General features: G+C 28.6%; 59 protein-coding genes, 1 pseudogene, 2 riboswitches and 3 other annotated features (1 of these 65 cut by a window edge). Of the genes and pseudogenes, 11 read left to right on the top strand and 49 right to left on the bottom strand.

The window, feature by feature from the left end; translation table 11 throughout:
- Window positions 1-43 precede the first annotated feature (43 nt).
- Entirely contained in the window at window positions 44-1,783 is a 1,740-nt protein-coding gene (locus J2Z42_RS03735; protein WP_209701020.1) for an ABC transporter ATP-binding protein, read from the top strand.
- A gap of 81 nt (window positions 1,784-1,864) precedes the next feature.
- On the opposite strand, the gene safA is transcribed toward J2Z42_RS03735, so the two are convergent.
- The 5 genes from safA to ilvB (J2Z42_RS03710) form a co-directional block, all read right to left on the bottom strand.
- A complete protein-coding gene (safA, locus tag J2Z42_RS03730; RefSeq protein ID WP_209701019.1) occupies window positions 1,865-2,476 on the bottom strand; it encodes a SafA/ExsA family spore coat assembly protein in 612 nt (203 codons plus the stop codon).
- Between the two features lie 145 nt (window positions 2,477-2,621).
- A complete protein-coding gene (locus tag J2Z42_RS03725) occupies window positions 2,622-3,473 on the bottom strand; it encodes an EamA family transporter (RefSeq protein ID WP_209701018.1) in 852 nt (283 codons plus the stop codon).
- A gap of 96 nt (window positions 3,474-3,569) precedes the next feature.
- Window positions 3,570-4,364, bottom strand: a complete 795-nt coding sequence (locus tag J2Z42_RS03720; RefSeq protein ID WP_209701017.1) for an ECF transporter S component — start codon at window positions 4,362-4,364, stop codon at window positions 3,570-3,572.
- A 115-nt stretch (window positions 4,365-4,479) separates the two neighbouring features.
- Window positions 4,480-4,579, bottom strand: a riboswitch (THF riboswitch).
- Window positions 4,580-4,679: 100 nt separating this feature from the next.
- Window positions 4,680-5,171 carry an acetolactate synthase small subunit gene (gene ilvN / locus J2Z42_RS03715; RefSeq protein WP_209701054.1) on the bottom strand — a complete coding sequence of 164 codons (492 nt, stop codon included), beginning with the start codon at window positions 5,169-5,171 and terminating at the stop codon, window positions 4,680-4,682.
- 15 nt (window positions 5,172-5,186) lie between these two features.
- Complete coding sequence (gene ilvB / locus J2Z42_RS03710) at window positions 5,187-6,797, bottom strand: biosynthetic-type acetolactate synthase large subunit (protein ID WP_209701016.1); 1,611 nt, start codon at window positions 6,795-6,797, stop codon at window positions 5,187-5,189.
- 303 nt (window positions 6,798-7,100) lie between these two features.
- Window positions 7,101-7,296 (bottom strand) — a binding site (T-box leader).
- Window positions 7,297-7,682: 386 nt separating this feature from the next.
- Between ilvB (J2Z42_RS03710) and J2Z42_RS03705 the strand changes: the two genes are divergently transcribed.
- On the top strand, window positions 7,683-8,417 hold the full coding sequence (locus J2Z42_RS03705) for a polysaccharide deacetylase family protein (protein ID WP_209701053.1): 735 nt from the start codon (window positions 7,683-7,685) through the stop codon (window positions 8,415-8,417).
- Window positions 8,418-8,588: 171 nt separating this feature from the next.
- Here J2Z42_RS03705 and dltD read toward each other — a convergent pair whose 3' ends face one another.
- The 19 genes from dltD to J2Z42_RS03610 all read right to left on the bottom strand — a co-directional run bounded on the left by dltD (window position 8,589) and on the right by J2Z42_RS03610 (window position 28,222).
- The gene (dltD, locus tag J2Z42_RS03700; protein WP_209701015.1) at window positions 8,589-9,767 is read right to left on the bottom strand and encodes a D-alanyl-lipoteichoic acid biosynthesis protein DltD; all 1,179 of its coding nucleotides are present in this window, start codon (window positions 9,765-9,767) and stop codon (window positions 8,589-8,591) included.
- A gap of 1 nt (window position 9,768) precedes the next feature.
- Complete coding sequence (gene dltC / locus J2Z42_RS03695) at window positions 9,769-10,005, bottom strand: D-alanine--poly(phosphoribitol) ligase subunit DltC (RefSeq protein WP_209701014.1); 237 nt, start codon at window positions 10,003-10,005, stop codon at window positions 9,769-9,771.
- A gap of 15 nt (window positions 10,006-10,020) precedes the next feature.
- A complete protein-coding gene (gene dltB / locus J2Z42_RS03690; RefSeq protein ID WP_209701013.1) occupies window positions 10,021-11,175 on the bottom strand; it encodes a D-alanyl-lipoteichoic acid biosynthesis protein DltB in 1,155 nt (384 codons plus the stop codon).
- Window positions 11,172-12,698, bottom strand: a complete 1,527-nt coding sequence (dltA, locus tag J2Z42_RS03685) for a D-alanine--poly(phosphoribitol) ligase subunit DltA (protein ID WP_209701012.1) — start codon at window positions 12,696-12,698, stop codon at window positions 11,172-11,174. The genes dltB and dltA overlap by 4 nt, the downstream gene beginning before the upstream one ends.
- A 122-nt stretch (window positions 12,699-12,820) precedes the next feature.
- Window positions 12,821-13,420, bottom strand: coding sequence for an accessory gene regulator ArgB-like protein (locus J2Z42_RS03680; RefSeq protein WP_209701011.1), 600 nt, complete (start codon window positions 13,418-13,420; stop codon window positions 12,821-12,823).
- Window positions 13,417-14,745 carry a sensor histidine kinase gene (locus J2Z42_RS03675; RefSeq protein ID WP_209701010.1) on the bottom strand — a complete coding sequence of 443 codons (1,329 nt, stop codon included), beginning with the start codon at window positions 14,743-14,745 and terminating at the stop codon, window positions 13,417-13,419. The genes J2Z42_RS03680 and J2Z42_RS03675 overlap by 4 nt, the downstream gene beginning before the upstream one ends.
- Before the next feature lie 62 nt (window positions 14,746-14,807).
- Window positions 14,808-14,951: a cyclic lactone autoinducer peptide gene (locus J2Z42_RS03670; protein WP_209701009.1), complete on the bottom strand. Its 144-nt coding sequence runs from the start codon at window positions 14,949-14,951 to the stop codon at window positions 14,808-14,810.
- A 131-nt stretch (window positions 14,952-15,082) separates the two neighbouring features.
- Complete coding sequence (locus tag J2Z42_RS03665; RefSeq protein ID WP_209701008.1) at window positions 15,083-15,247, bottom strand: aspartyl-phosphate phosphatase Spo0E family protein; 165 nt, start codon at window positions 15,245-15,247, stop codon at window positions 15,083-15,085.
- 91 nt (window positions 15,248-15,338) lie between these two features.
- Entirely contained in the window at window positions 15,339-16,283 is a 945-nt protein-coding gene (locus tag J2Z42_RS03660; protein WP_209701007.1) for a sensor domain-containing diguanylate cyclase, read from the bottom strand.
- Complete coding sequence (locus tag J2Z42_RS03655) at window positions 16,276-16,911, bottom strand: chemotaxis protein CheC (protein WP_209701006.1); 636 nt, start codon at window positions 16,909-16,911, stop codon at window positions 16,276-16,278. Before J2Z42_RS03655 ends, J2Z42_RS03660 begins: the two co-directional genes overlap by 8 nt.
- The gene (locus tag J2Z42_RS03650; RefSeq protein WP_209701005.1) at window positions 16,904-17,278 is read right to left on the bottom strand and encodes a response regulator; all 375 of its coding nucleotides are present in this window, start codon (window positions 17,276-17,278) and stop codon (window positions 16,904-16,906) included. The genes J2Z42_RS03655 and J2Z42_RS03650 overlap by 8 nt, the downstream gene beginning before the upstream one ends.
- Window positions 17,279-17,560: 282 nt before the next feature.
- Complete coding sequence (locus J2Z42_RS03645; RefSeq protein WP_209701004.1) at window positions 17,561-17,962, bottom strand: hypothetical protein; 402 nt, start codon at window positions 17,960-17,962, stop codon at window positions 17,561-17,563.
- Between the two features lie 87 nt (window positions 17,963-18,049).
- Window positions 18,050-19,708, bottom strand: coding sequence for a dihydroxy-acid dehydratase (ilvD, locus tag J2Z42_RS03640; protein WP_209701003.1), 1,659 nt, complete (start codon window positions 19,706-19,708; stop codon window positions 18,050-18,052).
- A gap of 219 nt (window positions 19,709-19,927) precedes the next feature.
- Window positions 19,928-21,625: a biosynthetic-type acetolactate synthase large subunit gene (ilvB, locus tag J2Z42_RS03635; RefSeq protein ID WP_209701002.1), complete on the bottom strand. Its 1,698-nt coding sequence runs from the start codon at window positions 21,623-21,625 to the stop codon at window positions 19,928-19,930.
- A gap of 33 nt (window positions 21,626-21,658) precedes the next feature.
- Window positions 21,659-22,672: a ketol-acid reductoisomerase gene (gene ilvC, locus J2Z42_RS03630; RefSeq protein ID WP_209701001.1), complete on the bottom strand. Its 1,014-nt coding sequence runs from the start codon at window positions 22,670-22,672 to the stop codon at window positions 21,659-21,661.
- Between the two features lie 257 nt (window positions 22,673-22,929).
- Window positions 22,930-23,128: a binding site (T-box leader), on the bottom strand.
- 569 nt (window positions 23,129-23,697) lie between these two features.
- Window positions 23,698-23,890, top strand: a binding site (T-box leader).
- A 277-nt stretch (window positions 23,891-24,167) separates the two neighbouring features.
- Window positions 24,168-25,106 carry an AEC family transporter gene (locus tag J2Z42_RS03625; protein WP_209701000.1) on the bottom strand — a complete coding sequence of 313 codons (939 nt, stop codon included), beginning with the start codon at window positions 25,104-25,106 and terminating at the stop codon, window positions 24,168-24,170.
- 333 nt (window positions 25,107-25,439) lie between these two features.
- A complete protein-coding gene (locus J2Z42_RS03620; protein ID WP_209700999.1) occupies window positions 25,440-26,555 on the bottom strand; it encodes an aldo/keto reductase in 1,116 nt (371 codons plus the stop codon).
- Between the two features lie 3 nt (window positions 26,556-26,558).
- Entirely contained in the window at window positions 26,559-27,035 is a 477-nt protein-coding gene (locus J2Z42_RS03615) for a flavodoxin (protein ID WP_209700998.1), read from the bottom strand.
- Between the two features lie 335 nt (window positions 27,036-27,370).
- Complete coding sequence (locus J2Z42_RS03610) at window positions 27,371-28,222, bottom strand: aldo/keto reductase (protein WP_209700997.1); 852 nt, start codon at window positions 28,220-28,222, stop codon at window positions 27,371-27,373.
- A gap of 183 nt (window positions 28,223-28,405) precedes the next feature.
- On the opposite strand from J2Z42_RS03610, the gene J2Z42_RS03605 reads away from it, so the two are divergent.
- Window positions 28,406-28,798: a MerR family transcriptional regulator gene (locus J2Z42_RS03605; RefSeq protein ID WP_209700996.1), complete on the top strand. Its 393-nt coding sequence runs from the start codon at window positions 28,406-28,408 to the stop codon at window positions 28,796-28,798.
- Window positions 28,799-28,884: 86 nt separating this feature from the next.
- Here the strand turns inward: J2Z42_RS03605 and J2Z42_RS03600 are convergent, their stop codons facing one another.
- From J2Z42_RS03600 to J2Z42_RS03545, 12 genes and pseudogenes are all read right to left on the bottom strand, one after another.
- Window positions 28,885-29,850: a metallophosphoesterase family protein gene (locus J2Z42_RS03600; RefSeq protein WP_209700995.1), complete on the bottom strand. Its 966-nt coding sequence runs from the start codon at window positions 29,848-29,850 to the stop codon at window positions 28,885-28,887.
- Between the two features lie 118 nt (window positions 29,851-29,968).
- Window positions 29,969-30,253 carry a metallophosphoesterase family protein gene (locus tag J2Z42_RS03595; RefSeq protein WP_209700994.1) on the bottom strand — a complete coding sequence of 95 codons (285 nt, stop codon included), beginning with the start codon at window positions 30,251-30,253 and terminating at the stop codon, window positions 29,969-29,971.
- 356 nt (window positions 30,254-30,609) lie between these two features.
- A complete protein-coding gene (locus tag J2Z42_RS03590) occupies window positions 30,610-31,329 on the bottom strand; it encodes a flavodoxin (protein ID WP_209700993.1) in 720 nt (239 codons plus the stop codon).
- Window positions 31,330-31,406: 77 nt separating this feature from the next.
- Window positions 31,407-32,561, bottom strand: coding sequence for an aldo/keto reductase (locus J2Z42_RS03585; protein ID WP_209700992.1), 1,155 nt, complete (start codon window positions 32,559-32,561; stop codon window positions 31,407-31,409).
- 53 nt (window positions 32,562-32,614) lie between these two features.
- Entirely contained in the window at window positions 32,615-32,854 is a 240-nt protein-coding gene (locus J2Z42_RS03580; RefSeq protein WP_209701055.1) for a hypothetical protein, read from the bottom strand.
- A gap of 308 nt (window positions 32,855-33,162) precedes the next feature.
- The gene (locus J2Z42_RS03575; protein WP_209700991.1) at window positions 33,163-33,636 is read right to left on the bottom strand and encodes a flavodoxin; all 474 of its coding nucleotides are present in this window, start codon (window positions 33,634-33,636) and stop codon (window positions 33,163-33,165) included.
- Window positions 33,637-33,641: 5 nt separating this feature from the next.
- On the bottom strand, window positions 33,642-33,962 hold the full coding sequence (locus J2Z42_RS03570; protein ID WP_209700990.1) for a carboxymuconolactone decarboxylase family protein: 321 nt from the start codon (window positions 33,960-33,962) through the stop codon (window positions 33,642-33,644).
- Between the two features lie 52 nt (window positions 33,963-34,014).
- The gene (locus J2Z42_RS03565) at window positions 34,015-34,425 is read right to left on the bottom strand and encodes a cupin domain-containing protein (protein WP_209700989.1); all 411 of its coding nucleotides are present in this window, start codon (window positions 34,423-34,425) and stop codon (window positions 34,015-34,017) included.
- A 20-nt stretch (window positions 34,426-34,445) separates the two neighbouring features.
- Window positions 34,446-34,864: pseudogene (locus J2Z42_RS03560) on the bottom strand (iron-containing alcohol dehydrogenase); the annotation flags it as partial.
- 85 nt (window positions 34,865-34,949) lie between these two features.
- A complete protein-coding gene (locus tag J2Z42_RS03555; RefSeq protein ID WP_209700988.1) occupies window positions 34,950-35,333 on the bottom strand; it encodes a MerR family transcriptional regulator in 384 nt (127 codons plus the stop codon).
- A gap of 93 nt (window positions 35,334-35,426) precedes the next feature.
- On the bottom strand, window positions 35,427-36,686 hold the full coding sequence (gene larC / locus J2Z42_RS03550; protein ID WP_209700987.1) for a nickel pincer cofactor biosynthesis protein LarC: 1,260 nt from the start codon (window positions 36,684-36,686) through the stop codon (window positions 35,427-35,429).
- Window positions 36,687-36,939: 253 nt separating this feature from the next.
- On the bottom strand, window positions 36,940-39,102 hold the full coding sequence (locus J2Z42_RS03545) for a DNA topoisomerase III (RefSeq protein ID WP_209700986.1): 2,163 nt from the start codon (window positions 39,100-39,102) through the stop codon (window positions 36,940-36,942).
- Window positions 39,103-39,488: 386 nt separating this feature from the next.
- Here J2Z42_RS03545 and J2Z42_RS03540 point away from each other — a divergent pair, with 386 nt between their 5' ends.
- Window positions 39,489-40,478: a 3D domain-containing protein gene (locus tag J2Z42_RS03540; RefSeq protein WP_245331471.1), complete on the top strand. Its 990-nt coding sequence runs from the start codon at window positions 39,489-39,491 to the stop codon at window positions 40,476-40,478.
- Window positions 40,479-40,606: 128 nt separating this feature from the next.
- On the opposite strand, the gene J2Z42_RS03535 is transcribed toward J2Z42_RS03540, so the two are convergent.
- The 6 genes from J2Z42_RS03535 to J2Z42_RS03510 all read right to left on the bottom strand — a co-directional run bounded on the left by J2Z42_RS03535 (window position 40,607) and on the right by J2Z42_RS03510 (window position 45,827).
- Window positions 40,607-40,930, bottom strand: a complete 324-nt coding sequence (locus J2Z42_RS03535; RefSeq protein WP_209700985.1) for a HesB-like protein — start codon at window positions 40,928-40,930, stop codon at window positions 40,607-40,609.
- A 107-nt stretch (window positions 40,931-41,037) separates the two neighbouring features.
- Complete coding sequence (locus tag J2Z42_RS03530; protein WP_209700984.1) at window positions 41,038-42,198, bottom strand: metallophosphoesterase; 1,161 nt, start codon at window positions 42,196-42,198, stop codon at window positions 41,038-41,040.
- A gap of 143 nt (window positions 42,199-42,341) precedes the next feature.
- Window positions 42,342-42,821, bottom strand: coding sequence for an S-ribosylhomocysteine lyase (locus tag J2Z42_RS03525; RefSeq protein ID WP_209700983.1), 480 nt, complete (start codon window positions 42,819-42,821; stop codon window positions 42,342-42,344).
- A gap of 194 nt (window positions 42,822-43,015) precedes the next feature.
- Entirely contained in the window at window positions 43,016-44,404 is a 1,389-nt protein-coding gene (locus J2Z42_RS03520) for an amino acid permease (protein ID WP_209700982.1), read from the bottom strand.
- A gap of 475 nt (window positions 44,405-44,879) precedes the next feature.
- Window positions 44,880-44,971, bottom strand: a riboswitch (glycine riboswitch).
- 432 nt (window positions 44,972-45,403) lie between these two features.
- Window positions 45,404-45,673: a hypothetical protein gene (locus J2Z42_RS03515; protein WP_209700981.1), complete on the bottom strand. Its 270-nt coding sequence runs from the start codon at window positions 45,671-45,673 to the stop codon at window positions 45,404-45,406.
- Window positions 45,663-45,827 carry a hypothetical protein gene (locus tag J2Z42_RS03510; protein WP_209700980.1) on the bottom strand — a complete coding sequence of 55 codons (165 nt, stop codon included), beginning with the start codon at window positions 45,825-45,827 and terminating at the stop codon, window positions 45,663-45,665. The genes J2Z42_RS03515 and J2Z42_RS03510 overlap by 11 nt, the downstream gene beginning before the upstream one ends.
- A gap of 304 nt (window positions 45,828-46,131) precedes the next feature.
- Between J2Z42_RS03510 and J2Z42_RS03505 the strand changes: the two genes are divergently transcribed.
- From J2Z42_RS03505 to J2Z42_RS03495, 3 genes are read left to right on the top strand one after another with little or no spacing between them, the layout of a single operon-like run.
- Window positions 46,132-47,253: a helix-turn-helix domain-containing protein gene (locus J2Z42_RS03505; RefSeq protein ID WP_209700979.1), complete on the top strand. Its 1,122-nt coding sequence runs from the start codon at window positions 46,132-46,134 to the stop codon at window positions 47,251-47,253.
- On the top strand, window positions 47,250-48,167 hold the full coding sequence (locus J2Z42_RS03500; RefSeq protein ID WP_209700978.1) for an ABC transporter ATP-binding protein: 918 nt from the start codon (window positions 47,250-47,252) through the stop codon (window positions 48,165-48,167). The genes J2Z42_RS03505 and J2Z42_RS03500 overlap by 4 nt, the downstream gene beginning before the upstream one ends.
- 18 nt (window positions 48,168-48,185) lie before the next feature.
- On the top strand, window positions 48,186-48,980 hold the full coding sequence (locus J2Z42_RS03495; protein ID WP_209700977.1) for an ABC transporter permease subunit: 795 nt from the start codon (window positions 48,186-48,188) through the stop codon (window positions 48,978-48,980).
- Here the strand turns inward: J2Z42_RS03495 and J2Z42_RS03490 are convergent.
- Window positions 48,973-49,617 carry a LysE/ArgO family amino acid transporter gene (locus J2Z42_RS03490; protein ID WP_342589992.1) on the bottom strand — a complete coding sequence of 215 codons (645 nt, stop codon included), beginning with the start codon at window positions 49,615-49,617 and terminating at the stop codon, window positions 48,973-48,975. The two genes, J2Z42_RS03495 and J2Z42_RS03490, sit on opposite strands and share 8 nt — an antisense overlap.
- Window positions 49,618-49,716: 99 nt before the next feature.
- Window positions 49,717-50,286 (bottom strand): aminotransferase-like domain-containing protein, encoded by a 570-nt coding sequence (locus J2Z42_RS03485; protein ID WP_342589993.1) that lies wholly within the window; start codon window positions 50,284-50,286, stop codon window positions 49,717-49,719.
- Window positions 50,287-50,368: 82 nt separating this feature from the next.
- Between J2Z42_RS03485 and J2Z42_RS03480 the strand changes: the two genes are divergently transcribed.
- From J2Z42_RS03480 to J2Z42_RS03470, 3 genes are all read left to right on the top strand, one after another.
- Window positions 50,369-51,160 (top strand): thymidylate synthase, encoded by a 792-nt coding sequence (locus tag J2Z42_RS03480; RefSeq protein WP_209700976.1) that lies wholly within the window; start codon window positions 50,369-50,371, stop codon window positions 51,158-51,160.
- Window positions 51,160-51,642 carry a dihydrofolate reductase gene (locus J2Z42_RS03475; protein WP_209700975.1) on the top strand — a complete coding sequence of 161 codons (483 nt, stop codon included), beginning with the start codon at window positions 51,160-51,162 and terminating at the stop codon, window positions 51,640-51,642. Before J2Z42_RS03480 ends, J2Z42_RS03475 begins: the two co-directional genes overlap by 1 nt.
- Window positions 51,643-51,766: 124 nt before the next feature.
- The gene (locus J2Z42_RS03470; protein ID WP_209700974.1) at window positions 51,767-52,987 is read left to right on the top strand and encodes an FMN-binding protein; all 1,221 of its coding nucleotides are present in this window, start codon (window positions 51,767-51,769) and stop codon (window positions 52,985-52,987) included.
- Window positions 52,988-53,062: 75 nt separating this feature from the next.
- Here the strand turns inward: J2Z42_RS03470 and J2Z42_RS03465 are convergent, their stop codons facing one another.
- The 4 genes from J2Z42_RS03465 to J2Z42_RS03450 form a co-directional block, all read right to left on the bottom strand.
- The gene (locus J2Z42_RS03465) at window positions 53,063-53,935 is read right to left on the bottom strand and encodes a cation diffusion facilitator family transporter (RefSeq protein ID WP_209700973.1); all 873 of its coding nucleotides are present in this window, start codon (window positions 53,933-53,935) and stop codon (window positions 53,063-53,065) included.
- 69 nt (window positions 53,936-54,004) lie between these two features.
- Entirely contained in the window at window positions 54,005-55,432 is a 1,428-nt protein-coding gene (locus tag J2Z42_RS03460; protein ID WP_342589991.1) for a PH domain-containing protein, read from the bottom strand.
- Window positions 55,416-55,901: a PH domain-containing protein gene (locus J2Z42_RS03455; RefSeq protein WP_209700971.1), complete on the bottom strand. Its 486-nt coding sequence runs from the start codon at window positions 55,899-55,901 to the stop codon at window positions 55,416-55,418. Before J2Z42_RS03455 ends, J2Z42_RS03460 begins: the two co-directional genes overlap by 17 nt.
- 188 nt (window positions 55,902-56,089) lie before the next feature.
- Window positions 56,090-56,896 carry an MBL fold metallo-hydrolase gene (locus J2Z42_RS03450; RefSeq protein WP_209700970.1) on the bottom strand — a complete coding sequence of 269 codons (807 nt, stop codon included), beginning with the start codon at window positions 56,894-56,896 and terminating at the stop codon, window positions 56,090-56,092.
- Window positions 56,897-57,110: 214 nt separating this feature from the next.
- Between J2Z42_RS03450 and J2Z42_RS03445 the strand changes: the two genes are divergently transcribed.
- Window positions 57,111-57,428, top strand: a complete 318-nt coding sequence (locus tag J2Z42_RS03445) for a rhodanese-like domain-containing protein (protein ID WP_209700969.1) — start codon at window positions 57,111-57,113, stop codon at window positions 57,426-57,428.
- A gap of 53 nt (window positions 57,429-57,481) precedes the next feature.
- Here J2Z42_RS03445 and J2Z42_RS03440 read toward each other — a convergent pair whose 3' ends face one another.
- Window positions 57,482-57,671, bottom strand: the final stretch of a protein-coding gene (locus J2Z42_RS03440) for a methyl-accepting chemotaxis protein (RefSeq protein WP_209700968.1). The gene runs 785 nt beyond the window's last position; 190 of the gene's 975 nt are visible here — the last part of the coding sequence; its start codon lies beyond the right edge, outside the window; the stop codon is at window positions 57,482-57,484.

Here is a 57,671-nt window from a genome sequence, read left to right as displayed (position 1 = left end):
TATAATTATTTTTATGTTATGTTATTAAAGGATGGTAATAAATATGAAAGTTTGGAAAAAATTCATAAAGTATTATGAACCGTATAGGTTTCTTTTTTTTGCCGATATGTTTTGCGCACTTATTGTATCTTTAATTGACTTATCTTTTCCCGTTATTCTTAACTTTCTCTCAAAATACCTTTTTGTACGAGATAAAGAATATATAATGAAAATGATAGTTTATATAGGAATAGGTCTTTTAATTATGTACATAGTAAAGTATTTTTGCCAGTACTTTATAGCTTCTTGGGGACATATTATGGGAGCTCGAATGGAAAACAATATGAGAAGGGATTTATTTGACCATCTTCAAATGCTTCCATTTTCTTATTATGATGAAAATAATACTGGTGAAATGATGTCAAAGCTTGTATCAGATTTATTTGACATTTCTGAACTCGCCCACCATGGACCTGAAAATATATTTATATCGACGCTTAAGATAATAGGATCCTTTTTAATACTCCTCACAATTAATGTTAAAATGACATTGATATTGTGCGGAGTTACTATTGTTATGATTATATTTTCTTTTATTCAAAATAAAAAAATGCAGAGAATTTTTATGGATAATAGAAAAAAGATAGCAAATGTAAATTCTATGGTTCAAGATACTCTTCTTGGAATAAGAGTCGTAAAATCTTTTGCTAATGAAAAACTTGAGAAAAGAAAGTTTGGAAAAGCAAATAAAAATTATCTTCGATCTAAAATTAGCACATATATGGCAATGGGGAGATTTATAGCAGGGAACTCGTTTTTTGAGGGAATTTTGTATGTATCAGTAGTAATTTCAGGTACAATATTCATAAGTCATGGTACTGTAAAGCCTACTGATCTGGCAATATATGTTCTGTATATAAATATATTTATAAACCCTATTGATGTTCTTATAAATTTCACAGAACAATTTCAAAAGGGATATGCAAGCTTTAAAAGATTTATAGATGTTATGGAAACAGACCCTGAAATAGAAAGCAGAAAAAATGCAGAAATTATAACTGATGTAAAGGGTAATATAGAATATAAAAATGTATCCTTCAGTTATGATAATGAAAATTATGTATTAAAAGATTTGAGTATAAATATAAAAGCTGGAGAGAATATTGCACTGGTTGGACCATCTGGTGGAGGAAAAACAACTTTATGCTCTCTTTTACCTAGGTTTTATGATGTTACAGAAGGATCAATTACCATTGATGGAAAGGACATAAGGGATATAACTCTTGAATCACTTAGAAGCTTCATCGGAGTGGTTCAGCAGGATGTTTATATGTTTTCTGGAACAATTAAAGAAAATATAGGTTATGGAAAACCTGAGGCAACTGATGAAGAAATTATAGAAGCAGCCCAAATGGCAAATATACATGATTATATAATGAGCCTTGAAGATGGATATGAAACATACGTTGGAGAAAGAGGAGTTAAGCTTTCTGGAGGACAAAAACAGAGAATTTCAATAGCTAGAGTTTTCCTTAAAAATCCTCCAATATTAATATTAGATGAAGCAACTTCAGCTCTTGACAATGAAAGCGAAAGATTTATACAAAAATCACTTGAAGATCTTTCAAAGAACAGAACAACTATAGTTATAGCTCATAGATTAAGCACAATTAGAAATGCAGATGAAATTATAGTTATAAATAATGAAGGAATTCAGGAAAGAGGAAATCACGAAGAACTTCTTGAAAAACAAGGATTATACGCTTACTACTATAATATGCAATTTGAGGGATTAGGAGCATAAATAAGAAGGAATGCTTCATCGTACAATAACTGTACAATAAAGCATTCCTTTTTATTACAAACTAAATTTAATCTTAACTATCTACGGTCTTATAAACATCTGAGTCCAGTAGCATACTCCATTATTATTTTTTGCAAGGCCAACACCTATTTGTGTATATGATGTACCAAGTATATTGGCCCTATGTCCTGGTGAATTCATCCACGCATTTACAACTTCAGCAGGAGTTTTTTGTCCCATGGCAATGTTTTCTCCAGCAGCTGAAAATTTTACTCCAAAATTTTGCATCATAGTAAAAGGAGAACCATAAGTAGGTGACGTATGAGAAAAGTACTTCTTATTAGCCATATCCTGTGATTTATATCTAGCTATTCTTTCCAATTCCCAGTTATTAGACAAAGGTTTTAAACCCCTACTAGTTCTTTGTATGTTCACAAGTCTTACAACTTCTGTTTCGCTTGCCTTTATATCATTTATATTAGGTACATTTATTTTGTTACCTGGGTAAATTAAGTTTGGATTGGAAAGCTGTGGATTTTTAGCTATTAATTCACTTACACCTGTTTCATTGGCTACAGCTATTTTCCAAAGTGTATCTCCTGGCCTAACTGTATAAATTAAATCTTGTGCAAAAACTGTAGTACAAAACATAATTGAAAAGAACATAGATAATATCATAGTCCTTTTTTTCATTATATATCACCTCAACATTTATAATATAAATATTTAAATCGATATGAAACAATAGCTATATATATTATCTCTTCATTCTAAAAATTTATATGATAATTAAAGTGGTATATATTTTAAATTTTTTCTTATAATCTAAATATTACTTTCATGCAAAGAGCAGTAAGATACCAAAAATCAAAAGACATATGCACCAAAACTTCTGTTTTAAATTTTTTTCTTTAAATATTAGACCTCCAATAATTACAGAAACAAAAATTGACACTTTTCTTAGCGGCATAACTATGGATATCTCACTTGACGGAATGTTAAGTGCCATAAAATATACCCTGTCTGAAAGAATCATAAGCATACTTAGAACTGGTATATGATAATCGAATTTTATACTGCTTTTATCTTTGCCGGCACATCTCATAAATATGAGTGACACTATATAAAATATTGCCATAAAAAGTGAGAACCAGAATTGCATTTGTCCAGGATTTACAGTTTTTAAAACTATTTTATCTATAGTAGCACTCACCGCATTCAAAACTGCTGATATTATCATAAAATAGAAATATTTATTTCTAAAAATTCTTGTTACTTCTTTTGAACCTACTTTTCCAATAAAATAATAAGATAGAAGCATAACAAAAATACCTAAAAATTGAAATAGTGCAAGCTTCTCATTTAAAAGAACCACACCAAAAATGATTGAAAACATAGGATTTAAAGTATCAAAAGGAGTTATAACACTTATAGGCAAATTTTTAATTGCAGTAAAACTTAGTATCCATACTAGAAATACAATAAAAGTCTTGAAAAGGATTATAAGAATTTTATCACTGCCTAAATTAATAGCATTGCTAAATTCAAAAGATACAAATAAAAAGCTAAAAATAGAATATAATGCAAGAACAGTTATTACAGAATTTTTTTTGAATGTTTCTTTTTTAGTTATATCTGAAAAACCAAGTAAAATACCAGATGCAATTACCAACCAAAGCCATGAATACATAAAAAAATCTCTCCTCATAATATATGTAAGTTATATATAACAAAACAAAAATAAAATGTCAATCACCATATAAATAGATAATTAACATTTTTTAATCTAAGCTTTTTCTAATACCTTTTTCTCAAGTAATTCATAATAATACATAAGCATACAAACTATATAAGAATTTATAAGAGTAATAAATAGCGATTCAAACATTCTAGGAATCCATAGAACCATAAAACCTTTTGTAATAAGTGAAGGTGTAAATATTAATAAAATATACGTATTTAACGTAGTTACTATAGCTCCAGATATTCCAATAACAACTACAAACTTAAAATATCTACTATTTATATATTCATAAAGTCTTCCACTTCTGCTCTTGTTTATCACCATGCTTACCAATAAAATTAAAATACCTATTGAAGCTATAAGCATAAGGCCTGTACCTAAATACTGTGATTTTTTACCTAATGCTATAAACATTTTGCCTAGAGGATTTAATGGCATAAACTTTACACTTATAAAATTTATTAGTCCAACTAAAAACATTAAAATAAAAAATGTTCCATAAAATTTTCTTATTTTATCAGAATCTATTCTTTTTAAAACTCCTAATAAAACTGCAGGCAAAAAACCTGCTATTACATTTGTTAATGTTATAAGTGGTATATATGCACCTATTGGTGTTATAAAATAACCAAGTATATCTATCAGCCCACCTGCTATTCCTCCATAAAGTGGTCCAAATAAAAAACCAGGTAGTATATAGAATATAGCTGAAAAATTTATTTTCATAGTCAGCACACCACCTGCTACTATGTTTATTGAAAAAGCTCTCATAACAAGTGCAATAGCTACAAATAGTGCTGTTGTAATAAGGGATTTAGTATTTATTTGATTTTTCATATTATTCCTCCGTCTTTTAAATTATGATAATTAATTACAAAAAACGCCTCTTTTCTCTTTAATGTAAGTCACACTAAAGAGAAAAGAGGTAGTAAATACGACATCCCTTTAATGTAACAGCGGAAGCAATATTACATCGTAAGATCATAAATGAACTTTTCGTTTAGAGGCAACTTCCCATCCTCTAACACTTAACGCATAATATTTACTCTGCTACCTTTATATTAAATTTTTCATAAAGATCATATTCATTATCAATATATTATATATGATAAAATAAACTCTGTCCACTATTATCAGATCTTTAAAATTTAATTAATTTTCAAGCTTGTTTCCTCTGTTAAGAGCTGTAATACCAGTACGAACAATTTCATTAATACCATAAGATCTCATGAGCTCAATAAAAGATGACACTTTATCTTCATTGCCAGTTATTTCAATTATCATGCTTTTTTCATCCATATCCACTATGTTTGCCCTAAATGTATTTGCTATCTGCATAATAAGTAATTTATTATTGGGACTTGCGCATACTTTTATCAATGATAGTTCTCTATAAACTGCCTGACAATTGGTAAGATCTATTACTTTTATAACTTCAATTAATTTATTAAGCTGTTTGTTTATTTGTTCAAACATATAATCGTCTCCAATCGAGACAATAGTCATTCTGGATATTTCAGGATCTTCCGTAATTCCAACAGTAAGACTGTGAATGTTATATCCCCTCCTGCTAAAAAGTCCGGCTACTTTGCTTAAAACTCCGAAATGGTTTTCTACCAATACTGATAATACATATTTTTTAATAGTGCTCACCCCTTCCTAGAAAGTACTTTCATGAGGATCTACAATACATTCTATTAAAAATGCTGTATTGCAATTTAAAGCTTCATTAAATACACCTTTAAATTCATCATCTTTTGTAACTCTCTTTGCCGGAATACCATAGGCTGCTGCAAGCTTTATAAAATCCGGATTAGTTTTAAAATTAACTTCGTATTCACCTTCATATTTCTTATCCTGAATTTCTCTTACCATACCCAAGCCTGAATTGTTGAATAATAGTATTATTATATTTATATTATTCTCAGAAATAGTGCCAAGTTCAAACATACTCATTTGGAATCCACCATCTCCCATACAAGCTACTACCCTTTTATCAGGGCAGCCTATTTTTGCTCCTACAGCCGCAGGAAGTGAATATCCCATTGTGCCAAGCCCTCCAGAAGTTAAAAATTTTCTATTTTCCACCATATTGAAATTTCTAGCACACCATATCTGATTTTGGCCAACGTCTGCCGTTAAAATGGCATCTTTGCCTAACATTTCAGATATAACATCAAGTACATATTTAGGATTTACTTTACCTGTAGCTTCTCTCTTCATTTTTGAATTCTCTTTCCACTCATTTATTTCATTAAGCCAATCCGTAGTTTCAAGTGGAATTGTTTCTTTTATTAACTTTAATAAGATATTTCTGCAGTCCCCAACAACAGGGATGCGAGTTTTTAAATTTTTGCCTATTTCAGCCGGGTCAATATCTATGTGAATTATGTCAGCATTTTTTGGGAAATGTTTGAGTCCGCAAATAGTTCTTTCTGCAGCTCTTGCTCCTATTAATATTAAAACATCAGAATTTTCTACTACCTTATTGGCATAGCTAAAACCGTGGGTTCCTATTAAGCCTACATAATAATTATTATCTTCATTTATACTTCCTTTTCCCATGAGAGTATTTACAACAGGTATTCTGAATTTTTCAGCAAATTCTCTAATTTCATTTTCTGCTTTTGCAAGAATAACCCCACCACCTGCACAAATAACAGGTCTTTTGCTTACTCTAATTCTTTCTATTATTTTCTTTATCTGCCCAATGTGCCCTTTTGTTGTTGGCTTATATCCCCTTATATTAACAGTTTCCGGATATTCAAATTCAATATTTTCTTCCATTATATCTACAGGTATATCCACAAGTACAGGGCCTTTTCTCCCTGTGTTCGCTATATAAAATGCTTCCTTTATAATTTTAGGTATGGATTTTGCATCCCTTACAAGAAAATTATACTTAGTAAAAGACTCAGTAGTTCCTGTAATATCAAATTCTTGAAATACATCCCTTCCAATTAATGTAGACTTAACCTGTCCCGTAATTATTACAAGTGGAATCGAATCCATATACGCCGAAGCAATACCTGTAATAAGATTAGTTGCACCAGGACCTGACGTAACGACGCAGACGCCTACTTCACCTGTAGATCTTGCATAACCACTTGCAGAATGTCCAGCTGCTTCTTCCTGCCTGACCAATATATGTTTAATGTCTGATTTTCTCAAAGCTTCATATATGGGAACCACTGCAGCACCAGGATACCCAAATACTATTTTTACATTTTCTTTTTTCAAACACTGGATAACTGCTTCTGAAGCTTTCATACTATCTCCCCCATAACTTTAATATTTATGAATTTAAACGTTTTTATGTATAGGAAACAGACTTCTTTTTACGGGGCGAGAAGCCTGTTTCGCAATAAAATCCCATATTTTTAGATGACTGTAATACTACAATGTTTTTAAATTTTAAATACACTATAATATCAAAATTAAATTGTTTAAAAGTTTGAAATAATTAAAAAATTTCATATACACTTACACTACACACTAAATATTAAATCTAAATAATAATCAAAACACTATACCACTAAAAATTAGCATAAAAAAAACAGACTGCTTATATGCCTATGAGGCGAGTCTATTCGCGGTACCACCCAAATTTATTACTTAATTAGATAACGATTCGCATCGGCTCAGCTTACTATTATTTCAGCCTGCAACTCAAAGGTGAGTTCAATACAAAATAATTTATGGGTTTTCACCTTTCCCCACTCTCTTTAAAATCACTTTCATATCTAATAATCCCTGTCATAGTTTTTATTGTTTAAATATGAACTTATTGTACTATAAAATGATTTATATGTCAATATGTTTTTATGATTTTTTAGAAGTATTTTTCGTAGGAATTAGACTGACTCTATTAAGAACGCTTGCTAAAGATAGCTTCAAATGCAAAAACTCTCATTCGAAGTATGAAGCGTAAATAATATTAAAAATAGACTTTATAACATAAAAAGCACAAATTGTTAATAAAAAATATCATAAAATCATGTCTATGAATATATTACCAGTTATTATATTGATTTTTTTGTTGATAATAGTTCATGTACGTTTATGTATAAATTAATAAATTCAGAGGTGTATAAAGTGAGAGTTAAGAGACATTGTTCCACATTTTGTTTAATATTTATCATTATCTTTTTTATAATGAATTGTATAGATTTTAAACAGAACTTTAAATTAAATACTGTATCTGCGTCAGAAATAGACCCTAATAAAAAAATTATATATCTTACTTTCGATGATGGACCCAGTCCACTTACAGATAAAGTTCTTGATATATTAAAAGAAAATGGTGTAAAAGCAACATTTTTTTTGATAGGAAATCAAATTAAAGAAAATGAGTCAACTGTAAAAAGAATATATAATGAAGGGAACAGTATAGGGCTTCATACATATACTCACAAAAATAGAAAAATATATTCTAGTGAAAATAATTTCATGAAAGAGATGAATAATACACGTGAAGAAATAAATAGAGTGGTTGGAATAAAACCTGATATACTAAGATTTCCTGGAGGAAGCAGAAAACATTTAAGTGAAAACCTGCTTAAAAATTTGCATAAGAATAATTATAAAGTGTATGATTGGAATATAGTAACTTCTGATGGACTGAGAGCAAAAACCCCGCCACAAAAACTTTTTAATGAGGCTATATCAAATAAAAATAAAGTTAATCCTATTATATTGCTTATGCATTGCGATTATATGCATAAAAATACATGTAAGGCACTGCCTAAAATCATCAAATTCTATAAGGATAATGGATATGAGTTTAAAATTATTACAAGTGATACTCCAGAACTATATTTTCCTATATACAGCAAAAGTAATTCAACTATTTTAAAAAACCTTCTTCAGTTTGTAAATAAAACTTTGTAAATTTAAATTTAAATATCAAATATAAAAGAATAATTAAAAGTTTAAAATACAGCTTTTAATTATTCTTTTATATTTTAGAAATTACTATAAACATATGGTATATTACTAGAAGGTGTAAAAACAAACATGATAAGCAATCCAATCATTACAATTAGATAAAAAAGTATATAATTATTTATGATAGTATTCATCAATTTCTTTATCAACATATAACCATCCTTTCCAACCAAGGTGCATTCCATCTTCCATAAGATATTTTTCATATTCATGATTTTGAAATTCCGCTACATCAAAACCATAACTTGATATAAGATTTTTTGTTTTATTAAAATATGCAGTTCTAGTAGACCTATTTATTCCATTAAAGTCATAATATTTTGCATTAACTGGCATTAATATAAATAATGGTTTAATTCCTTGAGCTTTGCATACTTTTAAAAGAGTTTCTAGATCTTCATATTCTTTTGAATCTGTAAGTTTTACATTTTTATTCACATTTTTAATTTTACTTAAATTATTTTTTATAAAACTATCATAATAACTATTGAGCATATAAAAAGAATTATTATTGGCAAGTGTACTTCCAAGTTTTTCTGCATCAGCAAAAGATTTCTTTTCATCAATTTCAGATAGCTTATGCGTATTTAAATTAGTATTAATTTTATATTTCTGTATAAGCCTATAAGATTTTATGGTATTTGAAAATTCAAGTAAACTGCATCTTATATCAAAATAAGGTTTAAGCATTGCAAATTCTAATTTTTGTATAAAGTTATTGCTATTATAAAGTTTTGCATATACCGATACATCTGAATAAAAAGTATTATTAGATACAAGTGAATATACTCTTTTACAAATCTGATTTTTTATGTCTTCTGAAATCAATGGATTTTTCATAGCTTCATAGAATTGAACTTCAGAAAAGTTCATTTGAAAATCATCAGTTGGTACACCATCTTTATATAAAAACCACTGCATTGATACTATAAAAGCAACTTTTTTTCCCTTTAAAGCTGGATTAGCTGCAAATTTTATAACATGTGCTAAATCCTGCATATATCCTTTTCCAATAGGAGATACATTAAAATCATCTCCTTTTTTAGGAAAATATTTCATTGGATTAGATGGTATATTTGTAGTTCCTAGCTCAGAAGATCCATAGAGCATGAGAAGATTTTTACTATTTGCTTCATTTTTCTGGATAAATGTACTTTCATTTTTTATATCATTATATAACCTAAAACTGCTTGAGATATTACTTTTTATATAACTCTGGCAGTATATATTTATACAAAATATTAAAGCAATAATAATTATAAGTGCTAAAACAAATGACTTTAATTTGTTCATTTTACTCACCTTTTTTAGTCTCTAAATAGTTTATTATCTTTCTAGGTGTTGAAATTTGTTCACGGGTCACTTCTGTTGGCTGTATAGATATTTTTAAGTTGTCTTCAATTGATAATAAAAGTTCTATAACTCCAAGTGAATCCAAAAGACCATCTTCAAATAAATCCAAATCAAGATCATTTCTTACCTCATCAGTTCCGCATACTCCTTCAAGAATTTCTAATAATTTTTCTTGCATTTAAAATCCCTCCAATTATTTAAAATAGATCAATAAACGTCCTGAAAATAATAATAATCCAAAACAAGCTAAATTAAATGTTATAAAAATTGATAAAGCCATAAACCATTTTTCTTTTTTATGAGCTTTATAAAATTTACTTTTTCGCTGATAATAATCAGTTGCAACAAGTAAAATACCTTCGTAAAATCCATATATTATGTAATATAGATAGGTACCATGCCATATACCCATAGTGACCATTGTCACCATAAATCCTAAATATGATGAAGTGTACCTATTCTTAAACCACTTGTGTCTCATAGAATTCATCACAAATCTCGTGTAGATGAAATCTCTAAACCAAAAAGACAGAGACATATGCCATCTATTCCAAAATTCTTTCATACTTTTACTTAAAAAAGGCAAGTTAAAGTTTTCTGGAAGTTTAACTCCCCAAAAATATCCTGTACCAATAGCAATGCAGCTGTAACCTGCAAAGTCAAAGAAAAGGTATAAACTATATGCATACATATATTGAAGTATGTTAATCGCACTAAAAGACGACGGTATTTTACAAAGCCAATAATTATAAATAATACTTGATAAAATAAATTTATAAGCAACTCCCTTGAAAATTTTAAAAATACCAGTTCCCATATAATTTAGATATTCTTGCTTTTTTATAATTCTGTTTATATCTTCCTCAAATCTTCTGCTCCTATCTATAGGTCCTGAACTAATACTCGGGAAAAAAATAATAAAATAAGTTAAATCCAATAAATTTATTTTTTTTATAAGACCATCATGCGTTTCAATTACTATCTGAACTGTTCTAAAAGTAACATATGAAATACCGATAAATCCTAAAGTAGAGGTGGTATAAAAGTGGCTAAATTTAACTAAGCATAATGGCAATATACTTAAGAAAACAAATAGCCTCATTACCCATATATTATTTATTTTTTTTCTTAATTTTAAATAACCTTCAATTAAAATTACTTGCCAGATGTAAAAAGAAAAAAAACTTATTAATTGAAATTTGTTTATTCCTATAAAAAGCACAATCATAAATAAACTCAATATAGTTCCATAGTATTTTAACTTTTTTTCCAATAATCCTAAAAATATTGCAGGAATTAAAGAAAGAAAAAGAATATAAAAGAACATACTACTATCAAAAGGTGTCATTTCAAGTCCTCCTGAAGTGCTTTTCTATCTATTTTACCATTTGTGTTAATAGGGAATTTATCTACTAATTTAATTTTTCTTGGTATCATATATGTAGGTAATAATTTTCCAAGATCATTTTTTATTTTCATAGCTATCTTAAACTCTTTTTCATCAATACTCTTATTCAATTTAACTAATGCTGCAATATACGAAATTTTTTCATTATGTTTAACTGGTAGGACAACATCATTACTTACATAATCTAGCTTTCTTAAATTATTTTCGATATCTTCCAATTCAATTCTAAATCCATTTAATTTAATTTGGAAGTCCTTCCTTCCACAATAATAAAATATGCCATCTTTTTTGTATGCTAAATCACCAGTTTTATAACCAAATTTAACGCCTTCACTACTTTCAATAGTAAAAAAATGTTTTTTATTCATTTCTTCATTTTTATAGTAACCAATACTTACATTATCACCTATTATATAAACTTCCCCCTTTTCACCATTTTTAATTTCCATACCAGCATCATCTACCAGCATTATTTTAGAATTATTCATACTATAACCTATAGGAATAGGTTCTTCACTATGGAGCATATTTTTATTTATTTCTATAGCAGTTACTAAAACTGTAGTCTCTGTTGGACCATACCCATTTATTATAGAAATATTATCAAACCTTTCATACAAAGTTGAAACCAGCTTTTTTGATAATACCTCTCCAGCAAAAAACATCTTTTCAAGCTTTGGGAGTAAAAGTTTATTAAAGCTGTTATCAATAACACACATTTCGGCAAAGGAAGGTGTAGATATCCACATAGCTATTTTAGATATATTTAAGTTTTTAAATAAATCTTTAAAATTTGAAGTCATTTCTTTATCTATAACATATAATGTTTTGCCAAGAAGAAGCCCAATATAAACACTGATTACCGATACATCAAAAGAATAAGAAACCTGATTTAAAAAAACACTTTCATCCTCTCTAGTTTTGCAGTATGGCATAAACCATTCAATAAATGTTTTCAGCGCTTTATATGTAATTTGAACACCTTTTGGTTTGCCAGTACTCCCTGAAGTATATAGCATATAATAAACATCATTTTCTTTAATATAAAATGATTCATCAAATTTTGAGCTAGAAAATTTATTAAAAATATATTTCAAATCCTGCTGTAATAACATTTCACCATCAAATTTGTCAATATTAATATTTCCTATATTAATAAATAATTTTGGACTAGAACTTTCAATAATATCATTTATTCTATCTTTTGGGAATGTAGTATCTATTGGAATATATGCATGTCCAGACTTACTACATGCCAAGAATGATATTAACATTTCATGTTCTTTATGACCATAAATAACAATTGGTGATTTATCTTTTCCATATTTCAATATTATATACTTTGAAAGTGCATCTGAATATTTTTTTAAATTGCCATAAGTAAGTTTTGAATCTCTATATATTTCACAAATTCGTTCATTATATTTAATGCAAATTTCATCTATGGCTTTAAGTAAATTCAATAAAATCAATCTCCTCTTTTTTTCTTAAAATACACAATAAGGATATTGTATTCTTGTAAGACTTAATTTTCAATATGATTATGCCTAATTAACAAAGATTTCACAAAATCATTGAGCTCCTTTTAAATTTTTTTATTGTTGAAATCAGATGTTAACTGAAAAGAAAATATATTATTTATTTTACCAACCATCATCATTATTACTGCGCTCACAATTGAAATTGCAGCAGTATTAAAAAATTCACCTTGAATAAAATAGCATAATATACTCAAACATAGTGTGATTATTATAGAACAATTTCTAAGTTTCAACCTTCTCTCCTTACTTTTTATTCTTTTGTTTACATTATCTACAGGAGAAAAAATACAAACGATTGCAAAAGAAAAGATTAATAATAACATTAAAATATATTTATTAAGGATTATATATTTACCTATAATAGCTATTCCAGCAAATACAGCCAGACTAATAAAAAAACATCCCCAATAAGTTTTTGCATGATACCCACCTGAAAATAATCTTATAGGGCAAAAAAATATAATACTAACTATATAGTATTTATGAAGAGAAAATATCCAAAATATAATGAAATATGGAACGAATTTTGTAATCTCGCTAAAAGTACAAATTAATCCATATTCCATTTTCTTTAATTCTAGATCTGAAAATTCAGGGTTATATTCAGAAATTTTATTTACTAAACATTTTATAATTTTATTCATTCAGTTGCCTCCTTCATTTTAAATTCAATTAAGAATTTGGTTTCCTCATGAGTGCTTTCTAAGGATATACATCCTCTATTTTGTTCAATTAGTTGTTTAATTATATATAATCCAAATCCATGGTCACTGGATTTCTTTGTTTTTGTCGAAAATCCTTTCTCAAAAACTTTTTCCTGAATATTTTCAGGAATCATATCTCCATTATTAGCTACTTCAACACAAAATTTCTTATTCTCAATAAAAGTAGAAATAGATATTTGTTTATTTTCCATATTGGATTTAACTTGAAATGATTCAAATGCATTATCAACAAGATTACTAATAATGCTTATCAATTCATTTTCTTTAATTTTTATTGAACTAAATGGTTCATCTATATTTACCTCAAAATTTATGTTATTTTTGATAGCATAATTATTTTTTATAGATAATAACCCGTCTAAATAATCGTTACCGGTATTTAAATACTTAAATGATGAATGCATATTATCTGAAATTCCAACTACATAATTTCTTATTCGTTCAACAGTATTTGCTTTATTTAATAAGCATAATCCCCATATTACATTAATATGATTAGCAAAATCATGTTTTTCCTGTCTGATTATACTTATTATTTCTTTCATATTTTTAATTTGATTTTCTTGAACTTTATATCCGGCTTCTATATTTATAAATCTCCTATATTCTTTTAATTCTTTTAATTCCAATATCAAAAGTATAAAATATATAATAAAAATAAATACATTATACATCTCAATATTTTTTATATTAAAAATGCCAAAATTGATACTAAATATAAGAACTCCGAAAATTCCAACTTGAATTATCAAATTAGAAAAAAAAGCACCTTCCTGTTTAAATAATTTAAATCTAGTAAAATATTCACTATATTTAAAAAATATCGCTACAGTAACTATTTGTAACGTTTTGGCAATTATTAAAAAAAGCCACAAATATTCATTATTCAAATAAATTTGATTTAAACTTATTTGAAATACAAGCATCTCAACAATTTGAGTAAAACACTCTGTAACAGAAATTATTATAAGAAATGAAAAAAACACAACTATTGATGAAAATACTTTTATCTTTGTAATATATGCTAATAATAAAATACAAAATATTGAAATAACAAATGTATGATAAGATTTAGTAATATAGAATTCTCCTAAATAATTAGCAAAAATATATAATATACAAAATAATGCTGTTTTACCTTTATTTTGTATCATAAACTTTTTTTCATTATACAATATTTCAAAAACCGTTAAAAGAAGTAAAGCTTCAATACCATCTAATACTATTTCTCTTATAACGTCCATATATTTCCTCCTTTATTTTAGGTTTTCTCATAAACATTTTTGTTTATGAGAAAACCTAATTATTACTTTAGAAGTTCGTCAGCACATTTTGGTTGATATGATCCAATAATTGACGTTGGTACTATAACTATTGTTCCTAAAAATAATGCCAAAGAACCTATCATCTTCATTGCTTTTTTTAATATATACTTCTTAGAAAATTTCATTTTTAACAACCTCCTATAAAATTTGTAATAACGTAATTATTCATAATTAATCACGTTATTTTATACATTCTACAGTAGCTTGTTTTTTCCTGCATAATTTGCAAAAAAGTTAACCTAATTTAAAATATACTTTATTTTAAATTAAGTTCAACTCTTTCACATTTTATAGCTTTATAGTAGTATACAATGAGCCTGTCCAATTGCTGACTTACTTTTAATATTTCTTCACTCGTATATTTGTTAGAATCTAACATTGCATTTAACTTGTTTCTAGTTTCCTCTAATATTTTTTTCATATGACTAATTTCCTTACTAATTTTTATCAACTTTTACATTATATAACATTAGAGTGAATTATTCAATTAAATAATCAAAAAATTTTCGACTCTAATTCTGCCACAAGTTACATTCACTACAATCTTGCCCCTTTTTATTTTTAGCTATATACATAGCTTTGTCAGCTTTTGCCATTAATTTATCTATACTATCTCCATCGTCAGGATAAAAGCTAGTTCCCATGCTCAATGATATATTGACTTTTTTTCTATTGAAATTTATAATTTTATTTTTATTATTAATAATTCTGGAAACTATAATTTCAAGATTGCTAAAATCTTTTACATCAGGTAATAATATTAAAAATTCATCTCCTCCATATCTCGCAACAATATCATTTTTTCTTGTAGCCTTCTCCAATATATTTGCTACTTTTATAAGAACTCTATCTCCTATTTTATGTCCATAAGTATCATTTATAATTTTGAATTTATCAACATCTATAAACATTAAACCCAATAAAGTATTCTTTCTTTTTGCACTATTTAAAAATTTTTCCGCAAATTCATAAAATAAAGTTCTATTTGCAATTCCTGTTAATTTATCGTAATAAGCCAGATTTTTAATAATTTTCTCTTTTTCTCTTAATTGTTTATTTACCTTATATAATTCATGAACATAACTTTTTAATTTATTAATTTGTATAAATTGGTTAGTAACATCAATAAATTCTAAAAGCAAAAATTTGCATTCATCTTTTTCAAATCTACTTATCTTTAAATTTAAATTTTTTTTACTATTTACCATTCCTGAATGCATAGCTGCCGAAAAAAATATCTTACGTCCATTATTTATTGAATCAATTATAGCTTTATTAAAATAATTCACATTAAAGTTTGGTAATACTGTATATATATTATTTTTACTAGCCTTCTCTTTACTTATTCCTGTTATACGCTCCATGTAATTATTCCAAAGGCAAACTTCCAATTTTTCATTTAAAATTATTATTCCTTCACTAACATCATTTAATATGTCATATAAAATTCTATTCACAAAGATCATCTTCAATCTTAGCTATTTTTTTCATTAACTCAGTTAATGATTTAAATGTTAAATCTACTAATACTGCACCTTCAATTTCCGTATCATCTATTATAAATGTTATATATAATATTAATATATATGTATACTCATTATTTTCTATATCCTTAGTAAAATCTATTTTATTGAATATTTTTACTTCGGGCAAAGTATAATTTAAACTAATGTCTAAATAGTTTCCAACTTCACCCACAATAGAATTTAAAATTATATTTCCAATCTCTTTAATAGTATCAAAATCAATATCTGTAAAATTCATTTCATAATATTTATCTGTTTCTTTTTCATTTAAACAAAGATTTATAAAAGTTCTCATTTTTTCAGCCGGGAAAATGAGATTTGCTTTTCCCGTTAACTTTTTCTCAAAAGAGATAGAAGATGCCATTAGCGTCCCATCTATTACTTTTGGAAGATAATCATCTAAATTTAGTTCTTTATTTTTAATATTTAAAATTTTGATATCTGGAACATCTAATAATATTTTTCTATTTATTATTTCTGAAAGTAAGCTGGCAGCCTTTCCCACACTTATATTGAATAATTCCTTTAATATATCATATTTTAATTTTCTTTCATTCATTTTCATCATCCTTTATCATTTCACATATGCACTTAGCCTTTGATTCATTAAATGGTTTATTAATAAATGATAATATATTATATGTATCTATTTCTTCTCTTACATTTTTTTGTACATCTGCAGAAATTACAATTATTTTCGCATCTTTATCATAATTTTTTATTAATCTTATCAATTCCTTGCCATTTAATTTTGGCATCAGCAAGTCCAGAAATATATAATCAGGTCTGATTTTTTTATATTTTATAAATCCATCCTGTCCATCATTTGCAAAAAATATTTCAACTTTATTTAAAAACTTTTTTATCAAATTGGCATTTATTTTCTGAGAAAAAATTGAATCATCTACAATTAAAATTTTTATCATAATAATTTCTACTTCCCTTCAATATAAGCTTAAAAAATCAGCAATTAGTAATCTATATTATAATTTCTAATTGCTGATCAGTTGCACTACTAATTCCAAATTACTATAAATAATTTCAAATGAATTTTTACAATCTTGTTAATTCAATACATATAGAAATATTAATACTAAATAAAGTTAAAGTCAATATTGTCATTTGAACTATTATTTTAAAAAAGATCCTAAATATTAAATAATATCCAGGATCTTTTACAAATATAATCTGAAATTGATATAAAACTATTAACTAAGCAGCTCCTTTACATCTTTATATACAAGAACATTTGATATTCCTCCACAATATCTTATAATTCCATCAATTACAGTTATAGGAGGTTCAAATCCCCTCTCTATAACATCAACAACTCTTGATATCTCATCAGAATTCATGCTTTTATCATAGTTAATATTTTTATAATTTAGTTCTATGAAATTTATTTCCACATATTTTGCTAAATCTGTAGTATTTAAAAAATCGCTTAATTTGTTGTATAAATCTCTAACTGTATTTCGTGATGCAGCTGAATTACAATCTGAACATCCTTCTTTACTTGAACACAAATTACAACTGCATTTTTTGCTGCTGCACCCCACAGGCATAATTTTATCTTTTTGTCCATATATATTAACTTTAATTATATGCATATAATTTTAATTCCCTTCATAATATATATTAGTAATAAAAATTATTACTAATATATATTCTAACATAATTAAAATTATATAAACATTTTATTTAAGTACTGCACCTGTATTTGCAGAAGTAACTAATTTTGCATATCTTGACAAATATCCTTTTTTTATTTTTGGTTCAGGTTTTACATAATTTCTTCTTCTTTTTTCGATTTCTTTTTCGCTTACCTTTAGTTCTAATTTTTTATTTGTTATATCTACAAGTATAGTGTCTCCTTCTTCTACAAGTCCTATTAATCCGCCTTCCATAGCTTCTGGTGATACATGGCCTATAGATGCTCCTCTAGTTGCTCCTGAAAATCTTCCATCTGTAAGAAGTGCTACATCCTTATCAAGCCCCATACCTGCTATTGCAGAAGTAGGTGATAGCATTTCTCTCATTCCAGGACCTCCTTTTGGTCCTTCATATCTTATTACAATTACGTCACCCTTATTTATTTCATTTCCAAATATAGCTTTAACTGCCTCTTCCTCAGAATTATAAACTCTGGCAGGTCCCTCATGAACCATCATTTCCTTTGCAACTGCTGATTCTTTAACTACAGCACCATCTGGTGCCAGATTTCCTCTAAGTATTGCTATTCCGCCCTCGCTGCTATAAGCATTATCCACACTTCTTATAACTTCATAATCCAAAACTTTGCAGTTCTTTATACTCTCTCCTATTGTTTTTCCTGTAACAGTCAAGGCATTTTCATTTATTAATCCTTTCTTTGAAAGCTCATTCATAAGAGCCGGTATTCCTCCTGCCAGATGAAGATCTTCCATATGGTGTTTGCCGCTTGGGCTCAATTTTGTAAGACATGGCGTCTTCTTGCTTATTTCATGAAATAGATCAAGATTAAGCTCTAAGCCTGCTTCATGAGCAATTGCCGGAAGATGAAGTACTGTATTTGTAGAACCTGCCATAGCCATATCTACTGTTATTGCATTTTTAAAAGCATCTAAAGTTAATATATCTAACGGACGCCTGTTATTTTTTACACAGTCCATTACATACATACCTGCATATTTTGCAAGCTGATTTCTCTCTCCAGTCTGTGCAAGTGCAGTCCCATTTAAAGGAAGTCCCATTCCAAGTACTTCTGTAAGGCTATTCATACTATTTGCCGTAAATAATCCCGAGCATGAACCACAACCAGGACAGGCTTTCCTTGTTTCCTCTTCAAGTTCTTCTATTGTTACTTTGCCATCGCTACAAGCTCCTACCTTTTCAATGCAGGTACTAAAATCAAGTGCTTTATTGTTTAATTTGCCTGCCCTCATAGGTCCTCCACTTACTACAACAGCTGGTATATTAAGTCTTGCGGCCGCCATGAGCATTCCAGGAACTATTTTGTCGCAGTTTGGTATTAAGACTAATCCGTCAAATCCATGAGCCATTGCCATAGCTTCAATAGAATCTGCTATTAACTCTCTAGAAGCAAGAGAATATTTCATTCCTACATGCCCCATTGCAATTCCATCACAAACTGCAATTGCAGGGAATTCCATAGGGGTTCCTCCAGCCATAGCTACACCCATCTTTGCAGCTTTTGCTATTTCATCAAGGTGCATATGGCCTGCAACTACTTCATTTTGCGAATTTACTATTCCTATAAGAGGTCTTTCAATTTCCTCTTTAGTATATCCCATTCCATACATAAGTGCCCTTGCTGGAGCTGCTTTAACTCCTTTTTTTACTAAATCACTCCTCATTTTGAATACCCTCCTCAATAGAATTTTTTAGAAAAAAAATAAGCTTCTCCCTGCCTGAGGCAAGAAGATTTGCAGTGCCGCCTAATTTTTTCTAAATTAAAATATCAACAGCACCAGCATAGCTTACCAATTTCATATTCATTTTAAATATCATTCTATAACCGATTTATATTTATAAGCCCCTTTTTTATTTATAAACTTAAATTTCGCTTGAAAATATTAACCTATACTTTCACTTATTGATGCCCCAGGTGGAACTATAGGGAATACTTTTTCAAGCCTATCAATGTTACATTCTATTATAATAGGCTGCTTTTTTTCAAGTGCAAATTTCAAGCAATCTTCTATCTCATTATTATTCTTTATTTTTAAAGTATTTATTCCATAAGCTTCTCCTAATTTTAGAAAATCAACATCATTGGTCAATTCTGTAAAACAGTATCTTTTATTATAAAACATCTCCTGCCATTGATGTACCATTCCAAGTGAAGAATTATTTAAAACAATTTGAATTATAGGTAATCTATATTTGGAAATTGTAGCAAGCTCATTACAATTCATTTTAAAGCTGCCATCTCCAGCTATATTTATCACTGTTTTGCCTGGATTTCCAATGCATGCCCCAATTGCAGCTCCAAGCCCAAATCCCATTGTTCCAAGTCCTCCTGATGAAATAAATGTTCTTGGATTTAAAAATTTAAAGTATTGTGCTGTCCAAATCTGATTTTGTCCAACTTCTGTAGTTATTATACAATCTCCACCAGTTAGCTTATACAAGCTATCCATTATATGTTTAGGACTCAAGTGTTTACTTTTGTCATAATCCGAACTAGAATCTAATTTTTTCAATTCCTTTTCTTTTTCATCCAGTACTTTTTCCATCCAATCTTTATGATATTGCTTTTCAAGCTTTGTATTTAATTCATTTAAAATATTCCTTACGTCTCCTTTTAGAGGTAAATCAATATTTACATTTTTATTAAATTCTTTTTCATCTATGTCTATATGAATTATTTTAGCCTTTTTTGCAAAAGTGCTTACTTTGCTTATAACCCTGTCACTAAATCTAGCTCCTATAGCAATTAATAAATCACAATTTGTTATCGCATTATTTGAGCAGTGAGTTCCATGCATTCCAACCATACCAGTATAATTTTTCCTATCACCTGGGAACGCCCCAGTTCCCATAAGTGAACAAGCAACAGGTGCATTAAGCTTATCAACAAACTCCATAAGTTCATTTTCAGCACAAGATGAAATTACCCCACCGCCTACATAAACCATAGGTTTTTCACTATTTTTTATAATTTTAACAGCTTCATTAATATTATTTTCATGATTATTTGAAAATAAATCGTATTTAAATTCTTTTTTAAAATGAGAAACACTTGTAATATTTAAACAACAATCTTTAGCTTGTGAATTTTGAACATTTTTTGGTATTTCTACAACTACAGGTCCTGGTCTCCCACTAACTGCTATTCTAAAAGCTTCATCTACAGTACTTTCAATATCTTCTAATTTATCAATAGTAAAATTCTTTTTTGTTATTGTTTTAGTTATATCTCTTATATTAACTTCTTGAAATGAATCTTTTCCTATCAAATTTACAGGTACCTGACCTGTAAACACTATAATTGGTACAGAATCCATATATGCTGTGGCAATTCCAGTAACAGTATTTGTAGCACCAGGTCCTGAGGTTGCAAGAACAACCCCAACCTTTCCAGTAGACCTAGCATATCCATCTGCAGCATGAGCAGCCCCTTGCTCATGCGCAGTTATTATATGATTTATTTTATCTTTCATATCATACAATGCATCATATATAGGTAAAACTGCTCCACCTGGATACCCAAATATAGTATCAACTTCATGCTTTACCAAACATTTTAAAAGCATCATAGCCCCATTCATAGTATCACAGCCTCCTTATTTTATAGAATAAATTTATTCATTTGAAGGATTTGGATCTATCCATGACATCATTGATCTAAGCTCTTTACCAACTTTTTCAATTAAAGCATCTTGTTCAATTCTTCTTCTTGCTGTAAATCCTGGTCTTCCAGTTTTATTCTCAAGAAGCCATTCTCTTGCAAATGTTCCATCTTGAATTTCATGAAGAGCCTTTTTCATTTCAGCTCTTGTATTTTCATTTATTATTCTCTTACCTATCTTGTAATCTCCATATTCAGCAGTATCACTTATAGAATATCTCATTCTGGCTAATCCGCCTTCATATATTAAATCAACTATCATCTTCATCTCATGTAAGCATTCAAAATATGCATTTTCAGGAGCATATCCAGCCTCAACTAATGTATCAAAGCCTGCTTTTATAAGTTCTGCAACTCCTCCACAAAGTACTACCTGTTCACCAAATAAATCAGTTTCAGTTTCAACTTTAAATGTTGTAGTCATAACTCCTGCTCTAGTTCCGCCAATTCCCTTTCCATAAGCTAAAGCAATTTCTTTTCCTTTTCCACTGTAATCCTGATATACTGCATAGAGACAAGGAACTCCATTACCTAATGTATATTCTCTTCTAACTATATGTCCAGGTCCTTTAGGAGCAATCATCAATACATCTATGTTCTTAGGTGGTACTATCTGATTAAAATGAATGTTGAATCCATGTGCAAAGAATAATGCATTTCCTTCTGATAAATTATCTTTTATGCTCTCTTCATAAACTTCTTTCTGTTTTTCATCTGGAAGAAGTACTGTTATGATATCTGCCTGTTTAACAGCTTCTGCTGTTTCATATACTTTAAATCCATAGTCCTCAGCTTTTTTCCATGATTTACTACCTTTATATAAACCAACAATTACATCAAGTCCACTTTCTTTTAAATTCAAAGCATGTGCATGTCCCTGACTTCCAAAGCCAAGTATAGCTATCTTCTTTCCTTTCAAAAGATCTAAATTTGCATCCTCATCATAATAAACTTTTAATTTTTCCATAATACTTTCCTCCTAAAATTTTTGTTTTTACTTTTTCACTAATTTACATTGAATCTCTAAATTCAATTCATAATTTAAACAATAAATTTAATTAACTAATTTGAAGATTACGACAATTTAAAATTTTACAACTATTATGTATAAACATACCCTAAATACATTATATTTTATAAATATATTGATTTACTACCTATTTAAAATCTGCTTTCAAATAAATGTTATAAAATTTTGTATAAAAAAAGCAACCAACATTCTCTGCTTGGGGCGAGAAGGTTTGGTCGCGCGGTACCACCCAAATTTTTTACTTAAAGTAATAACGGTTCTACCGATAAAGCCTACTTATTTTCAGCTTAATGACTCCCAGGCTACCTTCAATAGTTATATTTATGAGTTCCCACCAAAATCTCACTCTCTAAAAAATATCTACTATTTACTCTTCCTTATCATTGTCTTTATACTCTAGATTTATGCTAATTAAATTAATTTCACAAATTATCTTATAAATATACAACCGACATAATACATCAATTCTATACTTTTGTATAAGATAAAATACTTTTTTAGTGAAATGTCATTACTTAAAATCATTCATTACTTTTAACAATTAATTTATTAATATTTAGTGTATGTACTATATATTAATACCTTATAATGATAATGTCAATAGTTTTTTGGATTTTTTTATTTATTATTTTTTTCTACATTATATAAGTAAAAATAATGCTATTCATTTTATAATTTTTTGACTCAAATTTATGAATTCGTATCTATACTTCCCTAATAACTAATGATTACAGTATAAATATTATAAATGCAATTGTATTTAATTAAACTATGATTTTAAAATATATTAAAATATATTGATTAATTTTAAAAAATAAATACGATATTTAATTATTTATTATAAATCATTAAATTTTTTGTATTTATTTTATTAAAATCATATTAAGTGCTTCACTTTCCTTATATATTTTTAAAAATCAAAGTTGACATAGAGATTTTTTTATAGTATAGTTAGCTCAAATAAAAAAACGATGACGGAGAAGAGTAAACAAAAATATGTTTTCAGAGAGTGGATGTTTTGGTGAGAATCCATAAACTAAAATTGTTGAAAATCACTCCTAAGTTGCAAACTGAAATTAGTAAGTTATGCCGGCACAGCCGTTATTTATATAAGTAGTAATTTGGGTGGTACCGCGACAGACCTTCGCCCCATTGGGGATGGATGTCTGTCTTTTTTATACTCTATTTTACTTTAATTAATTATTTATTTTTAATTTTTTTTATTTAATATTAGTGTGTATATATTGTTTTATGTATCATATTAAAATTTAATAATATTGTATCTATATTTATTTTTCTGAATTATTTGAAATATATCTATAGTTATGCTAATAAATATTATCTTTTATTATTTATTTAACTTTTTAATATTTTATTTAGTGTTGTATATTTTTTTAAAATTTATAAATTAATGTTAATGTCCTTAATATTATCATATTAAGGACATATATATCGGTATAACAATCAAACTCATTATAGTAGTAAGTGATGTAACTACTGCTGCATATTCATAATCCGCTCCATAAGCCTTAGCAACTACTGAAGTATTAGTCATTACCGGCATAGCTGCCTGTATTATAAATACTTTTTTCATTAGTTCAGGTACAGGGAAGTATCTTGCCAAAATTATTATTAAAAATGGAGAAATTAAAAATCTTCCTATTAAAACAAATATAATATCTCTGCTTATTTTTATTTTTCTCAAATCAACATAATAAATTGTTATTCCTATAAATAACATAGAAAGTGGTGTTGTCATCTCTCCAAAGTATTTACATGTGTCCATTACAAATTGTGGAAGCTTAATCTCACACATTATAAATATTATTGCCAAAATAAATCCCATAAGTGGTGGAGAAAATATTCTCTTTAAAGTTTCCATAGAAAATATACTTGTTTTTTTGTCAGCTTGTCCATCTGAACTTATACCGTAAGCTCCTATTGTCCAAAAAAATGTAGTATTTGCTATATAATACAAAAGCACATAAGGAACACTTTTAGATCCAAATAAAGCCAAGTTTATTGGAAGTCCAATAAATATAGAATTTGATACAAAAAACATCGATCTAAATGTCCCAATTCTTTCCTTTTCAACTTTTATAATTTTAGATACAATTATGGCTATTACATAACCTATAGCCATAGATAAAACAGGTATAATAAGCCCTTTACCAATATGATCTAATTTACTTTTATTGAAATTATCCATCAAATTAAAAATCATCAAACATGGAAGCGCTATATTACATACTAATTTTGAAAATACTTTTGATATTCCCTCATTTAACCACTTACATTTAGTAAGTATATATCCTACACATATCATAATAACTATACTGAGCACACTGCCAACTGCATTTAATATTACCATTCCATCTCACCTTGTTATTCTATATTTTCTTTTTTTAATGATGATATCTTTTCCCTAAAACTAAAATTAAAGAACACTTATGCTGTATTTTGTTTATAACCAATTATATATTATCACATATAAATAATAATCACTACTATTTATATGATAATTGTTACTTAGTATAATATAAATATAAAATACCTTATATCTATGTCTGTGCTGTCTTCTTATTTTATTATGCAAAAAAAGGAAGGCACACCTTCCTTTTTATACTACCATTATTTATTCCTCTTTTATCTTATATTTTAATGTCTGGTCCATCTTTTTGATGTAGCATATGAAATTTAATTGCTATTTTTCAAATGTATCTGCTACCTGTTTTAAGTATTTTGTAATCTCAATATGCTGTGGGCAGCTTTTCTCGCATTTTTTACATTCAATACAATCGGACGCTTTGCCATATGTTTTGGTATAATTATCATAATATACGTTCTGTGTTGAAAATCCTTGATTTAGTGACTGTTTTTCTGAATTATATAAAGCAAAGTATTTTGGTATTGCAATCTTCTTCGGGCATCCATCAACACAGTATTGACATGCTGTACATGGTATTGCAATAGCTTCATTAATAATCTTGACTGCTCTATTTACAATATCATATTCTTCTGAAGTAAAAGATTTAAATTCATCCATATATCCGGCATTATCTAATAACTGTTCCATAGAAGACATTCCGCTTAATACCATCATTACATTTTTATGACTAGCTGCAAATCGAATTGCCCAAGATGCCACAGACATATCTGTATGATATTCTTTAAACAACTTTTCTGCTTTAGCAGGTACTTTTGCTAACGTTCCACCTTTAATTGGTTCCATAACGACAACTGGCTTATTGTGTTTCTTGGCTACTTCGTAACATTTTCCAGATTGAATACTTTCATTTTCCCAATCCAGATAATTTAACTGCAGCTGAACAAAATCCACTTCAGGATGTGTCGTTAATATTTCATCTAATAGGTCTGCTGTATCATGAAAAGAGAAACCAATATTTCTGATTTTTCCTTCTTCTTTCTTTTTTTGGATAAATGAAAATGCATCTAATTTTTTTGCAGTTTCATAATTGGATACACCCAAATTATGAAGTAAATAGTAATCAAAATAATCTACTCCAATTTTTTCCAACTGTTCATTGAAAATTTTATCCAGATCTTCTTTCTTTTTTAAGAACATGGTTGGCATTTTTGTAGCTACAGTAAATGAATTTCTTGGATGACGTTTTACCAATGCTTCTCTCAATGCCGTTTCACTTGTGAAATTATGATACATATAAGCCGTATCAAAATAAGTAAATCCTCTTTCTAAAAAAGTATCCACCATTTTATTTAGTTGTTCAAAATCAATACTTGATTGATCTTCCTTATCTATAATTGGTAAACGCATAAATCCAAATCCTAATTTTTTCATTTCTTAAACCTCCATTCCTTTAAGCCAACGTGATACTTCTTTTTCTGAGCCATGTACACTACTGCCTCTAATTGGTAGACCACTTAAAACATTAGATTTTGGACAAAGTTTCTTAATATCATGCTCACTTCGCCCCATTCCACTTCCTTCATTTGTACAAAATGGGATGATAGTTTTGCCTGAAAAATCATATGACTCAAAAAATGTAAATACACACATTGGAATTGTACCCCACCAATTAGGAAAACCAATATAAATTACATTATATGAATCCATATTTTCTACTTTTCTTGCCAATTTTGGTCTACTGTCAGCGTTCTGCTCTTTTCTTGCAACATTAACCACATCATTATAATTTGATGGATATTTTTCTACTGTCTCAATTTTGAACAGATCACAGCCTACATTTTCTTTTATCATATTTGCAATTACTTCTGTATTTCCAGAATGCGAAAAATATGCAATTAAACTTTTTGTCATTTTATACTCCTCCTATTGTTTGCCTTAAGTAAATATGTCAAACCCTTTATAATTTACTTTACCACTTAGAGTTAACTTCAAGTCAAGTGTTTTTTACTTTTAGTTTAGTAATATATAGAATTATTTAATTGCCAAATAAATCAACTAATTATTCAATTTTTTGCGATATCCTCAAAAATGAAATCTGTAATATATAAATTGGTATTAACCAAACTCATGAATTTTCTCATAAATATTGAATAACACCAAAATATGTATAAACTAACTAATTCCATAATATAAATTAACTATTCTGTACAGAAGTGCATTATCACAACATTTATTTACGCTAAATATTAAATATCATATTTAACTGTACCAAGCCAACTTACAATTTTCGGATCATAATGTGAGAAGAAAGTACTTGCCTTTGTGTCAAGTTCAGCAATCTTCTTCATATCCTCACTGTTTAATTCAAAATCAAAAACATTAAAATTTTCTTTAATACGCTCTTTATGAACAGATTTCGGAATTGCGACGATTCCACGCTGAATCAGCCAACGTAATACCACCTGTGCAACAGATTTTCCATATTTTCCTCCAACAGCTTTCAATATATCATTCTGAAAAAAATTGTTCCGTCCTTCAGCGAATGGAGCCCAGGATTCCATTTGAATATTCTTATCCTGCATAAGTTTCTGGTCATCTACACGTTGGCAGACTGGATTTGTTTCCACCTGATTAACAGCTGGAACAATTTCATTGTGAGCAACCAAGTCTACCAGTCGGTCAGGCATAAAATTACAAACCCCTATTGCACGGATTTTGCCTTTTTTATACATTTCCTCCATGGCACGCCATGCACCATAATAATCATTGAATGGCTGATGAATCAAATACAGATCCAAATAATCCAATTGTAATCTTTTCAATGACTTCTCAAATGCTTTCTTTGCACTTTCATATCCCGCATCCTGAATCCAAAGCTTTGTAGTAATAAATAATTTCTCACGAGGTATTAGACTCCTTTTGATAGCACGACCAACTGCTTCCTCATTCATATAGGCAGCTGCAGTATCAATCAACCGATAACCTGCCATAATAGCATTATAAACAGCATCCTCACACTGAGCAGCATCATCAATTTGATAAACTCCAAATCCTAAGATAGGCATTTCAACACCATTATTTAAAATTACATTTTTCATATAAAAGCCTCCTAATTATAAATATATTAAGTGTATAGTCATTAACTTTTTATCTCATTCATATCACTATTATTGAGATTTGTAATTACTGTACCCTTATGTTAAACTAAGTTTAGTATCTTCGAGTAACACGAAGTCAAGTGGTTTTAAATAACTTTATATATTTTTTCAAGGAGGTTTTTAATGTATTATGTAAAAGAAGTGTCCAGGCTGCTTAATCTAACCGAACATACAATTCGATACTATACAGATAGGGGACTAGTTCCCAGTATACAGCGTGATAAAAATAATAATCGTATTTTTGATGACGAATCCATTAACTGGCTTACAGGTGTAAAATATTTAAGACATTGTGGAATGTCAGTTGAAGATATCAAAAACTATGTAGACCTGTGTCTGAAAGGAGACTCTACCATTCAAGAACGTTATGAAATTATCCTAAAGCAAAAGATCGCTGCTCAGGCTCAACTTGAGGAAGCGAAAATAAGAGCAAAATATATGGAAAATAAAGCAAATCATTACCTTGATATTATCAATCGTATTATACCAGATGATACAAATCCTCAAAAATGGTAGATATTATAAAAATAAGATTATTCAGTTAAAAAATTCATATATATTAAATGAACATTTCTCTCATCTTACTTGATTAAAATAGCCATTTAATGTATAACTTCTTTCGAAAATATCCAGTCTTTTTTTGCAAAATCTCTTCCTCTAATTAAGACTTTATTTCCATTTACTTGTACATATAAACCTTGACTTTCATCATAAAGGTTTTTTATACCATTTCCTTCTGGCATTATAGCATAGCGAACTGCTCCTGTGTGTGCTGTAGTAAAAGGCAAATTTGTTTTTACATTCTCCATACTCAATAGAATATGAGTATGGGAGGTGAACAAAATAACTTCTGGATATGATGATAAAATATCTCTAAGTTCTTTTTCTTGATCTTCTTTTAATCCTTTCCAACCATTTATACTGCTATTTAGGTTTTGATGTAAAAATACAAAAATAGGTCTATTTTTTTTATATTTTTCATTTAATTTTTGTTTCAGCCAATTCAATTGATTTTCTGATAAAAAAGCATCCACTGATCCTAACTTTTTCGTATTTCCAGATTCAGAACCTAGTGATATAAAATGATATCCTTTAATCCAAGTGTCATGATATACAGATTTTTCGCCTGCAAAATCCAAATACATTTTTATAAAATGTTGAACATCTTCTGGCTTATTTGTGCCTTTATCATAATCAAAATAATCATGGTTACCAATGTTTTTAATTATCCTTTTAGGAATAATATTTTTATTTTTCCATAGTACAGCTTCTAAAGCATAATACTGTAATTTTATTCCTTGATCCACACTATCACCATTTAATATTAAAGTGTCCATGTTTCCATCTATACTATGTAAATCATTAATAGCTTTTTGTAATTTTTTGATATCTCCATGTACATCACCTAAAACAGCAAATTTTAAAGTATTATTCTCTGTTTTTTTCTCGTCTATAAGCTCTTCTTGTTTAAACTTATAATTTTCTACCGAAGCCACTCTAATATATATTATCGATGATAAAATTGATACTAATAATATTATTGGCACTATTAATTTTAATTTTTTCATATACTTTAAATCATCTACCTTTAAACTTTAAATATGTGTCAATGCTTTTTCAAAAGATGATTCTTTATCACTTAGTAACACTCCATTGTTATTAATTAAAAAATGCCACCGGATTTATTTATTTGGGTTTAATATCAATTATTACGTATTCTGAATTAGCCTCTGTCCTGATTGGGTAGCCCCATCCTGCCATTCCTGAGGAAACTATTGCTTGCATATTTGATAACTTCTTGTATCCATAATTCAATTCATTAGTTCTTAATATGTCACTAAGCAGCCCTACTGGCCATATTTGTCCTGCATGTGTATGTCCACTTAATTGAAGATCATATCCTAATTCATCATTTTTTTGAAGTTCAAAAGGCTGATGATCCAATAATAATATGAATTTGTGTAAATCCAACCCCGCAATCAGATTTCTTCCACTTTCGCGTTGTCTTTCATGCGAAAAGCCTATATCATCTCTGCCTACAATTGTGAAATCATTACTCCTTGAAGTAAACTCTAAGTCAATAGTTTTTTAATAAATAGGTATAAAAGCCCCATTCTTTGCCTTATTATATAGACATGAATAAAATAGAACAAAGGATGAGGTTCCATTCTAAATTTATTAGGAAATTTATTTTTTACATAATTTAAAATGTTGTCTTATTTGAAACAGCTGTAGTTAACATTTCATTTTCTTATTATATTTAATTACTGTAACAAAATATTTTATTTGTTTATATCAGCTTGCTCAAAATAATCCTTAGTTTAATCTTAAATTCTTGATTTTTTTACCCAATCAGTTATAGATTTTTTTGCACCTTCTGAATTAACGTCTCCTCCTCTAATTGCAAGTCCATCTAACAATTTAGCATTTGGACAAACTGATGCAATATCCTTTTTACTGTCTCCCATAGCACTTCCTTCATGAGTACTGCAAGGAATTATTGTTTTCCTAGATAAATTATATTCTTCTAAAAATGAATACACTGGCATTGGCATAGTTCCCCACCAGATTGGGTATACTAAAAAAATAGTTTTATAAGCAGCCATATTATCTACATGTGAAGCAAGCTTTGGTCTTGCATTAGCTTTCTTTTCATCTGCTGCCTTATTAGTAGTATCTCTATATCCAGATGGATAAGAATCTACTGTTTTAATTTGAAAAACATCTCCATTTGTTTGTTCTTTAATGATATTGGCAATAATTTGTGCATTACCAAGCAAACCATCCTTACCAGCATTCAGACTCGCTGATGATACCACATCAACATCATTACTAAATTTAGTAACGCCAACTCTTGAGAAATATACAATTAGAATATTTGAATGTGATCCATCTGTTTTAGCATTCTGTGTATTTCCACTTGCAGATGTTCTCGCTGTCTCTGATTTGCTCTGACTTACATTGTTCAGTTTCCCATTGCTATTTCCACATGCCACTAATGTCAAAATCATTGATGCAACTATAATAATTGATAAAAATTTTTTCATGATATAGAGCCTCCTTTTCGCGTGAGTAGAGTCCTGGTTGAAAGTGTCATATTGTACTTTATTTAATGTTAAAACAATTATTTTCTGGTAGGAATAATACTATTCTTTTCAAATTTTTCTACAACATCTTTCAAATATGTTGTAATTGATAAATGTTGTGGGCATGCACGCTCACATTGTTTACATCCAATACATTCACTAGCTTTTCCATGGTTAATAGCAATATTATTATAATATACCATCTGACTTGAAAAGCTACCAGTAGTACGCATAATGCTATTATATAATGCAAAATTTTTTGGAATAGCTATGTTCTTTGGGCATCCATGTGTACAGTACTCACAACCAGTGCATTGTATAGCTGTCTTATCATTAATTATTTTAGTAACCTTTTCAACGATAGCTATTTCCTCCTCATTTAAAGGCTTAAAATCAGCCATAAATGAAGTATTATCTTCTACTTGTTCTATAGTGTTCATTCCACTTAATACACGAAATACTCCCTTCTGGCTAGCTGCATAGCGCAGTGCCCAGCTTGCAGTAGAAGCATTAGGATTATAATCTTTCATTAGTTTTTCAGCTTCTTTTGGTACATTTACAAGAGTTCCACCCTTGCAAGGCTCCATAACACTTACTGGTTTGCTGTACTTATTGGCAATTTCCAGACAACGACGTGCTTGAACATTTGGCTGCTCCCAGTCAATATAGTTAATTTGCAGTTGAACGAAATCCAATCTATCAGCATATTTTGACAAAATTTCATCTAATAATTCTGGTGTATCGTGGAAAGACATTCCAACAACTTTGATTTTACCTTCAGCTTTCTTTTTAGCAACAAAATCAAAAGCACCATAGTTTTCGCATTTTACAAAAACGTTAGAACCTATGTTGTGTAACAGATAGTAATCAAAGAAATCAACACCGCAGTTAGTTAGCTGTTCATTAAAAATACGTTCTATATCATCACTATCTTTGAAATCACGTAATGGCAATTTTGTAGCTAGTTGGAATGAATTTCTAGGGTGACGCTCTACCAATGCCTTACATATTGCTTTTTCTGCTTGATATCCATGATATGTATAAGCAGTATCAAAGAAATTGAACCCTCTTTCTAAATATGCATCAAATAACTTGTTAATTAACTCATAGTCAAAAGATGTAGGATCTCCCTTATCTAATACAGGCAATCTCATACATCCAAAGCCAAATTTTTTTTCTTTCATTAAATTCATAATAAGTCCTCCTCAATTCTTTCATAAATTTTATTAAAAATTTAAATACTTCTCTATATAAGAATAATCCTTTGAGTTAACTCTAAGTCAATACTTTTTATAATATCCTGAGCATTCGTCTCAAGCATATCAATCCCCCAAAAAGCAGCTACTATCCACCCCATATATTGAATTCCATGTAAATCACTTATGATTGATGGTAAGGCAGTATTAATGATTGTTCCATCTAAACCTGCCATTGCATTTGACAATAACAGCGCCAGTGTTACAATCAAAGTTCCTTTCTTACTCATATAAAAAACTCCTCCTAACTAAAGGTCACTTCGTAATTATACCAACTTATAACATACATAAATTTCATTGCTTTTGAATAAAAATACATTATATAAAAATAAAAAGCTGTAATGTATAAAATGATAATACATCACAGCTAAAGTTAGATATCACCTACCATTTCTAATGATTTTTATAAAATATTTTCAAAGTGAGCACTACGAACTAATCATAGCTATAAGCATTCGTTATACAAAAAATCAGTTCATATCTGAAATCAAATATGAACTGACAACCTGTAATACTACATTCACTCTTAAACAAATTCTTACAAATTAGCAATCCATTTCTCAAGCTTGCTTTCAGGCATTACCATTTTGTCTGTATCAAATTTAATATCAATCGCATTTGTAATAACGGCATTCTTACAAGCCTTTTCTATATCCTTTAATGTATGTCCAATCCATCCTCCATTCGTTGCAAATGGAATTATCGTCTTACCTGACAAGTCATATTCAGATAAAAAAGTTGCAACTGCTGGAGCATAAGTATACCACCACACAGGAGTACCTATAATAATCGTATCATAATCTTCCAGACTTACTGAAAGAGGTTTTATTTCCGGTTTAAATCCACAGTCTACTTCCTGTTTTCCTTGGTCAACTACTGAATTGTAATCACCTATATAAGGCTTTACTGTTTCAATTTTATAGATATCTGCACCAGTAGCCTTCTGAATCTGCTCTGCAATTTTCTTTGTATTATTTGTATACGAATAATACACAATTAACGTTTTTCCCATACAATCTATTCCTCCCAAACTTCCTTTGCTAGTGTAAATGCTGCCCATGCATTAGGCCATCCCACATAAAATGCTAAATGTGTGATAATCTCAGCAATTTCCTCTGCAGTAACTCCATTGTTTTTTGCATTTGTCATATGATATTTTAAAGAGTTATCAAAAATTCCTTTTGTCATTAATGCAGTTACCGTAATTAAACTTCGATCCCTGAGTGATAATTTATCCTCCCGCGACCATACCTCACCAAATAAAATATCATCATTTAATTCTGCAAATTTAGGTGCAAATGTTCCAAGTGCATCTCTTACTGCTGTCTGCTTTTTCATAACTATCTCCTTCCTATCAGACAGAATTCTTATTCTGCCTGGCAATACAAACTTATCTTAATTTCTTATATTCTTCATCTGTAACTGGTTCACACCATTCATTTGAGGCACCATCTACTGGAACAGCTAAAGCTAGATGTGCAAAAGCCTCATCTGCTACAGCACCGTGCCAATGTTTGATTTCTGGAGCAATATATACAACATCTCCACTCTTTAGAAGCTGTGGTTCCTTGCCAATTTCCTGATACCATCCATGACCACCGACACAGATTAACATCTGTCCAGCACCATGATGAATATGCCAGTTATTTCTGCATCCTGGTTCAAATGTAACATTACAAATAACTGCTTCTTTAGTATTTAAAACACTTAAATAGCTTTTTCCAATAAAATAATCTGCATAATCAGTATTTTCTTCTCCTAGTAAAAAGTCAGATACCTTTTCCAATTCTTTTACGTCCATATTTCTTTCTCCTTCTTTTCTTATTTATATGATTTTTCATAAATTTTTACACAATCTTCATGGGACAACGGACATGGGTCACACATAAATAATCCTCCCATCGTTTTCCTCGCATTTGTCGCCATCTTCTCTAATTCACTCTTTTGTATTCCATAGCCTGACATTTTGAGATCAGCTACTCGGCATGTCTCCTGCAGTTTTACTAACATTGTAATAAAATCCTGCGGCTTTTTTGCATCCTGCATACCTAATGTCTTTGCCATACGAATAAATCTATCATCACATGCATGTTTATCTATAAAATACTGATAATACTCTTTACTAATCATTATAAGTCCTGCTCCATGTGGAAGGTTTTGATGTGATGATAAGCACTCATTGCATGCTCCATGGAATGTTCACTAGTACATGCACTAATAGTCATAACTGTTATAGATATATAATAATCCCTAAACCTAACTTTAGGTCAATAATTAATTTAAAGCTGATATTACAAGCCTGCTCTTGAAGCATATGCAGAAGTACTAAACATCTGTTCTTTTTAATTTATTTTCCTTCATAGCTACTGCTTCATATCTTTCTATTTTATAATCCAAACGTTCTATTGTTTTTTTTATATCCTTCATTTTCTCTGCTAAGTGTTTACGCTGTTCAATTAACAGATTTTTTCTTGCATCAATAGTTTCATCACCTTGCTGAAACAGCGCAACATACTCAATTAGTACTTCAATTGGAAGACCTGCACCTCTCATACATTTGATAAATTCAACCCATCCACAATCTTCTTCTGTATAGTCTCTTATTCCACTTTTATTGCGATTTACTTTAGGAATTAGACCAACACGTTCATAATACCGAAGTGTATCTGTTGAAACTCCACATTTTTTACTTACTTCTGCAATCTTCATATGAATTTACCTCCTTTTTTGACATTGTAACACCTAAAATTTGCTTAAAATTAATAGTTTCTATCTTTTTAATCAAATAAATTATATTTAGCATTAATCCAAATCCTGTTTATAAATTGCTTTATATACCTTATCTATAGATATATTTCTTTCTTTTGCTATAGCCCTGCATTCTTCATATTCTGGTTTACATTTGACTAATTTTCCTCTATAATAAGATTTTTTTACTGTAATATCTCCGTATTCTGTTTTTACTTTTGAAATTTCTCTATTTAGCATTATCTTTTCAACTTTATATTTTCTAATACCTATTGAAGTAGTTTCTTCAAAAATAACATCTAAAACATTTTTTTCATTTTTCTCATTAACTAATACACTTAATTTTATTCCTGGCCTTCCCTTTTTCATAAATATAGGCGTTTTAAATACGTCTAAAGCTCCTGCTTCAAAAAGTTTTTCCTCCACATATCCATAAAACTCTGGATTCATATCATCTATATTAGTTTCTAAAATATGCTGCTCTTCCACCTTTTCAGTACTTTCCTTTTCTCCTATATAAACTCTTAAAACATTTGGAATTTTTAAGTCCTTATGACCTATACCATAAGCAACCTTTTTAATTGAGAAATCAATTTTTTGACTAAATTCCTGAGCATTTACTGCAAGTATCGCTGCTCCCGTCGGAGTAGTTGTTTCAAACTGTACTATTCCTGTACTTATTGGAATATCTTTAAGTATTTCTGTTGTTGCAGGCGCTGGTACCGGCATAATACCATGGGCACATTCAACAAATCCTCCTCCAACTTGAACAGTTGATGCAATAATTTTATCAACATTCAAATAATCTAAACAAATAGCTGCTCCTACTATATCCACAATCGAATCAACGGCTCCTACTTCATGAAAATGTACTTCATATAAATCTTTTCCATGTACCTTTGCCTCTGCTTCTGCAACCTTCATAAACATGTCTAAACTAAGCTTTTTAACTTTATCACTTAAATCACTTGAATTTATTATTTTCTCTATATCCATCAAATTTCTATGATGATGCTCATGACTATGTACATGCTCTTCATCACTATTATGAGAATGTTTGTTAACTCGTTCATGTAAAACTTGTCCTGAAATATGTGTATTATCCTCTAATTTATTTTTTAATATAACATCTACCCTGGTTCCTGTTATTCCAAGCTTAGTAGAATTATCAATTACTAGCTTATATTCAGAATCTAAGTTGAGCTTTAAAAGTTCCTCCACTAAATATTCTTTGGGAACTCCTAAATCTATAAGTGCTGCTAAGTTCATATCTCCACTTATTCCACAGAAACAATCATAATATAAAATCTTCATGTTCATCCCTCCTTATCATAATTTGAATTTTAAACTCTATATTGTGTAACATTTGATTGTTGTTTTATTTCACCTTCTTAAAATTCAGTCTAGCACTTAGAGTTAACTCCAAGTCAAGTATTTTTTATTAGAAATACTATTAAATTAATATTAAATTTTAGATAAAATAGTTTATATATAAAAGGGATATTTCAAAACCAATTACTTAGTTTTAAAATATCCCTTTATAAAACTTAACGGTACTTTATTTTTCTTATTTTAAATTTAACTTAGCTAGAGCATCTGCTAGTGCAGAATTTACTGGAGCTTCATTTTCTTTATTTACTTTTTTCATATATCTTGCCACATCTCTTTTATTCAATTTATTATTTTTGTCAAATCTTTTTTTAAATGAAGATAATTTCTCCCTAAAGCTGCAATTAGGACATACATAAATTTGTCCTTCACCATGACCTCTTAATTCAAGTTTTTTATGGCACTCAGGACATCTTGCATTAGTAAATTTTGCAATATTTTCTCTATACCCGCAACTTCTATCCTGACAAACCAGCATTTTTCCATGTTTGCCTTTAACCTCCAACATATATTTTCCACAGTTCGGACATTTTTTTCCTGACAAATTATCATATTTAAATTTACTGCTACTAACTTTTACATCTTTTACAAGCTCAGTTGCATATTCTCTCATGTCATTTAAAAATGCTTTTGAATTCTTTTTGCCCCTGCTAATTTCATCTAATGTTTTCTCCCATTCAGCTGTTAATAATGGAGATTTTAGTCCTTCTGGCACTAAATTGATAAGCTGCCTTCCCTTCGAAGTCGGAACTATTTCTTTTCCATTTTTCTCTACATAAAACATATTAAATATTTTTTCGATTATATCTGCCCTGGTAGCAACTGTTCCAATTCCTCCAGTTTCGCCAAGAGTCTTGGCATACGTTTTATCCATTTTAACATATTTTTGTGGATTTTCCATAGCAGATAGCAAGGTCCCTTCAGTAAACCTCTCAGGTGCTTTAGTATAAAGTTTTTCAATATCTATAGAAATTATATCTATGTTATCATCTTTTTTAATATCAGAGAATTTGACTTCATTTTTTAAGTTCTCATTTTTATAAATTTTCTTCCATCCAGAACTTTTTAAATTGTTTCCCTTATATATCAGAGTCTCACCTGAAATATCAACCTTTATCGAAGTTTCAACATATTCATATGGTGGCATCATAACTGATATAAACCTTTTTATAACTAAGTCGTATATATTTCTTTCCTCTAAACTAAGACGAGATATTGGAATGCTTTCCTCGGTAGGTATTATAGCATGATGATCTCCTATTTTTGTATTGTCTACAAAGTTTTTATTTGGTTTAATTCCTGTTTTAATAACTTCATTTATAAAACTTCTATACTCATTTAAAGATATAGCTTTCAAACGTTCTTTAAGTGTAGGAACTATATCAGTCGAAATATACCTTGAATCTGTTCTAGGATATGTAAGCATTTTATAGTTTTCATAAAGTCTTTGCATTATAGATAATGTCTGTTTTGCAGAATATGAAAATAGTCTGTTAGCATCTCTTTGAAGCTCAGTCAAATCATAAAGCTTTTGTGGCATCTGTTTCTTTTGACTAGTAGTTACGTCAATTATTTTTCCTTTTTTGTTATTTAACTTAGATACTATCTTATTTGCTATTTCTTCATCAAATAAACTGCTATTTCCCTTATTATTTATCCACTTCAAAGTAAAATTTTTGGTTTTTGCATGTATATTGTAATACGCTTTAGGTTTAAAATTTTTTATTTCATCTTCACGATTAATTATCATAGCAAGAGTTGGAGACTGCACTCTTCCTGCTGTAAGTTGTGCATTGTATTTACAGGTTAGGGCACGTGTTACATTGAGTCCAATTATCCAATCCGCCTCTGCCCTGCATTTTGCAGCCACATATAAATTGTCATATTTTGACGCAGGTTTTAAATTTTTAAACCCATCATTTATAGCTTTTGTAGTTTGAGAAGAAATCCAGAGTCTTTTTAAAGGCTTTTTTATATGTGCTTTTTCTATTATCCATCTTGCTACAAGTTCTCCTTCTCTACCTGCATCTGTAGCAATTACAATTTCATTAATATCTTTTCTATTCATTTGTGATTTAACTATATTAAACTGCTTCCCACTTTGTTTTATAACTACAAGTTTCAAATATTTAGGGAGCATTGGCAACTGCTCTAAATTCCATGTTTTATATTTATCATCATAGGCTTCAGGGTCTGCTAGTGTAACTAAATGTCCAAGAGCCCAGGTTACTACATATTTATCGCCTTCAATATATCCCCCGCCCTTTTTGCTGCAGTGAAGTACTCTAGCTAAATCTTTTCCTACAGAAGGCTTTTCAGCTAATACTAATACTTTGCTCATATTTATTTCCTTTCATTTCATTAATTGTTAAGTACAATATATAATAAGTTTATAGTTTTACCATTAGAACATATATTTCATATTATACGATTTATCATTTTTCTTTACAAGTTCATATAAATTTTTATTTTTTTTCTTTGTCTTTGCCTTTATTCATATTTTTTGTTTTCTAAATCTGTCATCCCTTATAAATCAATAAGTTTAGTGCTCTCTTATTTTTTTAAATCATTCTTGAAAAGCTCATGAATTTATTTCCATTTAAAGTAATAAAATATAAATATAGTATATAAACTTGAGTTTTGGTATGTTTTGATGTTATAATAGTAAACAATATAACTTTAATATATAAAATAGTTTGATAATCTATTTTTAGGGAGGAAAACAATTTGAATAAAAAAACGTTATCTGCAATTATGACACTGGCATTAACCGTCATGATAAATGGCAATGTTTTTGCTGCACCATCAAGTAGTTCATCTGATGCATTAAAACAAGCACAAGATAACAAAGTACAATTGCAAAAAAAAGTTGATACATTAAATTCACAAATTAACGAAGTAATTAATAAAATTGACAGTAATAAAAAGTACATGAATAATTTAGCACGTAATATTAAAAGCACTCAATCAAAATTGGATACAATAGAGAATAAATCAAAATCTCAGGATGTATTGTTCAACAAAAGAGTACGTGCAATGTACATGAGTGGTATGGATGGGTATCTCAATGTACTTTTAAGCTCAAATAATTTAAGTGATTTTATGTCAAGAATGGATACAATATCAAAAGTAATAAGATTTGATAAAAATATTATGGCTAAATTGAAACAAGATAGACAAGCTATATCAAGTCAGAAAGAAAATTTAGTACAAGAAAATAATAGCTTGCAAGCTTTAAAAAGCAGTAACGAAAATACTTTATCAAAACTAAATAAGGATATACAGGAACAAAAATCTCTCCTTGCAAGTGCAACTGAAAAAGAGAGTGAATTAAGTGCTGCCCAAAATTCAAGTAATTCTAATAGTTCCAAGGCTGAACTGGCTTATAATAGTAATAATGCAACATTATCACGTGGTACGTCAGGTTCTGTTTCTGCCTCAAAATCAATAACCGTGAATGCGACTGCATATTCAGGAGATGGAATTACAGCATCAGGTACATCTACGGTAAGAAATTCTGGCGGCTACAGTACTATAGCTGTAGATCCTAGAGTTATACCGCTTGGATCCAGAGTTTATGTAGAAGGATATGGTTATGCCGTAGCTGACGATACAGGTGGTGCTATTAAAGGAAATAGAATAGATGTGTTTTTCCCGTCTGAAGCCGAGGCTGAGAGTTGGGGAGTAAGATCTGTCACCGTATATATACTTAATTAATTAAGCTATTTATGATTATATTAAAGTTCAAATTTTAGGTTTATATACTTAGTCTAATTTCTAATAAAATCAATATATAAATACTGGCAGTTTCTTTTGAACTGCCGGTATTTTTATTATATAAAATTTTACATGCATCCCGAGCATCCTTCACAAGTTTTAGGTGACAAAACTGGTTCTAATTTTAATCCATTTCCGCCACTTTCATTATTAGATAAAAATTTAAATCCTACATACTCATTTATGAGATTTCTTTCTACAATAAAGTTTATATCTTTTATCTTTTCTGAAAAATCTTCTGTACTCTCTTCTCCAAAACTAATATTAAAAATTGCTCCACTGCAATTTTTTCCTGCATAGTTTATTCTTAAATTATAATTATTTACATTATTCTCGTCCAACAAACTTTTAAATTCTGTATAAGCTTCATCACTCATTTGAATAATTTTCATATCTATTCCTCCCAAACATTACTTTAAATAAGCATACAGTTAGTATATTATCATCATTTTAACTATTTAACAAATATATTTTAATTTTTAATACAATAAAATAATTTTCACTTAAACTTAAGATTAATGTGAACAATCTCACCTTTTGTTCCAATTCTTATTGGAGGTCCCCATGTTCCATATCCAGAACTTACAATTAAATTAAAATTTCCTTTTTTAAGATATCCATAACTGTCTTCATAAATAAGTCTTGTAATAATATTATTAGGGAAAAATTGACCATCATGTGTATGTCCTGAAAGTTGCAAATCCACTTTTGAATTTTCAGCTTCATTAATACCTACTGGTCTATGATTAAGTTCTATAATTGGAAGCGATTTGTCAGTATTTTTTAAGATTTCATTTAATGATTTTCCTTTTTCTCTACTAGCAGCATCTTTTCTACCTACTACATAAAAACTGTTATCTACTTTGACTGACTGATCCAGTAGAACCTTTACATTAGCTTTTTTCATATAATAAATAGTTTCGGATACATTTTCCATATATTCATGATTTCCCATAATTGAATATACTCCATACTTTGATTTTATATTTTTAAATGCTTTGCTATAATATACTTTTAAATTTGTAGGTGTACTTTCATCAACCATATCTCCACAGAAGAAAACTATATCAGGATTCAATTTATTTATTGAATTTACCATTTTTAAAATACCTTTTTCCTTAATCATTATACCAATATGAACATCTGAAACCATTACTATATTTAATGATTTAATATCTTTAGCACTTTTATTTATTCCTATATTATAATTAGTAATAGTAGGATGCTCTGCATTAAATAATCCAAGACAAAAGATTATTATAACTATAATAAAGATTGAAATTCCGTCTCCATATATTATGCTTAAATAATTCTTAACTTTTCCTTTGAATCCAATTCTTTTTAAAATAAACTTTATAGTGTCTGTAATAGGAAAGATTATAATTAAATACGCTAAAATAGCTAATGAAACTGCTCCTATCACCGTTAACACTGAAACTAACTTATTATTTACTGATAAAATATTTCTAAATATTGCACTTAGAATATATGAAAAAGCTACAAACCAAAATAAAGCCCAATAAACTTTTATTTTTAAACTCTTATTTTTATTTAAAAATATGCGTTTTCCTTTTGCTCCTATATAATACCAAACTGCTATATATAATGATATAACTAGTAAAGTTAATATAATATTTCCAACCCATATTAATGATCTCATTTAATCTATCTCTCCTAAAACTATATAGCATAATATTAAGGTAGTACACTTAGCATGATTTTCATAAAGTATAGTCAAAAGAATAAGCTAATACATAGTTATTTTTTTGACTGTACTTTAACTAATATATTAATAATTATACATTAGTTAGGATAATTAAGTCTGTCATCAGATATATTGATTAAAACTTCATTTAAAAATTTATTTCCTAAATATTTTGCCATTGGAAGATTCATATCCAAATAGTTTCCGCAATCTTTTGCAGCCGCACCAGGTACATCACCTTCAAAATCTGCAATAAATTTATACATTTCTTTTAATAATCCTATAATATCCTTTGACTCATAATTTCCTCCTAAAATCAAATAAAATCCTGTCCTACAGCCCATAGGTCCAAAATATACTGTCTTTGAGCCATAAATTTTGTGATTTCTAAGAAAAGTAGCACCTAAATGTTCTATAGTATGAACCTCAGCTGTATTCATAACAGGTTCATCATTAGGACTTGTCATTCTTATATCAAAAGTAGTTAAAACTACATCTCCAAATTTATCTTTCCTTGACACATATACTCCTGGTTTTAGTTTTAAATGATTAACTGTAAAGCTTGCAATCTTTTCCATTATCGATTACCTCCAAATATTAGTATAAATCTATTTATATTTTACAGCTTTTTATCTATAAAGTGAACTTATTATCAATTAAATTTCTAAAAAATTAGTTCATTTAATAATAATATAAGACAAGACCGCCCATTGAGCAGGCAGTCTTGTATTTCTTCAGTGGTTAAATAAATTTTCTAATATTAGCTATTAACCTATATTAAATCTCTTTTGACATCTTCTTTATTTTCATTTTTTATTTTTGATTTACGTATATTGTAAATAACTCCGAGCATTATAAACCATACAGGTGTTACAAATAGAGCTACACGAGTTTCATTATTAAATGCCAATGTAACTATAACAAAAGCAAAGAATGCTAAAATTAAATAGTTTATAATTGGATAAAGCGGCATTTTGAATTTGTTCTTAGCAGCAAGTTCAGGCTTAGTTCTGTGATATTTTATATGACAGATAACTATAATTGCCCAAATGTATATATAGCAAAATGTTGATATACTTGTAATAAGTACAAATACCCCTTCCGGCATAATGTAGTTCAAAATAACTGCAATCAAGATAACAGCTGCAGAAAATATTGCAGCATTACAAGGTATATGATTAGAAGTTAATTTTTTCATTGAATTAGGTGCATTATCTTCTTTAGCAAGCGAATAAACCATACGGCTTGTACTAAAAATACCGCTGTTACAAGCAGATGCAGCTGATGTTAATACAACAAAATTTACAATACTCGCTGCTGCTGTGATTCCCATTGAAGTAAATACCTGTACAAATGGGCTTTTACCTGGATTAACTGAATTCCATGGGTATATGCTCATAATAATACCAAGTGCTCCAATATAAAAAATAATAATTCTAATTGGAATATTGTTAATAGCTCTTGGAATAACATGTTCTGGATTTTCAGTTTCACCAGCTGTTATACCAACTAATTCGATTCCTGTAAAAGCAAATACAACCATTTGGAAGGAAAGTATAAAGCCACTTACTCCATTTGGCAACCAACCGCCATAGTTCCAAAGGTTTGCAAAGCTAGATGAACCTGCATTTGTAGAAAATCCCTTTATAATCATAACTGTACCAACTACAATAAGTGCTAAAATTGCAATAACCTTAATTAATGCAAACCAAAATTCCATTTCACCGAATAACTTTACTGCAGTAAGATTCATAATCAGTAAAATTACAAGAACTATAAGGCTTGGAACCCATCTTGCTACATTTGGGAACCAGTATTGTATATAAAGTCCAGTAGCAGCTACGTCAGCCATAGCAAGTGAAATCCAGCAGAACCAGTAGGTCCATCCAGTAATAAATGCTGCTCCCTCTCCTAGATAATCATATACAAAGTCTACAAAGGAATGGTAGTTTAAATTAGAAAGCAATAATTCCCCAAGTGCACGCATTACAAAAAATAACATTATTCCTGTTATTGCATATGCAAATAAAATAGATGGACCTGCCAAGTGAATGGACCTGCCTGAACCAAGGAATAATCCAGTGCCAATTGCACCTCCAATTGCAAGTAATTGAATATGACGATTTTTTAATCCTCTTGATAAATTTTGATTTTCCGACATATATATTCCGCCTTTCTAAATGTTACTGTTTCTAAATCTGTATTTCTACGATCATAATTTTCTAAAATTATTTTGTCACTAAAATAGATTTTTCTATCTCAATGATGTCCAAAAAAGTATTATTAATATAATTGCTATCGTTTATCCTCTTCTTCATTTTTTCTCAAAAATAAATTTTATATCAAGAGGCAATTTGAATAATTGAAGTAATTTCAGAAATACGATAAGATAGATTCCAGGTCACATTAGTAGGGCTGAAAATTGGCCTCTTCCATGCTGTAGAATCGGTTTGAATAAGTATTTTTGTTAATTGATCCATTTTATCCCTCCATCTTAGTCAAAAGCATGTACTAAAAATGCTTTTTCCTATATAATTATTTTTAATTGGAGATACAAATGGGAATAGATAAAATCTGAATGAAGTAATTAATAATATATTACTTTATAAAATGTATATTACTTTTGTAAGATATGTTACCCGTCCCCTGTCCTTTTACCTGAGAGTTTTTGCCATACATATGGCTTGCTCCTTCGGTGTCCATTAAGAATCTCTCCAAGGATTCATCCAATAGCGGTCATCTCTAATTAAATAGGTACCTGAAAGATTTACTTCTTCGGTGAATGGCAATAGCCATAACTCTCCCACTATCTTCATCTGAATTATTAAGTTTAACCATTATATCATAATATATATTTAACAAATTTGCAACATTTTTTTCATTTCTAATTAAAATAAAATGTTATTTGGTCATAATTGTTAAAAACATTTATAAAAAATAATAATACTCAAGTTAAAACATATTTTTTATCATTCCAAAATTTTTTCAATGCATAGTCCTTCTACTTCTTTAAAGCCAGATGATGGAAACTATTCAGAATATGTACGTCTCCATATATAATATATAATTAGAATTAATGAATACTATCAATATAATTGCTATTGATATCAAAATAAGCACCCTAAATGACGGATGCCTATCTCAATTCATACATATTTTTTTATTCTAACAATCCCAAATCTCTTCTCAAAATTACTTGAATTTTTAATGCTTCATCCATTAAATTTTGTATCTTAGTTTTTAACGAAATTTTATTTACACTAAATTTGTTTAATTTTTCAGTTATTATCTTCAATCTATTTAGTCTATTTTGATTTTCTTCCCAATTAAATGATATATTTTCCGCTCTATTTATTTCAGTTTCCAATTCATATAATAAAGCACCTAAATCATCAGATACAACTACATTTTGAACGCATCTATTTTCCATACTTATCCTGGCCTCCATTCTCAAGCTTTTCATTAACTAATAAATTCTGTTTGGATATATTGCACTGTTTTTTAATATTGATTTTATCTATAAATCTAAGATTATATTGAAGAGGTTTTGTAATATTTCTGCTAGCTAAATGCTCATATTTCATATTCATCATCCACCTTTTTCATATTATTCTATAAAAATTATGTTACAATTAGATATTATATTAATAAAGTAAATATTTAATTACTAATATAAAAAATAAGCACTCTAAATAATTAGTACTTAATTTTTATTTTCTTAGGATATTTATTATATTATATCCATATTATTAAAATTTCCTTAAAATATAAATTTGTTAAATATTTTATTGTTTGTTTCCTGTAGGTTAACTTTTTCAACTAAGATCAACTACAAGTCCATTTACACTGAATAGTCAATCACATAAAATATTATTAGAGGTGGCAGATATGAAGAAATTAAATATAGGTAAATGTATTATCAATAAGAGAAAAGAAAAAGGAATAACACAGGAGCAACTAGCAGATTACATTGGAATTTCCAAAGCATCTGTTTCCAAATGGGAATCTGGGTTAAGCTATCCTGATATTTTACTTCTTCCTGAACTTGCAACTTACTTTAATATTTCAGTCGATGAATTAATTGGATATTCTCCTCAACTTACAAAGGAAGAAATTAAAAAAATTTACAATAAACTTTCATATGAATTTACTGCAGATCCATTCGATCAAGTGATGGAAGAGTGCAAGCAGCTAATAAAAAAATACTATTCATGTTTTCCTTTTTTACTTTCTGTGATTCAATTATTATTAAACTATTCAACCTTGGCAAAAACTCAGACAATAAGGGAAAAAATGTTTAAGCAGTGTATACTTCTAAGTAAAAGAATAAAAGAAGAATCTGAAAGCATTTCTGACATAAAAAATGCAAATACTATGGAGGCATTGGCAGAAATGGCACTTGGAAATAGCAAAAAAGTCATTCGTTTATTAGATAATAAATTAATTCCATATAGTGGAGACGATGTCATACTTATTAATGCATATAAGATGCTTGATAAAACTGATAAGGCAAATGAAGTAAATCAGATATTACTTTACAACAGAGTAATAAACACATTAACACTTTTAAATAATTATCTTTCTTTAAACATGATGGAACCAGTTTTGTTCGAAAAGATTTATTATCAGGGCACTCAACTCATTGATGCTTTTAAACTCAAAGGGCTTTTGACAAATGATATTTTTGGAATTCACATCGTCGCTGCACAAGGATATTTAATGGAGCAAAAAAAAGAAAAAGCAATAGTTGCATTAGACCAATATGTGGATACTGTTTGCAGTATTTCATTTCCACTTAGTCTTAAGGGAAATCAATATTTTAATAAGGTAGATAAATGGTTTGAAGATAATAATTGTATTGGAACAAATACTCCAATGGATGAGACAACAGTCAAGAAAAATTTTATTAATACAGTTACCGAGAATACTGCATTTGCACCATTAAGAGAAAATAAACGGTATAAGTTGCTTGTTAAAAGACTGAAAGAAAAGTTAGGTGAAAAAAAGTGAATGCTATAAATATAGAAAATCTAAAAAAATCCTATGATGGGCAGACTAATGCTTTGAACAATATAAGTCTAAGTATACCAAAAGGTGAGATATTTGGCTTTCTTGGACCTAATGGTTCAGGGAAAACCACTACAGTTAGAATTCTTAATGGAATTCTTTCAAAAACATCAGGCAATGCTGAAATTTTAGGAATGATCGTCGGTGAAAATAATCTTGAAATTCATAAATTATGTGGAGTTATGACCGAAAGTTCTTCCTGTTATGAAAATCTTACTGCAAAGCAGAATCTAATATTCTTTGGTAAAATGCATGAAATGGATGATAAATTACTTAATGAACGTGCTGATTTTATATTGAAAAGGTTGGAGTTACAAGATGTAAAGGATAAGAAAGTAAAATCTTTTAGTACAGGAATGAGAAAGAGAGTTTCATTATCTGTAGCATTAATTCACAATCCTCAGATTTTATTCCTTGATGAGCCTACTTCTGGTTTAGACCCAGAAAATGCATTGAATGTTACAAAACTTATAAAAGAACTTGCAGATGAAAACGAGGTTACAATTTTTCTTTGTACACATCAATTAAAATATGCTGAAGATATTTGTACACTGTATAGTTTTATAAATAATGGCAGCATCCTTGGTTTAGGTACATTTGATGAGCTTGCTTCAAGGAAAAATGCAACTCTTAGATTAAAAATCAGAGGCAAAAATATTTCGAAGAAACTTGGATTTGTCCACGAAAGTAATGATATATATAGCAAATCCATTTTAGGAGATAAAGATGTAAATACTCTAGTACACGGTATACTTGCAAATGGCGGCGAAATTTATGAGTTGGTACAGCAAAAATGGTCTTTGGAAGAGCTTTATTTTAAATATATAAAAGGTACATCTTGCGATGTAACATTATGAGTCTGGAGTGATTAGAACATGAATAAAAATGAAAAAGCATTGATATATAAAGATATAAATGAAATAACAAGTTCAAAACAGGTTATCATGCCAATGACTATTGTACCAATTATTTTGATTGTAATTATCCCAATAGCAATATTAATAATTGCAAACTTTATTGGGAATGATTCAAGTATGTTTGCAAAGATAGCTCCTCTTCTAAAAAAACTACCTTCTGAATATAAAACATATACTCCAGCCCAACTTTTAATAAAAGTATCAATAGAATTTATGTTTCCATCATACTTTCTCATAATTCCAATAATGTGTTCAGGAGTTATTGGAGCCAGTAGTTTTGTTGGAGAAAAGGAGCATAAAACTCTAGAATCTTTGCTTTATACACCAATATCCATGGAGCAGCTCCTTAGAGCTAAGATTTTAGGTGTTTTCATACCATCTTATATTATAACTTTGGTTTCATTTATAATCTTTGGTATAATATGTAATGTAGGTGGTTTTATATATTTTGGAAGACTTATTTTTCCAGATATAAAATCGCTTATAATCATACTTTGGATTTCACCTGCAATCAATTTATTATCACTAATATTTACTGTGATGGTGTCAGCAAAGTCAGAGACATTCCAAGAAGCACAACAAGTAAGTGGCCTTCTTGTCATTCCAGTGATTCTTATATTAGTTGCTCAAATGACAGGTGTACTTTTGCTCAGCAAACTTGTAATGCTTATAGCAGGTGGTGTTTTTTTGATACTTGATTACTTATTGATAAAGAGGATTTCCTCTAAGTTTATTCCTGAGAAACTTATTTAAATATCTGTAATTGAATTACTCCCCCATTACCTGAAATAAAATTAAATCCCAGTTTTAGTCCATAATATATTATGATTGTGCCACATACTATATTAATTTTTCTTGTCATTTTATTATTAAAATTATCTCTAAATAAACGTACAATTATAGTTAATCCATTAAACCATAGAAATGAAGCAGTGCAAAATCCTGATATAAAAAAATGTGATGCTTCATATGAAAGTGATGCCTTAAAGCCTCCAAGAAACAATGTACCATCAATAATAGCCTGTGGATTTATCCATGTAACTGTAAAACACGTAATAACTACATCTATTAAACTTCTATTTACATCTATTTTCTTAAAATCATCTGGAACACTAATTATAAGCTTGATTCCTATATATATTACTGCAATAGATCCAAATAATAATACAATATATTTAAAAATTATATATTTATTTATTACAGAGCCAATACCTAAAAAACAAGCAAGTCCTAAAGAAATATCAAATAATATAGTTATAGCAGTTGTCTCATATACTCTAATTTTCTTATTGTTTATGGCTGAATTAATTACGTATATGTTTTGCATACCAATTGGGGCTACATAAGCAAATCCTAGAATTAAACCTTGTATAAAATATCTTATCATCATATCAAATTATCTCCTGTAAATTAATTTTCTTTAATTATATTTGATATGACTGCCATTGTCTTCAACCATAATCTTTTAATTTATACCAACCAAAAGTAACTATTGTTTTATTATATCAGCCAGTTTTTTAATTCCATATTTAAGATCATCTATAGATGCATATGAATAAGATAACCTTATATATTCATTTTTTTCAAAATCATATATACTTCCTGGATTTATCAATATTCCTTCTTTATATGCCATAGGAAACAATTTTTCAATTGACATATTGTTCATTATCCTGAGCCATATATAAAACCCTCCTTTGGGTTTATTCCAAGCTCCTATATCACAAAAATTTTTTTCAAGCATATCTAACGCTATATCTCTTCTTATTTTGAGATCATGTCTAAGTTTTTTCATATATTCATCATATAATCCACTAGAAATCCACTCAGCCGTAATCAATTGAGAGATTGAACTTGCTCCATAATCTGTCTGCATTTTTACGTCTCCTAGTCGTTCAATTACAGTCTCTGGACCTATGATCCATCCTATCCTGATACCAGGTGCAAACACTTTAGACATTGTACCAATATAAAGTACATCGCCATTTTTATCCATTGATTTTAAAGTCCTTGATGGTTTTTCATCTATCCACAGCTCCCTATATGCACCATCTTCGATAATAGGTAATCTATATATATGTTATTATAATTATGATATAATACAAACAGCTAATATTACATTAAAACTGGAGGAATAAAAATTGAGTAACGCAGATAAACAATATTTAAATATTATAGAAAATATCCTGAAAAATGGATATCACGATCAAAATAGGACTGGAATATCTACATTTAAACTTCCACATCAAATTATGCAATTTGATTTATCAAAAGAATTTCCTATACTTACTACAAAATTCGTAGCTTTTAAAACAGCTGTTAAAGAACTTCTATGGATATATAAAGATCAGTCAAATGATGTAAAAAAACTTCAAGAACAAAGTGTACACATATGGGATGAATGGATGATGAAAGATGGTACTATAGGAAAAGCTTATGGATATCAGATTGCAAAGTTTAAGCAGATTGATAAATTAATAAATACTATCAAAACTGATCCACAAAATAGAAGAATGATTATGTCCATGTGGAATATGGAAGACCTGCCAGATATGGCCCTTCAACCATGTTGTTATGAAACTTTATGGGATGTCCAAGGTAATAGGTTAAACTGTATGCTTGTTCAAAGAAGTGGTGATTTCCCTCTTGGAGTTCCATTTAATATGTGCCAGTATGCAGTTCTAGTTCATCTAATTGCACAGGTAACGGGTTTTAAACCAGGATTATTTACTCATATCATAAATAATGCACATATATATGAAAATGAAGTTGAAGGTATGAAGCTGCAGCTTACAAGAAAAGATAAAGACTATACTGCTCCAAAACTCTGGATAAATCCTGAAATTGAAAGTTTCTATAATTTTTCACCAGATGACATTAAACTTATAGATTATAAACATCACGATAAAATTACTATGGAGGTAGCTGTTTAATGTTAAGTATAATTGTAGCTATTGGAGAAAATAATATAATAGGCAAAAACAACAATCTTATATGGCATATATCAGATGATTTAAAGAGATTTAAAAAAATAACATCAGGCAAAACTATAGTTATGGGAAGAAAAACTTTTGAATCTCTTCCTGGTGTACTGCCAAATAGAAAACATATAATTTTAAGTAGAGATAAAAATTATACAGTAAAAGATGAAAATGTACATATAGTACATGATATGAATGATATTTTAAAGTATAAAGATACTAAAGAGGAAATTTTTATAATTGGCGGAGGACAAATATACAACGAATTTCTTCCATATTGCAAAAGATTATATCTTACTAAAATACACTCAAATCAAGAAGGAGATACTTACTTTCCTAAATTTGATATAAATGATTACGATATAATTGAAGAGAAATCTCTAAAAGATAATGATTTGGAATACAGCTTTATAACTTTGGAAAAACGTGTTTAACCGAATTTTGTTCAAATATTATTAATATTTTTGGCAATAATCTTAATCTAATTTTAAGGTTTATCCTTTATAGTGAATCTATACTAATAAGGAATTGATTCCAATTATAAAGGAGATATAGAAGATGACAAATAAAGTAAAAAAGGTACAAATCTTTAGACATATTGTACAATTAATCATGTTCTTTTTATTGCCAGGTTTATATATAATGGCATTTAATGGAGTAAAGACAATTTTTCAAATGATTACTAGTGGTAATTTTAATTTTATTCAGGCTTTTTCAGGATTGGTAGACTTTGCAGTAGTACTTGCTTTTACTATTATTGCAGGAAGATTTTTTTGCGGATGGTTTTGCGCTTTTGGTGCATTCAACGACTGGATTCACATTGCATCAAAGAAATTTTTAAACATTAATTTTAAAGTAAGTCCAAAAATTGATTCAATTTTAAAATATACAAAATATATAATTTTACTTTTAATCTTATTTTTTACCTATAAAAAGATTAATGTTTTGGAAAATAAGAGTCCCTGGGATGCTTTTGCACAAATAACAGATTTCTATAGTGTACTATCAAATTTGACTATAGGTCTTATACTTTTAATTTTAATAGCCATCGGCAATATTTTTATTGAAAGATTTTTCTGTAGATACTTGTGTCCTTTAGGTGCCATATTTACTATATTCTCTAAAACAAATATATTTAAGATAAATAAACCTAATGATAAATGCGGCAAATGCAGAGTTTGTACAAATAATTGTTCAATGGGCTTACAACTTTATAAAGTAAATAGTGTCCATAATTCAGAATGTATAAATTGTCTAAAATGTGTAGAGGTATGCCCTAGAAAAAATATACATGTAAATATTTTTGGTAAAAATATCAATCCTGCACTTATAAGTTCACTTGGTATAGTATTATTCCTGTGTATTTATAGTCTTGGTAATTTGGAAAGCTCATTTTTAAATCAAAGCAATTTAGCTTCCAAAAATGCTTCAACATCAAACAATATTGAACTTAACACTAAAACTTCTAGTACAGCTGCAAGTTCAAGCTCAAATAATCAAAATCAGACTAAATACAAGGATGGAACCTATTCAGGAAGTGGTACAGGCTTCCGAGGAGGTACTACAACAGTTTCTGTTACTATAAAAAGTGGGAAAATTACTGACATTAAAACAATATCTTCAGAAGATACTCCACAATTTTATCAGCAGGCCCAAAATACAATACCTAATGAAATAATATCAAATCAATCGACTTCAGTTGATACCGTCTCAGGAGCCACTTACAGCAGCAATGGTCTTATTCAGGCAGTACAGAACGCGCTTGATAAAGCTAAATAAACATGTTTATTTAGCTTTATCTTTTATACATTCAAAAGTTAATTAGGTGATATCCCTTTACAAATTGGATAACCTTTACTTTATATCCGGTTCTACATGTATAATTACATACTTTATATTAAAACATTCATACAACGTATTTTCTATTTCTTTAGTAATCTTATGGCTTTCCATTACAGTTAGTTTAGGATTAACTCCTATCACAATATCAAGTAAAATAGTACTACCATGAACTCTAGCTTTTATATCTATAATGCTTTTTACCATATCTATTTGTCTTATTTTTTTACATATATCATAAAGTTCTTTACTGTCAAAACCATCTGTTAAACTATGCGCAGATTCTTTAAAAATTTCAAATCCAGTTTTACATATTAAAATTCCTACTATACCTGCTGCCAGTGGATCTATCCAGTTAAGACCAAATTGAGAAGCTGTAACTCCTACAGCAGTTCCAACGCTCACCCATGCATCAGAAAGATTATCTTTAGCTGCAGCCATTAATGCTGAACTATTAATTTTAAGCGCAATCTTTTTATTATATCTATATACTATGTATATTAATACAGCACAGATAACAGCAACTACTGCTGATATAATATCTGGTTTTTTACCTTTTAAAAAAATAATAGAATATATTGCATTATAGAGTACATCTATTCCAACAGCTATCATTATTAAAGATGCAACAAGAGAAGATATTGTCTGGGCTCTTAAATGTCCATAAGCATGATCTTCATCCGCAGGTTTTCTTGATATCTTAAGACCTATAATAATAGCAAGAGACGCAATTATATCTGTAGAATTATTAATTCCATCTGCCAGAAGAGCCTTAGAATTATAAAAGTATCCTACACTAAGCTTAAATATTGACAAAATTATATAAGCTATGATGCTGATATGTGCACCTCTCTCTGCAATTTTAAGATTCTTATACTCTTCCTCCATTTTTAATTTTCTCCTTTATATATAGTTAGTATTTTTCTTTTTTTATATAACTATACATCAATCTTAATATTACCTAAAAAACTCATCCATAATATTATCTTTTAAATTTTTAACCTTCAATTCCTTTCCATAATCTGAACTATACAAGATAATTTTATAGTTGCAAAACCTTTTGATATGTTGAAAATAATTATATGATAAAGTCACAGATTGTACAGCTTGCATCTTTAAAATAGATTGAGTCTTGTTAAAACTATTATGACACACATAAACCAAATTTTTATTTATTCCCAAAGCTGTATTTTTGAATTCCATATGTCCTATAATAAATAAAAATATAAGTAACGCTGCACTAACTAAAATAATTTTTGGTTTGATAAATTCAATTGTAAAAACTATAATTATCCAAAATATAATTTTCTTATAAAAAAAACTAGGATATGCGCTGCTTAAGGGTTTACTAAAATTGCCTTCATATACAAATTCATTAATCAAGTTTTTCAGTATTTTATCTTTCAATTGATTATTGCAAATAGGATACAGCATAGCTTTTTCTCCATGCTCGTCTCCATATCCAATACTCTCTATTTCTATAGTAAAATAATCAAACAATTGCATTAAAACACTCTGTTTAAGATGTATTCCCTTAATCTTCTTTCTATCAAAACTATAATGTTTCTTATTTAAAGCTCCGTAATCTATACAAATTTTATTATTATCAGCCGAAAGCTTAAAATTGTAGTACTTTATAAAATTATATATAATAGATAAACATACACTTATAAATAGTATAATAAATACTATAGTTACAATCATATAAATTTTTCTATAAAAAGTTATATGATTAATTTCTCCAATATATTTAGATGTATTTACATTAAATTTAAGAATTTTATTAATTTTTTCCTGAATAAATTGCTCCATGGCAAGTAATATAGCTAGTCCTTTAAATATTGAATTAGATATAATAGAATATATAAATAACTCTTTTAATCCTATTTTATAATATGCTTGTTCATTTTTTAAAGTATCTATTTTAATATAATTATCAGCATTCCCTTTAACTAAAGTATCTCTAAGCTCTTCTGCTCTTTCTCTATTTAAAGTAAATTTTAAGTCACTACCATCTTCTTTTGCATCCCCTGTATCAATCTTTATAGTTGCTACATTAAAAATTCGTTCAAAAAAACTTTCTGAAATATCTACTGTATTAACTTTTTCTAGTGGAATTTCAGTCCTCTTTATATTAAAAACTCCTTCTTTATGATAAATAGAATTTTCTCTTACTATAAAAATATTTTTTTTCCACTCTAAGATACTATATATCAAAAGCATTATTATTAAAGTTCCTGAAATTAATACACCCAGTCTAATTCCAATCCACTTAACTAAAACTCCTGATGCCAAAACAACCCCTATCATTTCTTTAAATGTTTTACCTACGCTATAAAATAATTTAAACAAATGATTTCTTTCTATTTTATCCAATTTTATCACCGAACTCTATAATTCTTTTAAGATTATCCGTAATTTTTTCTGCATCTTCCATAGTTATGGCAGGTATCTTGTGTCTACCCCCTGCTGTTATGATATTCACAGATGCTATATTACTCATTCTCTCTATTGGTCCCTGTTCTATTTTCAAATTTTGAATTCTCGAAATTGGAATTATTGTTTTCTTTCTTATGATTATGCCATTTATGAGTTCAATTTTATCTTCAAATATACCATATCTCCACTGTTTGTATTCTAAAAATGGACATACAAAACTATCTAAAGTTGAGGCAATTATTATTATTGCAGTTAAAATATTTAGTATATTTTCTAATAATTCCATATCTTGAATTTTGGGCATTAAAAATAGATAAACTCCTACTACATATATAGCTACAAATATAATGCTGGCTATTGTTCTTCCCATAATCCACGATTTTATAGCATTTTCATCAATTTTATTATAATTCATATTTTTCTCCTTTTTTAAATCTACCATTTAATTATACCAAAAAGTCATTTCTTTTGAATAATACTGGTACATCCTACTACATAAGCATAAAAATAGAACATATGTTGTAATTAATATCCATGATTTGTCCTTAGTTAATAAACAATATAAAAAGTTTATGAATTAATTAAAATTATCTTTTCATACATTTACCAGTTTATTTCTAATCCTACTCCAACTTCTTTTACAGGTAAAACTTTATGTATTTCTGCTTTAACAGCAAATGAAGTACAATGACAGGGATACAACTCCTTTATGTCATTCTGTTTTAGATAATCAATAGTTTTCTTAACTTGTTCATTTACTTCAAATAAATGAAATCCCCCTATAACTCCTAATACTCTATTATCTTTACATACTTCTTTTGCATATTCTATTATATTGCATATCCCACTGTGAGAACATCCTGTAATGATATAAATACCTTTTTCACTTTTATACGCAAGTGCAGAATCATCTATTACGTAATCATCAAATGAAGTTTTACCAACAATTTGTTTTCCGATAGGTTTTCTACTCTCAAAATGATTTGTTTGTGGTATTTCTCCTAAAAAAATTATATGTTTACTAATATTAATAGGTTCTCTTGAAAGAATTAGATTGCATTTTTCTTTTAGATCTTCTTGTAAGATAGGAGAGCAAATTTTTAAATTACCTATTGCTTTTTCTTTAAATGCATCAGGATGCGCAATAATAGAAATGTGACTTTTATGATTTTGTCTAAAATAATATTTTAACCCTCCTGTGTGGTCATCATGTCCATGTGAAATAACAATAGTATTTATATTTTTTAAATCTATGCCTAATGCATTTGAATTTTTAATAAATAGGTCAGAATATCCTACATCCAATAGCAGCTGAATATTTTCATCTTTAATATAATATGAAACAGCAGGTTCACCATAATAATACTGGTCAATATATGTGTTGTTATCTACTAAAACTTTTAGTTTCATCTTTTTACTCCCTCCATTTGTCATACACAATCTCCATAATATTTTACTTTTGTGTCCTAAATTATAGTTTATTTATATACTATATTATAGTATTGAACTTAAATGAAATATATTGACTTAAACATATATTTAAATCAATATATAGAATATTTAAACCATTCATCTAATGTTTTCTTACTTATTAAGTTAAGAAATTATAAAGAAGGTAATTTCAATGAATGCATTTTTTAGAACAATTTCTAATGAAACATTAAAAAATTTAATTGAAGCTAAAGTACCTCTATTTTTAATAGATGTTAGACCTGAAGAAGAATTTCAAAAAGGTCATATTCCTAATAGTCAAAATATACCTATTGAAACCTTTGAGAATGATATAAAAAAACTAAATTTAAAATTTGATTCTCTCATAATATTATATTGTACAAGCGGTCAAAGTTCTTTAATTGCTTATAATATATTAAAAAACCGGGGTTTTAAAAGGATTTATAATTTTGGAAAATTAGCTAACTGGAGCTATGGATTAGAATACTAATTATGGGGCAACTTATTTTTAGATTGTCCCATATTGTTGAAAGTTAATTTAATTTATTCTTTATCATTTTTTGTATTTGTTAATAAATCAATTTGTTCCAGAAAACTAATTATATCTGAAAAGTAATCAATCTTCATACTTTCTCTTTTTTGGAGAGCCTTTATCAAGTTGAAACTTTCAGAACTTTTATCAGAAATAGACTCAACTGCTTCCGTTATTTCATTCATAGATCCTGATGATTCA

Origin of the sequence: Clostridium algifaecis (assembly GCF_017874415.1) — a bacterium.
In the GTDB taxonomy this organism is placed as follows: Bacteria; Bacillota; Clostridia; order Clostridiales; family Clostridiaceae; genus Clostridium_B; species Clostridium_B algifaecis.
Note: the sequence above shows the minus strand (reverse complement) of the source record. Positions and strands in the feature narration are given on the sequence as shown.

Excerpts from the sequence above, each read along its gene's own strand:
- J2Z42_RS03735 (WP_209701020.1), top strand. The coding sequence starts at position 44 with ATGAAAGTTTGGAAAAAATTCATAAAGTATTATGAACCGTATAGGTTT.
- safA (WP_209701019.1), bottom strand. The coding sequence starts at position 2,476 with ATGAAAAAAAGGACTATGATATTATCTATGTTCTTTTCAATTATGTTT.
- J2Z42_RS03725 (WP_209701018.1), bottom strand. The coding sequence starts at position 3,473 with ATGTATTCATGGCTTTGGTTGGTAATTGCATCTGGTATTTTACTTGGT.
- J2Z42_RS03720 (WP_209701017.1), bottom strand. The coding sequence starts at position 4,364 with ATGAAAAATCAAATAAATACTAAATCCCTTATTACAACAGCACTATTT.
- ilvB (WP_209701016.1), bottom strand. The coding sequence starts at position 6,797 with ATGAAAGCTTCAGAAGCAGTTATCCAGTGTTTGAAAAAAGAAAATGTA.
- J2Z42_RS03705 (WP_209701053.1), top strand. The coding sequence starts at position 7,683 with ATGAATTGTATAGATTTTAAACAGAACTTTAAATTAAATACTGTATCT.
- dltD (WP_209701015.1), bottom strand. The coding sequence starts at position 9,767 with ATGAACAAATTAAAGTCATTTGTTTTAGCACTTATAATTATTATTGCT.
- dltC (WP_209701014.1), bottom strand. The coding sequence starts at position 10,005 with ATGCAAGAAAAATTATTAGAAATTCTTGAAGGAGTATGCGGAACTGAT.
- dltB (WP_209701013.1), bottom strand. The coding sequence starts at position 11,175 with ATGACACCTTTTGATAGTAGTATGTTCTTTTATATTCTTTTTCTTTCT.
- J2Z42_RS03680 (WP_209701011.1), bottom strand. The coding sequence starts at position 13,420 with ATGAATAAAATTATAAAATGTTTAGTAAATAAAATTTCTGAATATAAC.
- J2Z42_RS03675 (WP_209701010.1), bottom strand. The coding sequence starts at position 14,745 with ATGGACGTTATAAGAGAAATAGTATTAGATGGTATTGAAGCTTTACTT.
- J2Z42_RS03670 (WP_209701009.1), bottom strand. The coding sequence starts at position 14,951 with ATGAAATTTTCTAAGAAGTATATATTAAAAAAAGCAATGAAGATGATA.
- J2Z42_RS03665 (WP_209701008.1), bottom strand. The coding sequence starts at position 15,247 with ATGAAAAAAATATTAGAGGAAACTAGAAACAAGTTAAATGCAATGTTA.
- J2Z42_RS03655 (WP_209701006.1), bottom strand. The coding sequence starts at position 16,911 with ATGAATGAAAGAAAATTAAAATATGATATATTAAAGGAATTATTCAAT.
- J2Z42_RS03650 (WP_209701005.1), bottom strand. The coding sequence starts at position 17,278 with ATGATAAAAATTTTAATTGTAGATGATTCAATTTTTTCTCAGAAAATA.
- J2Z42_RS03645 (WP_209701004.1), bottom strand. The coding sequence starts at position 17,962 with ATGCATATAATTAAAGTTAATATATATGGACAAAAAGATAAAATTATG.
- ilvD (WP_209701003.1), bottom strand. The coding sequence starts at position 19,708 with ATGAGGAGTGATTTAGTAAAAAAAGGAGTTAAAGCAGCTCCAGCAAGG.
- ilvB (WP_209701002.1), bottom strand. The coding sequence starts at position 21,625 with ATGAATGGGGCTATGATGCTTTTAAAATGTTTGGTAAAGCATGAAGTT.
- ilvC (WP_209701001.1), bottom strand. The coding sequence starts at position 22,672 with ATGGAAAAATTAAAAGTTTATTATGATGAGGATGCAAATTTAGATCTT.
- J2Z42_RS03625 (WP_209701000.1), bottom strand. The coding sequence starts at position 25,106 with ATGGTAATATTAAATGCAGTTGGCAGTGTGCTCAGTATAGTTATTATG.
- J2Z42_RS03620 (WP_209700999.1), bottom strand. The coding sequence starts at position 26,555 with ATGAAAAAATTAGGATTTGGATTTATGCGTTTACCAATTATAGATAAG.
- J2Z42_RS03615 (WP_209700998.1), bottom strand. The coding sequence starts at position 27,035 with ATGACAAAAAGTTTAATTGCATATTTTTCGCATTCTGGAAATACAGAA.
- J2Z42_RS03610 (WP_209700997.1), bottom strand. The coding sequence starts at position 28,222 with ATGAAAAATGTAATTTTAAATAATGGTGTTGAAATGCCTATCTTAGGA.
- J2Z42_RS03605 (WP_209700996.1), top strand. The coding sequence starts at position 28,406 with ATGTATTATGTAAAAGAAGTGTCCAGGCTGCTTAATCTAACCGAACAT.
- J2Z42_RS03600 (WP_209700995.1), bottom strand. The coding sequence starts at position 29,850 with ATGAAAAAATTAAAATTAATAGTGCCAATAATATTATTAGTATCAATT.
- J2Z42_RS03590 (WP_209700993.1), bottom strand. The coding sequence starts at position 31,329 with ATGAAAAAATTTTTATCAATTATTATAGTTGCATCAATGATTTTGACA.
- J2Z42_RS03585 (WP_209700992.1), bottom strand. The coding sequence starts at position 32,561 with ATGAATTTAATGAAAGAAAAAAAATTTGGCTTTGGATGTATGAGATTG.
- J2Z42_RS03580 (WP_209701055.1), bottom strand. The coding sequence starts at position 32,854 with ATGAGTAAGAAAGGAACTTTGATTGTAACACTGGCGCTGTTATTGTCA.
- J2Z42_RS03575 (WP_209700991.1), bottom strand. The coding sequence starts at position 33,636 with ATGGGAAAAACGTTAATTGTGTATTATTCGTATACAAATAATACAAAG.
- J2Z42_RS03570 (WP_209700990.1), bottom strand. The coding sequence starts at position 33,962 with ATGAAAAAGCAGACAGCAGTAAGAGATGCACTTGGAACATTTGCACCT.
- J2Z42_RS03565 (WP_209700989.1), bottom strand. The coding sequence starts at position 34,425 with ATGGACGTAAAAGAATTGGAAAAGGTATCTGACTTTTTACTAGGAGAA.
- J2Z42_RS03555 (WP_209700988.1), bottom strand. The coding sequence starts at position 35,333 with ATGAAGATTGCAGAAGTAAGTAAAAAATGTGGAGTTTCAACAGATACA.
- larC (WP_209700987.1), bottom strand. The coding sequence starts at position 36,686 with ATGAAGATTTTATATTATGATTGTTTCTGTGGAATAAGTGGAGATATG.
- J2Z42_RS03545 (WP_209700986.1), bottom strand. The coding sequence starts at position 39,102 with ATGAGCAAAGTATTAGTATTAGCTGAAAAGCCTTCTGTAGGAAAAGAT.
- J2Z42_RS03535 (WP_209700985.1), bottom strand. The coding sequence starts at position 40,930 with ATGAAAATTATTCAAATGAGTGATGAAGCTTATACAGAATTTAAAAGT.
- J2Z42_RS03530 (WP_209700984.1), bottom strand. The coding sequence starts at position 42,198 with ATGAGATCATTAATATGGGTTGGAAATATTATATTAACTTTACTAGTT.
- J2Z42_RS03525 (WP_209700983.1), bottom strand. The coding sequence starts at position 42,821 with ATGGAAAAGATTGCAAGCTTTACAGTTAATCATTTAAAACTAAAACCA.
- J2Z42_RS03520 (WP_209700982.1), bottom strand. The coding sequence starts at position 44,404 with ATGTCGGAAAATCAAAATTTATCAAGAGGATTAAAAAATCGTCATATT.
- J2Z42_RS03515 (WP_209700981.1), bottom strand. The coding sequence starts at position 45,673 with ATGGAAAATAGATGCGTTCAAAATGTAGTTGTATCTGATGATTTAGGT.
- J2Z42_RS03510 (WP_209700980.1), bottom strand. The coding sequence starts at position 45,827 with ATGAAATATGAGCATTTAGCTAGCAGAAATATTACAAAACCTCTTCAA.
- J2Z42_RS03505 (WP_209700979.1), top strand. The coding sequence starts at position 46,132 with ATGAAGAAATTAAATATAGGTAAATGTATTATCAATAAGAGAAAAGAA.
- J2Z42_RS03495 (WP_209700977.1), top strand. The coding sequence starts at position 48,186 with ATGAATAAAAATGAAAAAGCATTGATATATAAAGATATAAATGAAATA.
- J2Z42_RS03490 (WP_342589992.1), bottom strand. The coding sequence starts at position 49,617 with ATGATGATAAGATATTTTATACAAGGTTTAATTCTAGGATTTGCTTAT.
- J2Z42_RS03475 (WP_209700975.1), top strand. The coding sequence starts at position 51,160 with ATGTTAAGTATAATTGTAGCTATTGGAGAAAATAATATAATAGGCAAA.
- J2Z42_RS03470 (WP_209700974.1), top strand. The coding sequence starts at position 51,767 with ATGACAAATAAAGTAAAAAAGGTACAAATCTTTAGACATATTGTACAA.
- J2Z42_RS03465 (WP_209700973.1), bottom strand. The coding sequence starts at position 53,935 with ATGGAGGAAGAGTATAAGAATCTTAAAATTGCAGAGAGAGGTGCACAT.
- J2Z42_RS03455 (WP_209700971.1), bottom strand. The coding sequence starts at position 55,901 with ATGAATTATAATAAAATTGATGAAAATGCTATAAAATCGTGGATTATG.
- J2Z42_RS03450 (WP_209700970.1), bottom strand. The coding sequence starts at position 56,896 with ATGAAACTAAAAGTTTTAGTAGATAACAACACATATATTGACCAGTAT.
- J2Z42_RS03445 (WP_209700969.1), top strand. The coding sequence starts at position 57,111 with ATGAATGCATTTTTTAGAACAATTTCTAATGAAACATTAAAAAATTTA.